The sequence below is a fragment of the Neobacillus kokaensis genome (genome assembly GCF_014656545.1).
GTDB classification, from domain to species: Bacteria; Bacillota; Bacilli; order Bacillales; family Cytobacillaceae; genus Neobacillus; species Neobacillus kokaensis.
The window spans coordinates 1-57,671 of record NZ_BNDS01000015.1 but is presented as its reverse complement, the minus strand read 5'-3'; the positions used below and the strand labels follow the sequence as shown (position 1 = coordinate 57,671).

Genomic DNA, 57,671 nt, shown 5'->3' with positions numbered 1-57,671 from the left:
TGATACCGATCATTACCATATCGGGATTGCAGTTCGGTTTTCTTATTAGCGGCGCTGTGGTTATAGAGACTGTTTTTTCTTGGCCAGGAATTGGCAGACTTCTTGTTGAGGCAATCCAATTAAAAGATACCCCTATTGTATTATCACTTGTCGTTATTAAAGCAACAATGTTTACGGTTATTAATCTAGGCACCGATATCATGTACGCATTTTTTGATCCTCGTATTAGGGCACAGTACAAGGCGAAGGGGGCGTAGAGGATGAATACAACAATAATACCTAGTAAGAACCAAGGCTCTGAAATATTACCGGAAAAGAAAAAAAAGTCCCAGTTAGTTTCTATCTGGAAACGCCTAAAGAAAAATAAACTGGCAGTTGCTGGCTTAATCATATTATCTTTTATCGGTCTAACGGCTGCTTTTGCAAATGTTTTATTTGATTATAACACAGTAGTAATTCAGCAAAATGCCGCAGAGAGGCTGCAGCCACCATCAGCAAAACATTGGCTTGGGACTGATGAATTGGGGAGAGATATTCTTGCAAGAATTGTTCATGGAGCGAGAATTTCAATTCCGATAGCGTTTACAACCATTCTAATTGCTACCGTTGTAGGTGGCTTAATAGGAGCCATTTCCGGATATGGAAGTAAAAGAGTCGATAATTTTATTATGCGGATTATGGATATTTTTCTTGCCATCCCTGGTATTTTATTATCTATTGCAATTGTAGCGGCACTTGGCCCAAGTTTAAGGAATTTATTGATTGCTATAAGTATAGCAAATATACCTCCATTCGCTAGAATCGTAAGAGCCTCTGTTCTGTCCATTCGTAATGAAGAGTTTATTGAAGCTGCAAGAGCGATTGGTGCAAATGGTGTACGAATTATTTTTAAACACATCATTCCCAATTCCATGGCTCCAGTAATTGTTCAAGCAACTTTGTGTATCGCTGGTTCGATATTAGAAATTGCCGCCTTAAGCTTTATCGGTCTTGGTATTCAACCCCCTGCTCCGGAATGGGGAGCCATGCTTAGTGGTGGACGGCAGTATATACGATATGCATGGTGGATTTGCGCTTTCCCTGGCATAGCGATTATGTTAACCATTCTTTCTCTCAATCTACTTGGGGATGGACTGCGTGACGCATTGGACCCTAAATTGAAAAATTAGGAGGCTACTATGACTGATAGAAAACTACTTGAAATTAGGAATCTTAATGTTGAGTATAGAACTGATGATGAAATTGTTTATGCAGTTAACTCCCTTGATTTGAGTTTAAATTCCGGAGAAAGCCTTGGTCTGGTGGGGGAGACAGGGGCAGGTAAGTCAACAACAGCTCTCAGCATTTTACAGCTTGTTGCTGACCCTCCAGGCAAAACAACTAGCGGTGAAATTTTATTTGAAGGTGAAGACCTTCTTAAAGCAAAAAAGGATTTTCTTCGTCATATCAGAGGAAACAAAATATCTATGATATTTCAAGATCCTATGACTAGCCTTAATCCTGTTTATTCCGTTGGTGACCAAATTGCGGAAGTAATATATCTGCATGAGAAATGCAGTAAATCCGAAGCGCAGCAAAAGGCTGCTGAAATGTTAGAAACGGTCGGTATTCCTAAGGAACGGTATGATGAATATCCACATCAATTTTCAGGGGGAATGAAGCAACGCGTAGTCATCGCTATGAGTATCGCTTGTTCACCACAACTTATTTTGGCGGATGAACCAACTACAGCACTTGACGTAACTATTCAAGCACAGGTGCTGGAATTGATGAACGATCTGAAAGTAAAGTTCAACACTTCGCTTCTTCTCATTACGCATGACCTCGGTGTCGTTGCTCAGGTTTGTGACAGAGTCGCAATAATGTATGCAGGTGAAATTGTGGAAATCGGAACGGTTGAAGAAGTGTTTGAAAATCCAAAACATCCGTATACTGTAGGCCTTTTTAGATCTATTCCTCAGCTGGATGAAAAGGTTGATAGATTAAAGCCGATAAAAGGGCAGATGCCGGATCCCACCAACTTGCCGTCTGGTTGTAAATTCCATCCGCGTTGCCCGCACGCGATTGAAGCCTGTACAAAAATACAACCGGCCATGACGAATGTTAAAGGAACTCATATAGTGAAATGTTTTATTCACGAGGGCAAGTTCGAGTCTACTGAGTTGATGGAGGAAGTTAAATAATGGTAGATAATATTCTGGAGGTTAGGAACCTTAAAAAGCACTTTAAATCAAAAAATGGAACTCTTCATGCTGTTGATGATGTCTCTTTCAGTATTAAACGCGGGCAAACTTTAGGGCTTGTAGGAGAATCTGGTTGTGGGAAATCAACAATAGGCCGCTTAATACTAGGGCTTCATCAGGCGACAAGCGGGGAAATTCTCTTCAACGGGCAAGACATTTGTAAAATGAATAAAGCACAGATTCATAACTTGCGAAAAGAACTACAGATTATTTTTCAAGACCCGTTTGCGTCTCTAAATCCGAGGATGACCATTGGTGAAATCATTGGAGAACCGCTTTTAATCTATAAAAAAGTAAAACGCAGGGCTGAACTTGATTCCGAAGTAAGACGTTTAATGGATGTTGTTGGATTGAGTAAAAGATTTATAAATTCCTATCCCCACGAACTCGATGGAGGACGCAGGCAGCGTGTTGGAATAGCAAGGGCACTTTCCTTGAACCCACAGTTTATTGTTTGCGATGAACCAGTATCTTCTTTGGATGTTTCTATTCAGGCTCAGGTTCTGAATCTGCTTAAGGACCTTCAGGCTGAATATGGTCTGACTTATCTATTTATTACCCATGATTTATCTGTCGTAAAATATTTTTCAGACAAGATAGCAGTAATGTATCTTGGCCAACTTGTTGAAGGTGCAGAATCTGATGAATTGTTTAAAAAGACGATTCATCCCTATACACAAGCATTGCTTTCTGCAATACCAGTTCCAAACATACACCAAAAGATGAAGCGAGTAAAACTTATTGGAGAAATTACAAGTCCTATTAATCCTGAACCAGGTTGCAGGTTTGCAAAACGATGTTTGTACGCTCAAGAAAAATGTGTAGGGCAAGATTTAGAACTCAAGGATTTTGGAAATAGTCATTTCTGCTCATGTACTAGAGCTGATGAGTTACTAAATGTAACTTTATAGCAGCCTTAAAATCGGGAATTTATGCAAGTTTTATAGATGATAATATTCGGATATGTAGGTTTTCTTTAGTCAAAACGTTATACCCCGTCATGATAAATAAAAAGAATTTGGATCGTCAACAAATTAACATGGGTTAGTTAAAATTGTCGGAAAAAACTGAATAAACAGGAAATCCCTTAAAAGAGAGGAAGTTAAATCTATGCGTATTGGAATCGATGGTAGAAAAATCCCTGAGGCAAAATTTAGAGGACCGATAGGCATCCTCAATCATGCCAAAAGCCTAGGAATGGAAGGGGTGTTTTTCCGAACTATCCTGGATATAAGTCCGAAACTCGACAAAGGGATAATACGTGAGGTACGCCAACGTGCAGACGAGCTCGGACTCTATCTTGAAGCAGGTCTTGGAAAGGTTAATCCCTATGCACTTCCTGAAACACCGGAGGTCCGAGATGTCGGTGACGGGGATACACTGCTCGGTTTTCGTAGAATGATGGAGGCATGTGCAGAATTCGATATTAGAGAACTTTGGATTTCCACCGCAGGGATTAAGCAGCAATACAGAGGGAGATTCACAACAGACCGCTTCAGAACTGATGTTTCCTGGGAAGACCAACTTGAGGCCACTCGGCGTTTCATGTTGAAGCTTAAGCCCATTGCTTTGGATCTCGGGATTCATTTGAACTTTGAAACACACGAGGAAATTACGACATTTGAAATTCTCCGCCTTATCGAGGCTATCGGTGAGGATGTTGTAGGAGTTGTCTTTGATACGGGTAACATCCATATACGCGGTGAACATCCGGTCTTTGCCGCCAAACGCATTGCTCCATACGTCCGTCAAACACACCTAAAGGATGCATATGTTGAACTTTTGGAAGATGGTGCATATTACCAATCTCGTATGATAGGATCAGGTCTTGTCGATTTTACTGCGATACTTTCTGAGCTAAATAAATATCGTCCTGACCTTAACTTAACAATTGAATGTGATCCTCCACGATTGGGAGCAGTTAGAGGGGAGCCGCATTTTATAGAACTTTATAACCCGGAATGGATCGCAGGTCATCCCGACCTATCACGAGAAGAATTTGCAGCATATGTTGAACTCGTTCGTGACTACACTGAACGCATCCGTAAGGGGATGGTTAAGCCTTGGAAGCAGCATAACACGGAGCCTTTTGAGTACCCCGAAGCTCTCCAGTGTATTGAGTATTCAAAACAACATCTTGAAAATATCTGTCAGGAGCTTGGTATTTGAAGGGGAGATAAGGCCCATGCTTGATAAGTTACCAAAGAGAGTTGGAATCTTCGCGAAGGATCTCTGTGGTTCATCCTTTGATGTACGGGATTCGGTTCAGAAAGCAGGCTATCACGGATTGAAAGGTTCCTTTATTGGTACCGCGCTCAATGCCAGCCCGACATTGGATAAGTTGGAATTGGAAGACATTCGGCAAGTCGCACAGGAATCAGGCATCACGCTAGGACTCCAGCTTGGAATGCATAATCCATATTGCCCTGAACGATCTTCAGATGCATTGAAAGTCGGGAACGGGGACCTTGCAAAAGGTTTGCTTAAGTTGACGGAGGCAGCCCTCCAACTCGGACAACCAAATGTGATGATGGTTGTTGGTATGGAGGAAGATCGATTTAATCGTTCTGTACCCTGGTCCACCCAATTGGCAGAAGTCTCCTCCTTCTTGAAGCAACTTGAACCCGACCTCCGTTCGTTGGGGGCACGTGTACTTATCAAGACTCACGAGGAAATCACATCTTGGGAGGTACGCCGACTACTCGAGGGACTAGACCCCAATAGTTTCGGTGTGGCTTTCGATCCCGTGAATCTTATTGTTCGAATGGAGGATCCAATCGCAGCAGCGGACCGTCTTGCGGGCCTCATTTATCAAGTTCACGTTGACGATGCACACCTATTGTGGAATGGCCGAGGCTACTCCCGATTGCTCTGCCCTGTGGGTAAAGGGTGCATCGACTGGCCGGCACTGATTGCTCGAATAGGTGAAACTGACCCCAATGCTTGGTATTGGGGGGAAATCCATCGCGCCGAACTTGATACACCATTCTTGAACGAAGGTTGGTTTGATGAACATCCGGATATCGGAATAGCTGAGGTGGCGACATGGGTTTCAAAAGGAATGCCGCTGTCCCAGTCTCCACAGAGCCTTGTTGGAGATATTGATGAACGAATACACACTGTTATCAGGTACATTACTGGATCTGATACAAGGCTAAATCAAACCACCTGTTAAACAGGTGGTTTGTGCCATAATATGGACAAATTGGAGGAATTAATGATTATTTCGGGAAAGTTGGTATCAAAGGGGAGGGAATACATATGATTGACCTGCTGTTAATTCATGGTGTGGTATTACCATGGATGAACAAAGACGCATTCCGTAGCCATTCATAACGGAAAAATACTGGAGGGACATGCCAGGGCGTATGTGGATGAAAGAAGATTTAATCCTAATAACCAGTAGAGGAGATAGGAAATTAAGATGAAAATAAAGGTAAGAGGAAAATATGTTATTGGATTTGATGGACAGGACCATGTAATTCTCAAGGACGGGGAAGTGGTTTTTGAACGGGATACCATCGTATTCGTTGGTCGTGAGTATAAAGGGGAAGTAGATCAGGTCATTGATACTGGGAATTCCGTCGTAAGCCCCGGTTTTATTGATTTGAATGCTTTGGGGGATATTGACCATGATATTATACATTTGGAGGCAGATGCAGCAAAGTCAAAGAATCTCCTTTGGTCTGAAGAATATATTCTTAAGGGCCATCATGAAGTGATGACGGGAGAAGAAGAGGCATTCAAATCCTTATATGCGTATACGCAATTAATTATGCACGGCGTGACAACTGCCATGCCGATTACATCCGTTTTCTATAAACGCTGGGCCGAAACCTACGAGGAATTGGTTGCGGCTGTCCATCATGCAGGAATGCTTGGAATCCGCATGTATATGGGACCGAGCTACCAGTCCGGTATGAGAGTTGTCAAACCTAATGGAGAAATTGAATTATACTGGAACGAAAAAGAGGGAGAAGATGGCCTTGAGCGTGCGGTTGAATTCGTAAAAAATTTTGATGGGGCATACGATGGGTTGATTCGTGGAATGCTTGCACCGGAACGAATTGAAACACAGACACCAGAAAATCTAATTAATACAAAACTATATAGCGAAGAACTGGGCTGCCCGATTAAGCTGCATGCAGCACAAGGGATATTTGAATACAACGAAATCCAACGTAGGTACCACAAGACCCCAATCCGTTTCCTTTATGATTTGGGCTTTTTAGGGAAGGGTACTGCTATACCACATGGCCATTATGTAGCAGGCTATAACGGGGTTAGTACCGGAGAAGGTGATGATTTGAAATTACTGAAGGAAACTCAGACAACCATCATTCACTGCCCTCTAGTTATAGGTCGGCATGGTTCCGCCCTTGAAACGTTTGCCAGGTATAAAAGGAGTGGTATTAATCTTGCTCTCGGGACGGATACATTCCCACCGGATATGTTCCAAAATATTCGATCAGGCAGCATGATTTCACGAATCCTAGAAGGTGAGGTCAAAGACTCTACCTATGCTGATTTTTACCGTGCTGCAACTTTAGGGGGGGCGCAATTCTTGGGAAGAGAGGATCTAGGACGACTGGCTCCCGGTGCAAAAGCAGATATTATTGCAATTAATCTGGATGGGTTCCACATGGGTCCAATAGAAGACCCAATTCGGACGATGGTTATGAGTGGATCCGGAAGAGATGTGAAGCTTTCTATAATCAATGGGCGTATAGTTATGAAGGATAGAAAAATTCCAAACATTGATCTTGATGGGATTCAGCAAAAAGGTCAACGTTATTTTGAAAAGATGCGACTTGGTTATATGGAAAGAGATTATCAGCATCTGCCAGAGAAGGAATTATTTAATCCATCTTTCAAAGTGCTATAAAATTAAGTTAAGTCAAGTTTACAAACCATTTGTTTAAAGGCCATAACTTAGGTGAGTGCCAGATCCCATAATTAATAAAGGGGGATCTGGCACTTTTTTTAGTACATACCTTTTTCATAACATCATTTTCGATATAATGAGATTAACTATTTATTTTTTAGGAGGAACCTAATATGCCAATACATAACTAATTAGTCCGCGACCGTATACCTGAAATCATTGAAGCAACTGGTAAAAAGTTTTCTACCAAAATTCTAAATGATAATGAATACATAAAAGAACTAAAAACTAAAAGCTTTGAAGAATTAAATGAATATATGAATACCGATAATGATCAGGATGCGGTGGAGGAGCTGCCATGGGGCAACGTTTGAGGACCTAGAAAAAGTTAGGCGGCGGAAGGCCGAAAAACGCGGCGGCTTCAAGGAAAAAATCTACTTAATTTAGGTCGAGGATGACTAAGGTTCAATTAATTACATCCGAACTTGGGAAGCATTTGCTAGAGAAAATGGAAGGGGCTTCGACCATTTGTGTGTTAACCTCTTTTGTGATGAAATCCGGTGTCCAATTTATAGCGGATGCATTAAAGAAAGCAGCTCAAAACGGGGCCGATATCAAGATTTGTACTGGTGATTACTTATACATTACCCAGCCTGAAGCATTAGAAGCATTGCTCTCTATCGATGACATGATTGGAATTCGGATGTGGAAGAGTAATGGCACATCCTTTCACCCAAAAGCCTACATGTTTAAGAACAATGAACAGGATGTCTTGTACATTGGATCTTCCAATCTTTCAAAATCTGCCCTAAATCATGGGGTTGAATGGAATATAGGTATCAGCGAGGCGAAAGAGGTATTTGATCAAGCGCTGGAGGAATTTTCTAAACTGTTTCTTGCTGATCAAACCGTTGCCCTTAATCCGGAAAACCTGAAGGAGTACAAGGCAAATTATGAAGAGTACCATAAGAAGCATACCAATTTGGTGGAAAAATGGAGCGAGCAAGAAGAATTAGAAATTATGTTACCTTCGAATAGGAAGGCTCCGGACATTCCTGACAGAATTAAGGAGTCGGCTGCAGAATATGGTGACATTCTCCCAAGATTTGCACAAATAGAAGCACTTGAGGAGCTTCATAAAACGGTAGAGGAAGAGACAATAAGGCTCTTGTAGTGATGGCAACGGGCTTGGGCAAAACATACCTAGCGGGTTTCTTTTCGAAGAATTTTCAGAAGGTACTGTTTATCGCACACAGGGAAGAGATCCTCTATCAAGCAAAAGAGTCTTTTAAGAAAATCATGCCTGAACGACGATTTGGGATATACAATGGAAAAATAAAAGAGATCAACGTTGATGCTATTTTTGCTTCTATTTATACATTAAGTATGAAAACACATCTGGAGCAATTCCGCCCGGATGAATTTGATCTTATCATTATAGATGAATTCCATCATGCCGCTGCTGACATGTATCAGCGGGTGTTAAACTACTTTAAACCGAATTTCTTATTAGGAATAACAGCAACACCAGATCCGAATGACAATAAAGATGTCTATGCGATTTGCGATGGGAACGTGGCGTTTTGGCTGGATTTCTTGGATGCGATTGAACGGAAGTGGCTGGCACCGTTTAAATACTATGGGGTCTATGATGATACCGATAATTCGCAAATCACGTGGTTAGGAAATCGATATGATGAAGAGGAATTGCTACAGGTCCAAATGAAAGAGGAACTGGCTCAAAAGATTCTCCATTCCTGGGAGGAAAGAAAGCAGACCCGGACCATTTCATTTTGTTCCTCCATTCGACAGGCAAACTATTTATCGAGGTTCTTTAATCTAAAAGGCTATCGGACAGTCAGTCTCCATTCGCAGCAAGTGGATATCAGCAGGAGTCAGGCTATTGCTCAATCCAAAAGTGATTTAAACAATTGGAGCGCCGTTCTACGCCTTGTATATGGCAAGAAATCATTCCTGTTTACTGGCGACGCTGAGGTAAGGTCTGAGAAAGATATGATAAACTCCAAGCAAGCCTTAAAAGCTGATGTTTTAAAGCTTGGACACCACGGGGCAAAAACTTCAACAAGTGCAGCTTTCTTAAAGGCTGTTAAACCAACATATGCTGTAGTCAGCGTCGGAAAGGGGAACCGTTATGGTCATCCAACAAGTACTGTATTGAATCGACTAAAAGCACAAAAGATAAAAACATATCGTACTGACCAGAGTGGGCATATTATCTTTACAACCAATGGTTCAAAAATAAGTGTAAAGACGGTGAAATAATTGGTTAAAGGTATAATTGACCGTTTTGAAGGAAAAATTGCTGTTGTGGAAATTGACGGAAACACAAAGCGTTTTCCTAAATCTATCTTTCCAAGGAATGCAGCAGTTGGTGATGTTGTTAAAATCAGCGATAATAAAGTTAAGGTTTTAAAAGAGGAAACAGAGAAGCTGCGGCGAGAGGTTGAAGATTTAATGAATGATGTTTGGGAAGATTAGGGCCCTTTCTGCTAAAATGTAGGGCTTTTTTTATGATCTAAAAGAAATCCTACAAATTACTTGGTTTTTAGTATTGGTATTATAAGGGGTAAAATTGAACAAACGTTTAATTCCCTAGATGAAATGGTTTTGTCCAATAACCTAATAAATGAACTAAAACAAGATGATTTTGATACAGATGAAATTAAAACTAATGATGCAATAGCAGTTTGTAAAATGAAACTGTTTGGAGAGTATAACGCATTATTGGTGAGAAATATGGAAGAATATTTATCTGATGCAGAAGTATATGTTTTAACTTGGGACGGTGAGGCATCAGATGGGGGAGAAATGTTTAAGCTTGATGCAAATAATTTAAAAGAAATAATCAATGGGACGATATTTGGTGGTAGTATCGAGTAATATCAGTTTATTTATATAAATCATTAATTTATACTATTTGTACTATGAATACATCATGGGCGGCATGATGTAATAGGGGTTTTAAAACCTTGTTTTATCAACGTTTAAAATGATAATATGCTTTTCTTGTCCTCGTTTTAAAAAACAGGGCAACCTATGACTAAAAAGCTAACTATAGGAGAAGGTCTTTCATCAATTTGCTAAACTGTTGGGAGGCCTTTTCTTCCATATTGGCGGTCATATGAGCAAATATATTCATTGTCGTATTAATATCTGTATGTCCAAGCCGCTGTTGTATTTCTTTAATACCAACTCCAGCTTCAATCAATAATGAAGTGTGGGTATGTCTAAATGAGTGTGGAGTAATGTTCTTTTCTATCTCTGCTTTTTTAGAAGTCTTTTAAGCCGGGTCTCAACAACTTTTCTTAATTGTGGATGCCCATCCTCTCGAGCAAAAATAAACTCGTTTTCTTGGTAAATAGGTCTATTTTTTAATTTAATTTCATTTTGTTTAAGCCGATGCTTCTTTAACATGCTGATAAGCATTTCATCAATCTTGATTGTACGGACAGAGCCTTTTGTCTTTGGCGTTAAAAGCTGATATTTTTCAAAATGATTGGTAGGGTTATAAAGAGTTTTAATAACTCGGATAGTACCCTGCTTTTTGTTAAAATCCCCCCATTTTAGGGCCAATAATTCACCTATTCGCATTCCTGTATAGGAAAGTAACGTAAAGACAAGATGATCCATTTCAAGCCCGTCTGTATAGGCTAATTTTAGAAAGTGTGCAAGCTCTTCTTTTTCAAGAAAAACAATATTCTCTTCTGCTTTCTCCAGTTCTTCAACACTCTGCTGCTTTTTAGGTATTTTAAATTCCTCAGTAGGATTATTTTTTATCAGTCCTTGAGTCAATGCTTTCCGAAAAATCATCCTTCCGCAAGCATGAATACCGTCCATATAATTTTGGCTGTATTTTTCGTTTAATTCCAGAATCCTTTCTTCATACATTTCCTTAGTAATACGGCTGATTGGAAAAGGTCCCCAAACAGAGGTAAAATGCTTCATTTCCTTTTCTCGAGCCCTCACACTGCTTATCTTCACACCACTGCGGCTATACGTTTTTAACCAATCCTGGGCGAACTGTTCAAAAGGCATATCAGATTCTTTGATTAAGGTCCCATTATCTTTTGCAAGTTCCACGAGGCGCGCTGCTGCTTGTGCCTCCTTTTTTGTTTTAAATCCACCTTTTGAAATTTCCTTCCGTTTCTTGGTAAGTGGATCTATCCCTAAATAAATGTGATAGCTCCATGTCTTACCTCTTTGTTTGAATTTAGCCATGTTAAGATATCTCCTTTATTGAATACATAATATTGATTTTGTTATTGCACTTGTTTTTTAGTAAATCCATACTTTTCGGGATCTTTTCTGATCCTAAAGGCCTCCTGTTTACAAGCATTTGAACAGTATTTTTGCCGCTTAACCTTTTTAAAAGGCAATTTACAATTAAAATTTTCACATATATGAACAGGTTCATTATTAGATACTACTTGCCAGAGATCATGATAAATGGCCCTTGGTACATTTGGGAACGCTACCAAATTTTTGAGAAAAGTAATAAAGGAAATTAAAAAGCCTTACATAATTTAGGTGCATTTAATTTAAATTAGTGTAATAGTGCCCACTTTCGAATTTTTACATCGGAAGTGGGCGCTTTTATTTTTTAATCGCTACAAAATAAATAAGTTATAAAAAATGGTTATATTTTCTAAATCTCACTAGATTAATCTTAGTTGTATGTTAAAATAATAAATGATACTTTCTGGAGACTCTTCTCCAGAAATTAAGGAGAGATTGAAATGGGTTTTGGACAACATCAAAGTTTTTATTTACGAATCTATTGGTTAAGAAAAGCTATCCAACAGATTAATAAAAATAATAGATTTTTTTATGAGAAGAACGCATCGGAATTAATTGGTTTAGGACCCAATATGGTTAAATCCCTAAAACATTGGATAGAAGCAGCTGACATTTGTGAAGTAGGAAAACGTGAATCTGATAGTAAAGCCATTCATAATATTACTCCTTTCGGAATTATTTTTAATGGATACGACCCTTATATAGAGTTAAATGACACTGCAAGTATAATTCACTATCATATTGTTGATGAGAAAGAGCCTTGTACTACATGGTATTGGTTATTTAACGAATATGACAAAATATCATTTAGTAAAGAAGAAGCATTAAATGACTTTATGGCTTGGATAAACAAAAACTATGATACTAAAAACTCAGAAGACACATTAGAACGTGATTTAGATTGTTTAATAAAACAGTATTATTCAAGAAATATATCAAATGACCCGGAAGAGGTTATTCAGAGTCCTCTAACTCCCCTGAATTTATTAGAAGAGAGGGAAGGGAAAATATTCAAAAAATCCCCTAAATACGATGAAGTAGGTTTGACTGCTCTCATGTACGTGTTATTAAAGAATGGGCAAAAAGAGGTTTCAATTGAAGAAATAGAAAGAAGTAGAAAGTTATGGGGAAAAGTGTTTAATTTACAGAGAAGTGAAATTGTAAGAGCGATAGAGAATCTTGTATCTACAACTAGATTTCCTATAGAATTTGACAGGACTAATAGATTGGATTTAGTAAGGGTAAAACTTCTCGATCCAATTGAGTTTTTAAAAGAAGAGTACATTAGGCAAGAAAGGGTATTGAGATGATAACATCAAAGAGCAAGTTTAAAACTAGTGTAAATATAAAACTAGATTTAGGAAATGAATGGATACTAGATAGATATATACCCACACCAACTCATGTTGAAAGTTTAACAGGATTATTAGAGGGTTTTTTAGATAAAGGAAATAAATCCCATATATTGGTTGGCTCATACGGTTCGGGAAAATCAATGATAGGGACTTTAATAGCAAACATTGTTTCTAAAAATGTATCTATTAAGTCAATAGACAACTTAGTTGATAAGTTTGATAAAGTAAATATTAAAGAAGAAACAGTAATCACTCTTCTTGAAAAGGCAAAAAGCTTAAGTAGAACATATATCCCTATAGTGATAAATGGGAACCAAGGTAGATTTCGTGAAGCTGTTATTTCTTCAATACACAAATCAATAAAACAAATCAAACCAGAATTAACTCTCCCGTCCTTTGCAGAAGAAATAAAATCAAAAATTAACCTATGGGAGAATAGTTACTCTGAAACTTATAAACAATTTCTTTCAAAGGTAAACGAAGAAAATTGGAGTATAGACAGTTTTTTAAATGATATTGCTGAGCACGATATTGTTGCTATCAATTGGTTTAAAGACATCTATCCATCTCTAACGGCGGGTGCTGAACTAACAATATCATACGACCAGGATCTTACAGAACATTTAACTTATATCCTTAATGAGCTGGATAAATTAGGGTGTGGTTTATATTTGGTTTACGATGAGTTTGGGAGATTTTTGCAAAGTTTAGATAAGTATGAAACTGTAGAGGCCATGCAGGACATACAGGATATTGCTGAATTAGCAGACCATCATAAAAGTGGAAACTTTAATATTTTATTAATAACACATAGAAACTTAAAACAATACTTTCTCAGCTATGGAGAAGAACTCCAGAATGAGTTTAAAAGAATACAGGGACGCTTTAGATTCTATAATACTTATAGCGATCCGGCTACTTTTATAAGACTTTCAAGCCAAGTTACTTTGGATTATCGAGAAAATTGGAATAAGAAATTTGATTTTGAAAGCGAAGTTATTAAGTACGATTTATTTCCTGAGCTTAATGGTCGGGAGATAAAGACTATAGTTGTAGAGAATTCTTACCCTATACACCCAGCAACCCTGTACGCTCTTCCTAGATTAGCTAATGCAGTAGCTCAAAACGAACGAACTTTGTTTACTTTCTTAGAAAGTAATGAGTTAGGCGGATTAGCAAATTATTTTCAAAGAAAAAATACATGGTATCACGTTAATAATTTATTCGACTACTTTGAACCAGCTTTTCAAGAGTTTATGGGTGATACACTAATAGGTAATTCTTATCTTAAATATTTGAGAGTCCAAAAAAGGATAGAAAGTTCACCAACATCTTCTTCTGAGTTGCAGCTAATTAAATTGATTACACTATGGGATATAGCAAGCCTAAATAATAAACGCAAATTGACAAAAGACTTCATTTCTTTTTCTCTTAATTGGGACCTTAAGAAAGTTAATGAAATTATGACGATACTAGAAAACAAAAAGCTTATTCGATTTAGATTATTTAATAATAATTGGGAAATTTTCGAAGGTAGCACCATAGATATTAAAAAGAAAATCGATGAAATCAACGAAATCGGAGTGGATAAGACCCAAAAGTTAGAGTTGATTACTAGTGTTTTAGAAAGTCAATATGCATATCCAAAACGTTATAATGATGAAAAAAATATGATAAGATTTGCATCAATTTCCCCGATTTATGCGAGTGATGTAACATCTGATACTGTTAACAACAGTATTAATGATCATGAACAGTGTGACATGAGGATATATTACGTTATTCCAGACTTAGAAATTGAAGAAGTTAAAAATACCATTTTAGACTTAAGCAAGAGTAATAATCGTATTGTTTTTGCTTTACCAAAAAAGACATTAGGTGATTTTGAAGAAAAGGTTTTAGAGCTCTCATCAATCAATAAATTATTAGAGGATAAGTATTTATTAAATGAAGACCCAATTGTGGAAGAAGAACTATTAAAAATTAAAGAAAATACAACCTTCATACTGAAAGAACTGTTAGAGCCAATAACTCAATTTCAAAATGCATTTTGGATACATGAGGGAGAGTTTTTAAAGATAAGAAGTAGAGTCTCATTAAGTGAGGAATTGTCAAAAATAATGTACAGAATTTATGATAAGACCCCTGTAATAAATAATGAGGCCTTTAACCGTAGATCAATCACCAAACAACAGCTAAATGGTGCTAAAGAGGTTGTAAATGTAATTATAAGTAATGAAGATGAATCGAGCTTTAAAGGTGCTGCAAAATTAATATATGCTTCGGTTGTTAAAAACAATCACATTAATAGCCAAGATGAAAGCGATGAAGTAAACGAACTAAGAAGAAGATTAATAGATGAAGTTAAATTAGGTAAAGGCGAATTTAAAAATATAATTGAAATATTTAAAAGTAGACCTTTTGGTATAAGAGAGCCAAATATCCCGGTTCTTCTAACATCTATATTAAAAAATGAGTGGAAGTATATTATGTTCTACCATAAAGATGGTTCTTATATCAATGAAGTAGATGGTGATATTTTATACGACCGTATGTTAGACAAACCAGAGAATTACACATTCGCATATCAAGTTATGGGAAATAAGTATAAAGAAATAATAGAAATAATTGAAAATTGTTTTGTGAATTATGCAGATAAAAAGGATGCGTCCTACCATCCGAGTGTTCGTGTAAATAGAATGTTATTAAGATGGTTGAGAAGCTTACCCAAAATAACTCACAAGACAAATAAGCTATCAAATATTGCATCTAAGTTTAAACAATTAATTAAAAAAGGTGAGTTTGAACCTGATGTGGCTTTAAATGAACTTTTTCAATTAAAACTAGACAAAGATTCTATTCTAGCAGTTAAACAGGAAAGTGAAGGATACTCTTCTAACCATAAAAAATTAATAGAAACTACAGTTTTTAACTTAACTAATACCCAAAATTATGATGAATTAATGGATGCTGTTCTTAAAGAGAATGAATTAGTAAAAATGGATAACAAGTTTTATGCTATAATTTCAAAATCTGATAAAGAGAATTGGATAGATTCCTTAACAGTAGAGTTAGTTGGAGTGAAAAGAGAAGAATGGTCGGATGCAACTGATGAAGTTTTTTTCAAAACTATAACTTCACTTATTGAATCAAATAGGAAGGCTGAGTTAAAAGAAGACTATTTCGAAGTTAAAGTTGATAATAAGACAATGGCAATTCCTAAAGTAGAACTTTCTTCAAAGGGTAAAATAATATATGAAAATGTTAAAACGGATCTTCAACTGATGGGAAGAAAACTTCCAAAAGAAGAAATAAAGGCATTACTGTATAAATTACTTGTTGACTATTATGATGAGAACAGATAAACAGAGGTGATAAATTTGAGTGATAAAAAGCCAATTTATATAGCAATGTTTAGTGGTGGTGCAGCAAGTGCGTATGTGGCTTATTTAATGGTTCAAAAACATGGTAAAGATAATTCTATTCTATTTTTTACTGATACCTTATGGGAGCATAAAGATAATAAGAGGTTTATGATAGAGGTAGCTGAAGAAATAGGAATAGATATTGTTACTATTAAAGATGGAAGAACGCCTGAAGAAGTTTTTGAGGAAACACGCTTTCTAGGAAATTCCAGATTAGCTAAATGTTCTTCTGAATTAAAGGTGCGTCAAACAATGATATATTTGGAAGACTTACGTGATGAAGGATATGAACCAATATTATTTTTCGGTATTGGAAGACATGAAAAGCGACGAAGAGAAGGAATTGAAGCTCTTTATGGTCATTTCCCTTTAGGTGAACCAATTAAAACAGTATTTCCACTTTATGAAAGTAACATTTCAGATGATGAAATTAAGGAAATTATTACAAAAGAGTGGAAAATTCAACTTCCTGAGATGTATCACCTAGGCTTTTCTCATGCCAACTGTGGTGGACGTTGTGTTAGAGGTGGCTTTAATCATTACAAGCACCTTTATGAAACATGGCCGAATGTTTACATTGAACAAGAAGAGATGGAAAAAAGGTTAAGAGTACAACTAGGTGATGTTACTATCCTTAAAAGGGATGGAAAACCCTTTACCCTAGAAGAATACAGGCGGGAATTAGATAAGGACTCTGAGATTGCGAAAAAACTTGTTGAGGAAAATGACGTACCTTGTGTATGTCATTATGCATAGGAAATATGGACAAGTATGAGCTTGTAGACCTAGATATAAAATATCTAGGTCTATTTTTTTTTTTATATAAAGAATAAGCGTTTTATATGTTAAAATATGGTTAGAATAATAATATACGAGAGTAAAAGGATAAAGGGGGACTAAACGTGACAACATACCAGTCAAGTTGGATAAACTTTCTTAGGCAATATGGTCCAATACCAAGGAATGATAATATGTATGACGAAGCAATCCAACGTTCTATACAAAGAAAAGGAATGGAACCAATTAAGGTAGAACCTGAGTACTTGCCAAATTTAATAGAAAACTTTAATTCAGGTTACCCACAGACTATCATCCTTACAGGAACCGCTGGAGATGGGAAAACATTCTATTGTAGAGAAGTCTGGACTGCACTCGGGGGTCCAAAGGAAGTTTGGGATAATGGGAACACAATAAAATCATTGGAATTACCAGAAAAAACAATATTCTTTATTAAGGATCTAAGTGAATTATCAGAAGAAGATAAAAACATTATTAATAATTTGGCCGACTCAATTAAAAATGGTGGTAATAAAGTATTTCTTGTTGCGGCAAACGATGGGCAGCTTATTGAGGCTTGGAAAAAGGCCGATTATACATATGATGTAGCTGAAGTAACCGGAATAATAGAGGATTTATTAGTTAATGAAAAGGAAGAGCACCCTGATTACAACTTGCAGTTAATAAATTTAAGTAGAACAAACTCCGCCAGGACCTTCCAAAAAGTTGTTAAATCTGTGGTTGAGCATCCAGGTTGGAATGAGTGTGGAAATTGTTTATACAGAGAAAGTACATGTCCTATTTGGGAGAATAGGAAGCGCTTGAAAGGAACAGATGATAACAATGTTCTTAAATCTAGATTAACGAACCTACTAGAATTGTGTGAACTAAATGAAGTTCATATACCAATAAGGCATCTTTTGTTATTAGTTTCGAATATGATATTAGGTCATCCTGAGGCGAAAGATAAACTGATGAGCTGTAATCAAATACCCAAAATATTAGAAGATAATTCAGCTTCAAAAGCGAGTATCTATAGAAATATATTTGGAGAAAATTTAAATCCGCGTAGACGGGAACAGACCGAAATATTTTCAATTCTCAATCGTTTTGGTATTGGTACTGAAAGTAATAATTTAATTGATAATATGCTCATTTATGGAAATGACGAACCTGAATTATTTAACTTATACGATAAATATATGCTATCTGATACTTATTATGGTGCAGATGAAACATTTAAAGCGCACCAAAAATCATACCTAGAGGGCGATGTAGATAAAGAAGAAAGCCAGGAATTTATAGGTAGATTGAGATCACAAAGACAAAGATTATTTTTCTCTGTTGACGATAATGATGTAGAAGAAATTAAAATATGGGATTTAACTACCTTCAAGTATGCCGGAGAGTTCCTAGAGAGTGTTTATCGAAGATTAGGGAATGAAAAAAGGGTTCAGCCCAAAATCCTATCCAGGTTAGTAAAAGGAATAAACAGAATATCAACAGGATTACTTACTAAGGATACAGATAAGATTTTTCTATCAACTTCAGGAAGTCATTCACAATCCAAAATTAGTAGAGTCTTTGAATCTGAGATATCTGTTAGACCGAGTAGAGGAGAGAGTGTAGATATTACGCTTGAAAATGGGAAACCGCTGTTATCAGTTAAAATGTCCTTAAGTCCTGAAATAAGACCAGTAAGCCTTAAATTGCATTTAGTGAGATATGAGTTTATTTCTAGGGTAGCTGAAGGTGAACTTCCCGGAAGTTTTTCAAGGGAATGTTATGAGGACCTCCTTGCATTTAAAAGTAGATTAATAAATCAACTAGAAGCTCGTAGAAAATTAGAAGGCGCTGATGAATATGATTCGGACCGACTTGTATTAGAACTCCTTCGATTAAATAACGAAGGGATGCTCTATACCCGTTCAGTGGAGGTTGAATTTGAATGATAGATAGATTACCACGACCTAATGGTTTCGATTCACCTAGAATGTGGGTGGACGAAGCTATCTGGGGCCATCGTCTTTATGATGAACAAACACCCTGGCTATGTCTTATGGAATTTTTGAATGTTCTTCAATCTGAATATAACGAAGGTCGGGCATTCCAGGAAGATAATTATAACACCCTAAAATATATTGCCTACTCCCGTATGTATTTAAGAAATATTTTATTTAATAATCCTCAAATGCAGATAATTGAGAAGGAATACGAAAATGATAATAATGCACAATGGAAAAAGTGGATTGAAGAAATGAACGATAAAAAGGGTGGATTGGGTTCAGCAGACTTTTCCTATTTAAAAGATAGCTTTCCTAATTTTCAAGACTTTGTAGATATAATTAAATTTCTACAAACAACAACAATCGAAGGAGAAAATAATAAGAGGTGGAGTTCTCAGTTTATTTTTCCCTATGGCCCAGATTGTTTATATGAAGATGTCCGAGTAACAGGGTCAAGTACTAGTAATGATAGAAGATTTTTTGGACGAACAGGTGAGTTGCTTTATTTAATGCTCTCAAGAAGTTCTAACAAAAATGAAATCCTAAGGCACTTAGGAGAAAAAATACTCGATGGGAAATCACCACTTAATAGACTTGTTGCAAAACTTCAACCAAGTGTTGAACGGTTTGGTGGACAACCGCGAGACGGTGGATATCTACCAATTGCAAGTTTATCGGAATATGACTTGTTATCAGAAGATTGGCTTAATCTTTTTAAATGTAATATGCCAAACTATGATGTTTTTCCTCATTTGGTAAATATCACTGGATTGCATTTATTAATTTATTTTTTAAATCGTTCTAAAGAGGTATTAGTTAACAATAAAAAAACATCTTTCGTTTTAGAAATTATTGCACCACAAAAAACAATAATACGGGATTTAGCTGCTAATTCATACTCAGAAAACAATAACCTATCCAAACAAGCAATTGAAGAGTATATATTTGGAATCAAGAACACCGATGCCTGGAAACAAGTGGAATTATCTGATGAACCATTTGAAGCTGCAAAAGGGTTAATCGAGAATGTTTTCTATTGGAAAGATGTAGAAAGTTCATCAGCAACAACCCCAGAAGGCTTATTAGAAGAGCTCTCAAAAAAAGTTGCAATAAGACATAAACAACATGTTCAAAATTTCCATAGAGTGTGGGGAAAAGAAATTGGTTTAGTTTCAAAAAGAAGTAGTAGAAGATTAAGGTATGCCCCTACGGATACTTTATTGAAGGCACTAGTTTTAAGTAATGTTAGCTCAAAAATGGAGTTTCAAGAATTTCTAGATTGTCTATTTCAGAAATATGGTTTTGTAATTGGTGACCGTCAAGCTAAGTCTTTGTGGGAAGAGGGGGATGCAGATCAAGAGGCATTTTCTGAAAACGCAATTAGACTTGAACAGAGACTATCAAGCATGGGACTTTTGAAAAGGTTATCGGATGCTTGCGCCTATGTTGAAAATCCATATGTTAGAGGAGTAAATTAAATGAATGAGTTAGATTTAATCGGTAAAGTAGCAACTGAATACCTCAGGTCTAACTTCAGGACAGATGTTGAATCTGAGGGTTTAGCCCGTTTTCTTTTAGATAGATTAACGGGAAGACAAGTTGCTCGAATTTGTAAAGAAATATTAGATGATGCAGAGTTAAGCTCCTATATTGAGATTAAAGTTCCAAGTAAACTAGTAGAGGAGTATCAATTACCACCAGATATTATTACGGAAGAAAAAACAACTTATTGGAGAAATGCTCCAATAGATAAACCAGCAATCATTTTGGCAAACACTAACGATGACCAAGGACAATCATTAAGAGATATTACAACTATTGGTGCCAAGGATTTAAAAAGTAATCCAGATATATGGGTTAACGTTGCAAGTTCGGGTTTAGCTCTTACAGACGAACAGAAAAAAATATGGAAACAGGCGATAAATGGCTTACAGTCAATTAGTGAATATAGCTTAGAGCGTTTTAGTCAGTATGTTGTTGAAGTTAGAGGCAAGATTATTCGTGACAGTGTACCAATAATAACAGCATTAGGATGGGCTTTACCATCTTTAAGACTTCCGCGGGATTCAGCATTTTTTGAAGCCATTCCGGATAAATTCTTAGGTCACAAAAAAAGATGGGCAGATCTTTATCAATCTGCAATAACAAAACGAGCATGCTACTTAGTTAAACAATATCCCAACAGAGAAGTAATTGATAATGATGACTTGCAATCTTCTTATAAAAAGGTTGAGGATGACATTCCTGATTATGCCAAGGAATCTATTGAAAAATTTATTCAGGCAAAATCAGGTTGGACTCAGGAAGCAGCTGAACTGGCAAATTATGAGTGGGAGCTTGACAATATTTATGTTTTTTTCTCTGGAATAAAAGCCAAAAAAGTAGATTTAGGTACCCAAACGCTAGAACATTTAATAGATGAACACTCCGATACCCTTACACAAGATGACTTCGATTACTTAGAAACTCTATCAAAGAGGACAAGTTCTGAACCTAATGAGGAGGATATGGAGTTTTTCGAAAGTCACCGTCAAGAACTGGATGCTAACCGTTCCTTAAAATCAAAGTGGGATAGATTTGTATATGGTAAACCAATAGAATCTGATGATTTTATTGCTGGCTTATTGGAAGCTATAGAACGGCTTTTTTCACAAAGTGGAAGTATTGCAGGTAAAAAAACATTAAGGATTAAAACACATAAAAAAAGTAGTAAAAGTTCATGGCTTGAATTGAACACCGACATTGGCCTGTTTTTTTGTACAAGATATAGAGGTTTAGATAGATTAACGCAACCAAATATGAATTGGGACGTACACTGGCTATTCAATTATGATGAGCTTATAGAAGATGCCAAGAGTAAACCCAAATATAAAGAAAATAACTCGGTATCACAGAATGCTACTCAGATAAAATTTTATGTTGAGTTAGAATATGAGGATGAAGTCCATCCCTCACATCAAGTTCAATTAATTTGGAAAGGTGACCCAAATAAAATCGGCGCAGAACTACATAAGGATTTGTCGAGACTAAGGAAACATCCATTTCCTCTTTCCAAAGTATCTAAGAACCCAATAAGTAAAAAAGGTAAATTACAAGGAGTTTCTTTAAATGATGTCGGTACATTACAAGCCGTGTATGGACAAAATAGAGGGTCTCTTATAGCAAAATATAATTCAAATAACGATATAAGCAAACTTTTTGATAAGAATCTTAAAACAGCCTTTGAAGAAGGTCGCTTATTAGATACTGCATATACACAAGTTAAATTCGCTTGGGAACAATTCTCACAAAAGTATAAGCAGTCGATAAATGATTTTATAGAAGAAGGGCTTTCAGCAGAATCATTAATATTACAGTGCAATGCATATGATAAACTTCTTCAGTCATTACAACTACATGCTACAAGTGATATAAATAGGGTTGAATTATGGCAACCCATACTTAACTTAGGTAATGTTCATATTAATGGGGATCAACCAATGTCAATTATTACTCCTTGGCACCCAATGCGTTTAGCTTCATTAGCAATTAAGGCAATTCAGTTTAAGAATTTAATTAAAACGATTCTTGATTCCGAAGAAGTTGATTTTGGTGACTCGAAACTTTTCTTTTCAGATTTAAGGCATGACTTCACCCAACCATATTATCCTGAAGTCACTTATAGTTTTAGAGGTAAAGAGCCAGAACTTTTGTCAATATCGGATTCAGTTAATGAGTATAGCCTAATGGAGATACCTGTTAGGAAATTTAATAATCTACAAACTAATGAAGATCCAAAAGAGGCAAGTTCAAAAGTATATAACCTAGTTCAAAAATATGTTGAGCTGCAACCACATGAAAGTACTAATCTAGGTGTGGTTCTCTATAATTGCGATTCAACAAGATTACCTAAAGCAATTGTGGATTCTTTATCAACTCTTCGAGACCAAAATGACGATATTCGTTGCCAAGTTGTATTACGTCATCGTAACTTAGAGAAACTTAGTGAACTATACATGAAGATGGTTGAAAGCACAGATGAAGATGCTGATACTTTTGTTGCTAGTGAAATATCACGTGATTTTATGGCTAGGCTTAGAATTGGTGTAATGGCAGATACAGCTCCAGTAGATGGTTTAAATGAAGAGAAGCCTTCAGATATTGTGTTTTTACAAGAAGTCATATCTCGTGAAGCGAAATTTGTTTGGTCTCCTGTAAAGAAGAGTGCAATACCGGATCTATTAACACATTATCCTACAAGATGGTCAAGAAGAAGACCTTCTGTAAAGGATGAATTAAAGTCCACAGCTTATTTAGTTTGTCCTAGCCAACCTTCAGTGGGATGGTCTTATTTAAAAGCAATCCAAGCTGTGTGTGACGTTAATGAATATGATCAGGATAATTACTACTTACCATCAAGACAGATATCATTTCAAAATGACGAAACAAGAAGCATTTTTGACGAAGCCCATAAAATTGGAGAATGGGTTGCTAATTATGATGAATTGCTTGATCAAAGGTTATTAAGAAATCAGGGTGTTAATGTTATAAAATATCAGCATAGTCAATCAAATGGTCCCAACTTAGTAGTATCAACAAAATCAAAACTGAATCTATTGCAAATTTTAGTTAAAAGAAGGTTGAGCTCTTTAAATCTTGGCCTATCGGAATCTGAACTTGTAAAACTTGCAGAAACATTTATTAATGAAGCTAATATGTTATCTGGAGATATTGTTTTAAGAGCAGCCAAACGTGGGAAGTTCGCTAGTGAACTTCTTGGAGTGGTACTGAGTAAAGCATTAGTTAAATCTGAGCTTGGACAGTCAGAATCAATCGGTTGGTTCTTCCTAGATGATTACGCTTCTTGGTTAGGTAAGAAAGAAGAGCAAATTGCAGATATATTAGCCTTATGTCCTAAAGAAGAAAATGGTAATTTCTATCTTCAAGTGATAATTACTGAATGCAAGTATATTGATATTAAAGGATTAGCAAATTCCAAAAAAATATCTCGAAAACAATTAAAAGATACTGTATTAAGAATTAATAATGCCCTCTTTGGTAGCCCTACGAGATTAGACAAGGATCTCTGGCTTGCAAGAATAAGTGATTTGCTAGTTGAAGGTGTAGAATTTACTAAAGAATCTTCCCTGTCATTAGAGGAATGGAGGGAAGGGATTAGAAATGGAGATATACCAATTGATTTAAAAGGTTATTCCCATGTATTTGTGTCGAGTTCATCCGATGATAGTAATTTAGATTGTGAACAAATACAGATAACTGAGTTAGAAGGGTGTTATCAAGAGGTATACAATAGAGAAAAAGTTAGAGAACTTGTATTAGGAATTAATAAAAATGAGCAGTTAACACCTATCCGAAATGGAATTGGGGATGAAAGACCATGGGAAACTGTACTTGCAGAATTGCCACCTGAGGGTAATTCAGAAGAAACAGAGGATGAAAATGAAAGTGGGTCTTTTCAGAGCCAAACTGAGCAAAATCAACAAAATACATCTTCAGATGTAATGAATAATAGTGAGCAAAATAAGTCTACAGGAACAGAAGAAAGTGATAATGATGAATCTGTTGGAGTTGAGCCGTCAGAATTTTGGGGAGGCTCTTACTTGGAAGAATGGGTAGATACGGGTGTTTCACAAATGGTGGAAAATGGTTCTGAGGAATGGTTAAACGAAGTAGAACGCAAACTAAAAACAGCTTTAATGTCATATAACTTACAGGCAAAAGTATTGGGCTCACGATTAACACCTAACTCAGGAATTATTAGACTTAAAGGTTCTGATAATCTCAAAGTTGAGGACATTGAGAGGAAGAAGTCACAGTTATTGACCACTCATGCCCTACAAGTATTAAATGTGGTAGGAAGACCTGGTGAAATAGTTGTATTTATCGCAAGGCCAGAGCGTGAAGTTATTTATTTGCGAGATCTTTGGAAGAGACGTAAAGTGGAACAAATTATGCCTGGTATGAATATGAACTTCCTTATAGGTGTTAAGGAAGTGGATGGGGAGTTACTTTATTTGAACCTTGGTGGGGCGTTTGAAGGATTACAACAACACGCACCCCATACTCTTATAGCAGGTGCTACTGGGAGTGGTAAGTCTATATTGCTACAAAATCTTATTCTTGATATTTGTGCTACAAATTCAAAAGAAATGGCTCAGGTTTATCTAATTGACCCAAAATTTGGGGTTGATTACCAAAGCTTAGAGGACTTACCTCATTTAACAGAAGGCATAATTATTGACCAAGATAAAGCTGCTACAGTCTTAGAATCATTAGTTACAGAGATGGAAAGTCGTTATCTGACATTTAGAGAAAATAAAGTTCCAAATATTAAGGAATATAATAAGAAAGCCCCTGAAGGTCAGAAAATGCCTTTAATATTTATGATACATGATGAATTTGCTGATTGGATGCTAGTAGATGAATATAAAAATACTGTTTCTTCATCTGTTCAGAGGTTAGGTGTAAAAGCAAGGGCTGCTGGAATCCACCTCATATTTGCTGCACAAAGACCGGATAAAGACGCATTACCAGTCCAGCTAAGAGATAATTTAGGTAACAGATTAATTCTTAAAGTAGAAAGTTCAGGCACCTCTGAAATTGCTTTAGGAGAAAAAGGTGCGGAAAGATTATTAGATAAGGGTCATTTAGCAGCAAGGCTTTCAGGGGAATCTAATTTAATCTTTGCTCAGGTCCCATTCTTATCAAGTGAAGATTCTTTCGGTGTTGTAAATGCAATCAACAAAGGAACGGGTTACTAAAAAATTCTAACCATTTTAAAATAAGAAGCCACTAAACAATAAAATAGTGGCTTCTTATTTAATATGTTAAAAATGATAATTGGGGTGAGGTATGGAAGCATATCCTCCATATGCTACAGTTAAAAAAGCCAGTATAAAGAAGGTAATCAATAATATTACATTACGTGATTGGTTAGAGATTGATATAAATAAAAACGCATCAAGAATACTATTATATGTATTAATGAATCCTAGTAAAGCAAATAAAGTTCTAATAGTGTTGACCAGATAAAAGATATTTTCATAGCTAGTAACCGATGGATCAACGAGTGTTAAACTATGAAGGTGATACTAAGTTAGGGATTGTATCTTGGCGATGGTGTATTTTTCATAGTATTCCGGTCAGTAATTAAGAAAAAAATACAAAGGAGCTACAAAAATGAGCGATTCACAAAAGAGATGGGATGAAATGATGGCCAAAATTGAAAAGGAATATGCTGAAGAATATGGATTAAATACCGATAAAACAATGGCTGAACTTTTAAACGAATTTCAATATCTTTTCAATGGGATCAAGGATAAAGAAGAAAGTCCCAGGAAGAATTTTTTTTCCAAGATGAGATTTTCGGAAATCGAGAAAAGAATTTTTACCTGGCCTACATTATGTGTTCATTATTAGATAAGACTCCTTCTGAAATTGAGAAGGAAACAGGAGTAACGCTGCTGGAGCTAGAAAAATACATCAGGGAAAACAATCTGAAATTATAAAAAATTTGATAGGATAAGAGAGAGAAAGTATAAAAGCTTTCTTTTTTCCATTATAATAATAGGCAGAGTTTATCAAATAATTTAAAAAAAGGGGTATGATTCATGAAAGAAGTATTTAAAAGCGCAAAATTAACTATTGAGTACACATACGAGCCGGAAGCTGGTGAAAAAGCTCCAACAATCAGTGAACAATCCGCAACATTGGATATCCCGCAGGAACATCTAGTAGCAGTTTTGGATTTGCTACAAGAAAAGGGGGTTTTTAACGGCCATCTAAGAGGTATCGCAAAAGAGCTTGATTTTAAAAGGGATTAACTAGAAGAGATAACAAGGTAACACTCGCTGTATGCGATTTATCTTTATCGAGTAGGGATTTTTATTAAATTCAATGCAACACAATGAAATTGAACAGTGCTATGGAACAAAAGATGAGTTAATAGCTATTTTGGACTCAAAGTCAAAAAGTTTAATAATAAGATAACATAAATGATCTTTCAAAATACCAGGTAATATAACATTCTTGTTTATTCAAGAAAAGGGTGCTATCCTGCAAAAAAAGGATATGCACCAATTTTTCATTTTAGGGCTTTCAGAAATTAATGATGATAGTAAACCATACATAAAAACAAGTAGAAATACATAAGAAGCCACAAATAGCAATGTATAAAATGTTTCGGAATATTCATTAATAAATCGAGATGCTATAAAAATAGTTGTAAATATTGAAGTAATAATATAGGTTATAAAATTCCTTAATAAATATGTTTTCATTTCAACAAAACCTTTTTAATCTATTAACAAAAGAAAATGGTAAATTAATCTCAATTTGTATTAATTTTAAAAATAAGGTTGTAATCATACTATATTAAAAGTAAAAAGGAGAAAATCATGCTAAATTTTTTCCGAACCAAAAAGATAAATATTAATAATGAAGAAAATACTAAAAATGAAAAACACCTTCAAAATTATAAAAATATTTTATTCGTTGCTACTACAATATTGAAAAGTGATAACCCTCATCGTATATACGACCTTATTTATTCTTTAGGAAAGCCGTACCAATTTGAAGTGGTAAATTTGTGTATTAAAGGAGTACCTTTATCAAATAATTCGGCTTTTTTTATTGAACATCTATTTTTCAAAAATGGAAATAAGTATTTTCGATTTAAAAAAACAGATGAAACAGGCAATTTTATAAATTATACTAGCTGCAAGAAAAAAACTACAATTCATCCCTCAGACTCTCTTATATTTGCTTTTCCTTGGAAATGCAATCGCTTATTGGATGCGTTTAATAATATCGGTGAAAAGGTAGGATATAAATGGAAACAGGACCCTTTGAATCATAGAGTTGTTCTTATTCACCCTTTGAATATTGGATATGTAACCAATGGTAACCATTCAACTGTAATGAATATTATTAATAATGAAGCGCCTATGTATGTTACGGCAGAATTAAATCTAGCACCTATTTACGAAGAATTATATACTGATGGACAATACTTTAGGAGAATAAAAGATAAGCAAAAAGTAGATGAAGTTGCATCTGTTGAGTTTGCTGCAATTTTTGAAATTGGGAAACTCATTTTAAGGAATAAAGTCTAAACTTTGTAAAGCCGCCAAATTTTTTGGCATAGAGTGTTTCTCAAAAACAATATTAATATTCTTATATAGCCGACTGATTTTATTAATAAATCAGTCGGTTTTTTAGTACCATGAAAGTAAAGGGGTGAACCTACCTTGAACGAATCTTTGCTTCAGAATTAGCCCCATCGTTTGCGAAAAAGATTGAATATAGAAGTACCTTAATATAATATTATAGGTAATAATAACTATGATTGAATATTCAGAAAATATTGAGTTGATATTGGAATAGTTTATTAGAAAGAGAGTAAATATGCATGAATCATTCCAGGTGTTGAACAAATGTTGGCGATTAAGGGAATAGAGAAAGACACGGTTGCAGGCTTTTTTTCAGAGGTAGGAGACCTAAGTTACTATTCCCACCCAAAGGCAGATTATCATTAGCTGGGCTTAGTTTAAAGGAAAATACATTAGGTAAGCATAAAGGACAAACCAAAATTACCAAGAGAGGAAGGAAGACTTTAAGAGCTCTCTTCTTCCGTGTTGCTATGCCTCTGGTGGCTAAGAATACCGCTTTTAAAGCTTTACATGAGTATTTTACAAAACGCCCAAATAATCCTTTAAAAAAGATGCAATCGCTGATTGCAATATGTAACAAGCTTATACGAATTTTGTTTACCATCGGTTAAAAGCAATGTGAATTTAGTGAAGAGCCTATGTTAAGGGACATTCCTAATATGGCGGAATTACAGAAAGCAGCTTAAATTTCTTTTGATTGAAATTATTTAGTAGAGTGATCGTTTTAAACATTTGGAGCACGGATTAGTCAGTAAAACAACTAAAGTACCGGCAAAGACCCTGTCGGGCAGCATGACTGACATCCACCTCAAGGAAAGGTTGGACGAAGGAATTTTGGAGCAAAGACTCTGTGAGAAATGGGAGGGTTGACCTCCATGAGAAAAGTGGAGATCCACCAGTGCGACCATACTTTACCTATATATCGACCTTTTGGATGAGGTTGGTTTGGTAGCTATTAATTGTTTTTTCACTTTGCACCCAAAATTATCCCTTGGTACACAACTCTTCCAACATTCAAATGAATTTTAAAATAGACTACTACGTAATTCGGAGAAAACAAGAGAAATCGAGAAATTCCCCTTTCTATATAGAGGGAGTTTAGTTGAAGAAGGATTTTACTTCAAGATGGCGAACTTTTACTATATTTAAGGAGTTTGGCTAATGAAGGTGACGTAATTTCCTGAGGCAAGTATTCAAAATGAAACTGACAAACAAATAGAAGATTTTATGAAGTTTGCAGCTAACTATGAGGTCTTGATGTCAGTTTTTCAAATAAAAAAAGTATTGGAATATGGATGATATGTACAAAGTTTTCATTGAAATATATAAATCGTCAGTAACAAATTTAAAATTGATGCTAAATTATATTACGTCTTAATGGATAAAACTTCCAGTCGGATTATTAGCTTTAAAAACTATGGACGGCTGTGAAATCTATATTCCCAATCATTATATGATAACCCTTGAGACGAATAATTAGAGAATTCCCTTATTAGCTAAGGGCAAGTCCCAAAGATATTTAATTTGGGGATAAATTTGTGAATAAAGAACAATTAGAGGTTATAAAAGTTGGAAGTTTAGTCATTATAGCAATCAGTTTAGATATAATCTCTTGGAGAATGGGAAGTGTGGTTAATTTATTAAAGATTTAGTCCTGGTATCTGGCAATCATTAAGAAAATGTTAATCATAAGGTATAGAATAAATTGCGGAACATTAAGAAAAAGGTGAGAGTAAGATATGTCAGATAAATTTGAAACAACTAACGAAATCGCTAAGCGGAAAAGCGAAATTGTAAAAGCAATGACAATGACAGATGTTGAATTTTACCCTGCCATTATAGAAGAACAGATCTGTGTAGCTAAATACACAAAGCTGCCTCTCTCGCGAGTTAAAACCCTCGGGACTGCCTTTGAGCCTTTGACAGCGGCGTTTCGAAATGTCATAAATGGAGGTGGAGCTACAAGTGGATTATATCAAGTAACGATCCCAAAAGGTGGACACCTAGCAGAATTTAAAAATGGTTCTGGATACTTAGGTAGCGTTTTGAAGGAAAACGGTGCAGTAGGTGGCGGACAGGCCGTGTTGAATCCTCTTGTCTGCAATCCAACAATGCTGTTTATGGCTGCGACTCTAGCGACCATTGATAAAAAACTCGACAATATTCAAGAAATGCAGAAAGAGATCCTTGATTTTCTTCTTCAAAAAGAGAGGTCCGATCTTAAAGGTGATCTCAATTTTTTGATCGATGTTCTTAATAATTATAAATACAACTGGAACAACGATACATATAAAAATAGCAATTATAATATAGTCCTGCGTATCAAGCAGGAGGCAGAAAGAAAAATTGATTTATACAGAGCCCTGATAACTACTGAAATAAATAAGAAGTCGTCTTTTGTTTATTCGGATCAATGGGTAGAAAAGCTACTAAAAAAAATTCAGTCTGAGTTTAAAGACTACCTACTTGCTTTATATTTGTATTCCTTTTCTTCATTCCTTGAAGTAATTCTTTTAGAAAACTTTGAGTCAGCCTATCTTGATGGTATTTCTAAAAAAATAGATGATTATTCACTTAAGTATCGTGAACTCTACACTATGTGCTATGACCAAATTGAAGGTTATTCTCAGTCCTCAATACAGTCCAAAGGGTTAAAGGGATTGACAAGCTTTAGCAGAGATGTAGGCGATAATTTAATAAAGGAACGAGACATTAGCAAAGTATTATTAGGCGGGCCCTTTATATTTATTAGCAAAAAACTAGAAAAGAAAGGTTCAGAGAGAACAGAGCGGACTATGGAACAATTTAAAGAAAAGCAGAACGATTACATCCGACCTTTCGTTGAAAACATTAATACAGTTAACAAACTATATAATCAGCCAATCGAACTCATTTTTGATAAAGAGAACATTTACTTTGGAACGACAGAAGTGGAATAACAATTGCTTCTGTTTGATATTAGATGATGTCGAAAGCCAGTTGATAACCTATTTTATGGCCGACAATTCAAAATCTAGAAAGTAGCGGGTTCAATTTGATAATGATGAGATTATTAATCGGACAAATGGCAACGGTGTTAATGACTACCGAGAACGAGAAAAGGTTGCTACAGAAGTTATTTTGCCTTTTTGGGAAAAAGAGCTATACCCTAATGGATGGGTAAGCACACCGATTATAGGAAAAGTTGCGCAATGAAGCACTGGTCAAATATAGCCCAATCAAAGAAATAACAAAACAGCAATTGGACTATCTTAAGGTTGATTGAAACAAATCCTGATAAAAGCTTTGTGATTAATGGTGATGCAGGAACTGGAAAAACCGTGTTGCTGACTCATTAGGTCGCTAAGCTGTTGAGTGATAAACCTAATCAGCGAATAGCAGTCGTTTTGCAGCCTAATTGGATTCAAACGGCAAAGGATATCTTTAGAGTATATGGAATGAACAACAGTAACCTGAAAATTGCAACCTCGACACAGCTGATTAATGCTGATGAAAATTATGATGTTGTAATTGTTCACGAATCCATAAGCTTTCCAGAAAATTTCCTAAGCAAATGGCACCTTTTAACAGTGTGTATAAAGGAAGATTTGCTCAGGATGAGAACCACTTGGAGGCTTTAAAAAAATTAGGTCGTCAAATTGTGTTAATGTATGACGTATTGCAAGCTATTCGCCTTGCCAATATAACACGTGCCCAATTTAATGAAGCAACTAAAGACTTTGTAAATAGATACTTAACAACGCAATTTAGAATCCAAGCTCCAGCAGGAAAGAACTATTCATTCAGAAGACTTCGTAAATGGCATAAAATATCTTTAGTATAAGGATACTGGTCTATTAGAACAAACGAATTTTGACCCGAAATTTGACAGAGCAGTGTTCCATGATAGAGATGCGGATGTTTATTTTGGATATTTTGAAACAGAACAATATGAGGAATTAAAAGAGACGATTAGCGACTTAGATTCAATTATAGAAGAGGGATTTGAATCAACGGGTGCAATTGGTTCTGTTGGTGAAAGCTTAATAATAAAGCACGAAAGAATAAGGATATCTGGTGAAGGCAGACCTGACCTTAAACATTTGATAAAATTAATTCCTGCTGCTTACGCGGTAGGATATGATATTAACTCCTGTGAATTGATGAGAAAAAAGGTTAATTGAGGTTAAAACCACTGCAAGTTCTAAGCCTCTAGATTTTAAAAGATTTCACCTTACAACGAATGAGTGGAGCTCAGCTACAACTTTTAATGACAGGTACTATGTATACAGATTAATGGTTACAAATGGGAGTATCAAATTACTTCTTATACAGGACCCTGTTAATCAATATAAAATGGGTAATTTAAATGCAGTACCTCGAGATGGTATGGATATTACCTTTGACCCAGCTAAATGTGGTGAAGAGGTTGAACTTTTAAGATAATTGCCAAATAAAAAGCAGCCAAAAAATGCTGCTTGGTTTGGCTTCTTGACCATATATTAATATTGGCATGGGTTGAAATTTATGAGCAAAGACCTTATTTTATAATGCTTCACACCATGCCAAGTTCGTGCCAAGTTGCAATTATTATCCATTTTAAACTATTTGAAGAAATACCTTCATATAAAGGGTTTGAGCCGCTTTTTTATTATTTATTTCGTTCCATTTTAGGCACAATTAATCAAGTTCGAGATGGAAGGATCTATTATTTTTGGAGGATTGGAAATGGAATTAGTTTACCTTTGGATTGAACAATATCGTAACATAAGTCAAACAGGTTATAGCTTTTCAAATAGATTTAAGGTTAATTTTAATAAAGATAGATTATCCGATGGTTTGATAATTGCTGATAGGGATGTTCAACCTTCAATTTTTAATGATAAAGTAACAAATATTACAGCTATTATTGGAATTAATGGCTCTGGGAAAACAAATGTAATCGATTTACTAGGAATGAGAAGAGAGGACAGATTTGGTTTTGGTAAAGCAAAATATTTTATTGTATATCATTTGGAAGCAAATTTATTTGCTATCGAAGGCAGTGGTACAGAATTAATTAGTTCATCTTTAGATGATTTTCCAGAAGAAGGTAGCTATTATGGTTCTGTTTCAAACCCCTATAGTATTGTCGTCAAGAAAATTGATGATTCACTAATATATAATGGATTTTTACAATTGAATAATTTGAAAACTGATTATCATAAATCATTAAGTTTTTTACAGTTTCGTTATAACTACGATAATTATAGTTATCAATCATATAGAAGTTTTGCTGTAGATATTGAAGATAATATTTTATTTAGTAGATTAAATTTAAATAAAAAAAATACAGGAAATCAAGCTATTTACAAGATGTTGGTCGAGTTAAACCATAAGGAATATAGTAATGCTGAAGAAAAAGCTACTACTGGAAGGTTTAAATACAATGCTGCGGCTTCCTTAATTATAAATTTAGATATTATGTATAATGAGGATTTAGAACTGCCGATCAAAAAATTCCACACTAGTATAGATATTTTACGTAAAATGTCAAATAGGAAGCCAAAGACAAAAAAAGAATTAAAAGAACATTTTCTAAATAAAATGATGTATAACTTTGCATATTATATTGCTTCATATGCTACAACCGCATCCTCAGAGAATATACAAAACCTTATAACTGAACTTAAAGAATTTGAAAATAATATCAGCAACGAAATAAAACAAATTCCTGAACATTACTATACAAAAATTATTGAATACTTACTTGAAAGGTTCAAACAATACAATAATTCTATAAATATAAATACTATAAATTCCATTTTTAAAGAATATATAATAGTCTTAAATAAAATTAATGAGGATTTCTTTGGAAAGGATACACTTACCATACCATTAGATGCAAAAAATACTAATAATAACGTATTGCGATTTCTACAGGGAATTGATAGTTTAGAGTTTCTCAATGATGAAGAAATTTATTCCATACTAAAAATATTTAAGATTTCTTATTTTCCATTAAGTTCGGGAGAGAGTGCTTTACTTTCGCTTTTTTCAGCTTTATATTTCGGTTTAACCCTACCTAAGGGCAATCGTAAAGAGAAATTGATTATTCTTCTTGATGAGCCGGAACTCTCTCTCCATCCTGAATGGAATAGAGTTTTAATAGACAATTTAATTGAATTTTTAAATGATATCGAGAATGGATATGAAACATATCAACTTATTATAACAACTCATTCACCTTTTCTAATTTCAGATATACCTTCAGAAAATATTATTGCAGTTACAAAAGACAATGAAGGAGAAGGGAAACTAATTCATTCCATTGATTTGGGTGAGACCTTTGCAAGCGATATTCATACTTTACTTTCTAATGAATTTTTTATGTCAAGTACAATAGGAAGTTTTGCAAAAAGAAAAATAAATGAGGTAATAAAGTTCTTAAACGATAAAAATAATAACGAAGAATTTAGTAAAGGTTATATTGATTATATTATTAGTATAGTAGGAGAACCTCTAATTAAGAAAAAACTTAAGAAAATGAGAGATGAAAAATACGCTACAAAAAAGGAAAGACAAGAAAAAATTGCACAATTGAAAGCACAATTAAGGGAGCTTGAGGCATATGATTCCAATTCAGAATACTGATTTAGATGTAATGGCTGCGATACACTATAATTCAATATTAGATCACTTAAAAAATACCCGTTTAAAATATTCTTATGGGAAGATTGATAATTGGTTTAAATCTAACGGATCACATAAAGGTTTTCAAGATGTAATTTTAGCTGACTTTGATGAACTTACTAAAATAAAAGAGAGTTATAAATTTTCCGCATTTCCTGATGAAATTAAATATATTAGTAATACCTTGTATACTAATTATTTTGCTGATTCTAAAAGAGGACTTGGACAAAAAAATTACTCTGCTGCAAGTCTAGTTGAATTATTAGACGTTAAAGTTTGTCCATATTGCAATAGAAATTATATTAATAATATTAATTACTCTAGAAAGGGAGTAAAACGTACTTGCCAAATCGATCATTTTTATTGTAAGGAAAAATATCCTTTTTTAGCTATATCATTTTATAATTTAATTCCGTCTTGTTCCACTTGTAACCATATAAAAAGTAATTTAGATATTAGTTATTCACCATATAATAATAAGGTAAGTTCAAATGATTTAGGTAATTTTAATTTTAATATTAAGTCGATAGAATTTTTATATGATAGCAAATATTTAGATATTACATTTGATTGTTCTTCACTATTACAAAAGAATAAGGAACTCTTTCATATAGAATCTCAGTATGCAATACATAAAGATGTTGTCCAAGAAATTTTTAGAAAAAAAATTATATATTCAGATTCCAAGGTTAAAGAACTATATAATGATTTTCAAGATCTATTTCAGAATAAAGAAGAAGTAAGGCATTTAATTTACGGTGATACTCTTGATCAAGAGGATTTCTTAAAAAAACCGTTATCTAAACTTGTACAAAATATATATAGTTTAATATAGCTGATTAATCTTAGTAGTAGAGATGATTTGATGCTTATATAGGTGAAAAAATAAAAGGACCTGTTTGGTTAGAAGTTATTAAAATCAAAAATTGTGAATTAATCGATGAAGATGTTTAGTTAATCGAATCCGTAGTGAATTTCCTAATTAATCCCAGAGTCTACAATACAGACGGGCAGAAAAAGGGAAATACATATTGTCTGAGAGAACTATTAAACTTTTGTAATTTCTTAGTAAGCTGTATATGAAAGCTCCTAACTCATTACCGAAAGAAGTAAAGTTTTGCGATGTAACTGATAATGATATTAATAAGGGTGGTTAATTGGGATCTTAGTATTATTTTTCTAGCAGGTATTTTTCAGGGTGCGAAAATATACGTATGGAAATCGTGAAATGGAACCCCCTACCTAATTACTAAGGAATATATGAAGTAAGTGATTTGGGAAGAGTCAAGAGGTTAGCGGGGGATGCTGTAAGAAAAGATGGTTACATTAATAAGATCAATGAGAAAATATCCCCAAGCTGTGACGAAGGTTATAAAGTCGTCTCCCTGTACACAAAGGGATAGGATTGTATGTTTGTTTTTGACAATAAAATTGTATCCTTTCTTTGTTAGTTTACACCCAGTTCGACCTAAATTTATTTCAATTAGCTTATCTAATCTTAAATCTTTAAGAATATTATGATTTAAAAATGAGCTAGAATCTTGGGAATACACCTACATGGTAAATTGATGAAAATTCAGTTGCTGAATACGGGTGTATTCTTACATGTCAGGGACTTGAGTTTAGGTAAAGTACCGTAAAATGTTTGATCTTTTCCTGCATATTGATGCACTTCAAATATCACAGCTAATAGGTTTTCCAAATATGGCAAACTTTAATAAATGGAATTGGGGTCCTACTTTGAACTTCAGGGCATTGCAAATGAATCTTTTCCACTAATTTGAATCTTTTTCGCTTCTTTTAGGTGTCCCTATTTGCTGGCGGCATGAGGGAGTAGCAATTAATATTTTTGCTTGTTCCTTTTCAACAAATGCTTTGCCATTATGATTACCTCATTCATAAGTTAAGTAGGATATATGATGTTGGCTGATTTTAACAATTCTAGTAAAATAATAGTGAGTGAAAGAATTATTTAGGTAGACTATTGTGTTCCTCATTAATAATAAAAGATGTAAAAGTATGAATTTAAAGCAGGTGACTCAAATGTTAAATCTTACATATTTTAAATCTTTATTTCAGGAAGATAATACGGAGATTCGGTGCCGGAAAGTTCTTGATGAAATGTCTCCTGTATTGAAACCTTTATTTCAACGTTTTGTTGAAAAAATTGGGGTTCCCATTGGGAGCGAATACATTGTTAAAAGCTATGATACAACGCTTACTACCACCTATCATGATGCTCGTAATCCTGTCTATGCAGAGAAGAAAAAAGAGTCTGACATTGGCCGTAAATATTATATTAAACTCTATCGAAAAATTGATGAAAAAGAATTTAACCTTTTCACCTTGGAGTTTGATGGAATTACCAATATTATAATTCTAAATTTAGAGTTAAATTTTATTCCATTTTGGGCATGGGTAAGAAATGACCAAATACATAATGTTTTATCCGCTATTCCGTCCGATTACTCCATTTTTACTGGTTGGAAGGAAAAAACGATTCTAACAAAGGATGATTTTGTTCCTTTTATCAAGGGATGTATTAAACCAAGGAAACGTCCTTGGTTCCAAATAGGAAAAAGTCTGCCATTAGAAGGTCATTTAGATGAGGAAGAATTGCTGGAAGAATTAATAGATACCTGGGAGAAGTTAGGTCCATTCCGCCAATATTATATTCTAGAAAATGATATTTCCAAAAAAGCATATGATGCCCTAATGTTATTGGCAGCAACCAGAAATATTAAACAAACCCGATTATTAGGCCGGGAATACTCTTTGGAAATAGCTGCTGTGGAGGATCATAAAACTCACGGAAAACGCCAGCCCTTTTATTTATATGATGGGAATCAAATGGTTACCAAAGGTTTTCTTTATTACCTTGAATTTCATGATAAGAATTCGCCGTTCCAAACTATTATTGCCCAATTAGAAGGACATAATCATATTTTTACGAGTGCAAGAGAAATATTAGGAACAGATACAAAAGAATGGTGGATATCGAAAGTGTTCGCAACGCACAGTCAAGATAATCACTCCGTCATGAATGAGGCTATGAATCTCTTAATGAAGCACGACTTTCAAGTAAAAGGAAGTATATATTGTGTAGGCACCTTTAACAATGAAACACAGTCGTTTGTGGAAGGTTCGGAAAATGTAAAGAAAAAATTTATTGATGCAGCATTATTGTTTGCTCATGCCAGCAAAAAACTGAAACTGCCGTCTGAATTGGAGACTTCAGATAAAGGAATGGATAATGACGAAGAAACAGAAAACAGTTTGGAACCAAATTTTACCTTCCATGAAATTATAACTATGATTTCAAATAGTCAGTTTACTTTTTCCAAGGAAATCATTCGCGACCTCCATCTGAACTTAACCGCTTTAGATGATAAGCATTTTGTATTACTAAGCGGGATTTCGGGAACAGGAAAAACGCAGCTTTGCCGCCTATATGCAAATGCTGTTTATGGTTTGGAATATGAAAGTGAAAATCCATATTTTACGATAATTCCCGTTCGGCCTGACTGGACGGATGCATCTGCAATGTTTGGATATTATAGTTCCTTTGAAAAGCGTTATGTCACAACGGAATTTTTAACTGTTATATTAAATGCGTTAAAGGAGCGGGACAAGCCACATTTTATTTTGCTTGATGAAATGAATCTTGCCCGTGTGGAGTATTACTTAAGTGACTATTTAAGTGCTGTTGAATCGCGCAAAGAAATTCCTCTGCATCAGGATGATCAGATTACCGATATTCCGAAAAAATTGTTGATTCCACCGAATGTATATGTTTTGGGGACGATTAACGTCGATGAAACTACTCATTCCATTTCAGACAAAGTGTTGGATCGTGCTTTCGTTATGACTTTATCTGATGTAGATTTTGAATCGTATTGGTATGGTGTGGATCAAGACGTAAAATCAGTCCTTGTGAAGGAATTTCAGATTTTGAAGGCATTACACCATACTTTATCTTCATATGATCTGCATTATGGTTATCGGACAATGGGCGAAATGCTACAAAAATTATATGCTAATTATCAGCTTCCGGAAGAGTATCAGATGGATTCAATGGAAGCACTGGACCGAGTGATTGCTGAAAAAGTGTTAACGAAGATTCGCGGTGATGAACGGATTGCATATATGCTGGCAGAAATAGAACAATGGCTTGAAATGAATGTAAGTTCTTCATCTATCTCTTTACAGCATGTTAAACGGATGAAAGAGGAGCTCGAATACTATGGAGCAACACAATTCTGGCGCTAATATGCTTGAGGTATGGGATGTCAGGCAAGGCTGGGTTCCGCTTTTGGAGGCTTTTCTAACAGAAGGAACCGAATATAGAATTAGATGCCAAGGAAAACAACCGGATGTAAGGATTCATGGAATCCCGTTGCCTTTTTATCGTAACAATGACATGTCTTACGCAGACTTTATAACTTCATTTCAATCGGGTGTTGTAAAAATTTCTATCAATGATCAGCAATATGAAACCTATATTTATCCGGATGACCGCAAACTGACAATGGAACAATTCAATCGTATGCTGGAGGAAATTCTTGAGGAGGCCAATGCCTGCTATCACTTAAGCGGTTTGGAGACAAAGGTTTCGACATCTGGACGGAATCGAGATATTTCCTGGACACAATGGAGTTATATAGATCAAACCTTTTTTCAACTAAGACAAATATTTTTAAAGATTGAAAGGCAGCCTTTCCGCCGATTGGAAAGGGTTTCTGTCATGATGAAACGAGAGAAGGTCCGACATTCCGAACAAATGACTTTACGCTGGCTTGATTCAAAGGGCTATGGAGAAAAAATTCCAGGTCATGTCCAAAATGAAAAGAAACTTGAAACCATGGACCTTTATGAAAACCAGGTGCTAAAGCAACAGCTGCAGGAATTGTATAGGCTTCTTGGAAAATATGAAACTGTTGAGCATAAGGGTGTCGTGAAAAAATCCGCCAAATATAAAGGGACTGTCAAACGCTGGCTGAATAGTTCCTTTTTGAAGGAGGTAACTGAAAACAAAGGTCACTATACCATCACCCAAAAATTTCGAAAACATCCGGTTTACCATCTTTGGTATCAATGGTTTGATCAGCTTTATAAGCATAAACAGGACAGCTTAGGTTTTGACTATCCCATTTCATTAAAGGATACCTTCCAATTGTATGAAATGTGGTGTTTCATGAAGATTGTCAAAATCTTTAGAGAAGCCGGCTTAGTTCTCCATACAAACGGATTATATAAAACATCAAAGGATGGTATTTTTCTAAATCTGGCTGAAAATAAGGAAAGTAATATTCAATTATTATCCGGTTTGTCGCTTTTTTATCAACGTAGCTATCAATATGATACAAAGAAATTCTTTACTTTTACCCAAAAAATGATTCCCGATATTGTAATAGAAAGTGAAGCCGGAATCATTGTATTTGATCCAAAATATCGTGTCCCAACAAATCTAGGAACTGCGCTTGGGGAGATGCACAAATATCGTGATGGAATTATCCATCGGCAAACAGGCCAAAGAGCAGTAAAAGAAGTTTATATCCTAACCCCCACAAAAGCAGAACAGGCAGATGGTATAAGGTATTTTCAAGAGAAATATCATGAAAGATTTGGCATGGGGGCAATTCAGGCGGTACCAGGGGAAGCTGATGACGAGATGAAGAGGAAAATCGTAACAATCTTTCGGCGCTAGCAAGGATTTGATATAAAAATAATATTATTGATACTTTTTTTTGATTTTTGCTATGGGAAATTTACGATAAATCTTACTTGTAACTGGAAGAGGAGAATAATGGAACAAAAGTAGTTGGATTTAAGGCATTTGGGTCAGTCCCCCCTGGCAATTAAAGTTTAGTACACGGGGGATTGACCCTTTTAATAAAAGTCAGCAAAAAAAAACAGCGGGAACCTCCCGCTGTTCTCTTAACACCAACCGCCTTCATCACAATCGGTGTATCTAGCTTGTGGATGTTCGGTCGTTGTCACATGCTGATATATTTTTTGTTGGTCTGTTTCGAAATGATGGTCCATTTGGATTGAAAAACCACTAGGCAATTGAATGTTTCCGATTTTCTCATTTTCTAAGTAAAGTTCAATCTCGCCATTTTTAAATTTTCCTACTACACGGTCCGTAACGTCTATTTTCTGTTGTTTTAAAACCACATCATTCATCCTTTCAGACAGTCTCTGGAGTTAGTGTCCCCTGATAAGCCAGATTATTATTAGGGTTTTTACAAAAAAAGAAAAGGAAGCCTTTACATCGCGTGTAGTTATATACTACTTACCCTTTTGCCGTAAATATCGTTTATCATTCATAAATAAACTCCAAAAATAAATAAAGCCAGGAAAGAGAATGGCGAACCCTATAATGTAGGTAATAAATACGGCTCTAAATGAATTAGGGTCTGTAAAAGCCGAGTGAATTGTCACATTAGGATAGATGATATAAGGCAAATGTGCTTTCCCATATACATAACTTGCAATTAGATATTGGATTGTTACTGCAATAACAGAGAGTCTTGGCATCCCCTTGACCGATTTCTGAAAAGAAAATGGGGCATATAATCCTATCCCTATAATCAAAAAGAAGCCAACAGAAATAAGTAAAAGTGGAAGGTCGTCCATCATTCTATTGTATAACCACTCAGCATCATTTCGTAATGTAAGCATAATGACAAAGGCCATTAGTAAGGAAATAGGTCCTAATATTTTCCCATCGCGTAGATATACTCGATAGGCCTCCATTTCATTAGATGCTTTCGAGTAGTCCGCTAACAATAAAGACGAGAGAAAAAGAGTACTGCTGATGGCAAAGCCAATAAATGCATATACATTTGGGCTTGTAAAAAGCCTATATAAATTTAAATTCGCTACACCATTCCGATAATCAACAAATTCCCCATGCGATATTGGCAATACACTAATTAAAAGACCAGGAATGAGTATTCCTGCAATACCTGATATGTACGTCAATGGCTTTTTATATTCGATTGCGATATTTGAAAATACTAAAAAGGCGCTACGCAAAGCAAGTAATAGCAGGATTATACTTCCGGGAATGATCAGTATAGTGCCTAGAGTATATGCTGCATTTGGAAAAAGACTATAGACAGCTACAACTAAAGCAACAATAAATGTATTTGTCACTTCCCAAGTGGGTGATAAATATCTATTGGCAATATTGGTTGCTTTCGTTTTTTCCCGATTGATATAAATCATTGACCAAAAGCCAGCACCGAAATCCATAGTTGCCATGACAGCATAAATAAAGATAAACCCCCATAGCACGGTAATCGCAATAAGTGCATCAGCCATTTACATATCCTCCTATGAATTCGAACTGAATAAAGGGACCTTTTTTTTCTCGGCTCTCTCGATATCATCTAATTCTGTGTTTTTTCTAAAGAAGTATAACAATACAAACACAACAGCAAGCGCCAAAATCATGTAAACAGCAATAAACAATATGAATAAAATACTTAAGTTCGTCGCAGTTGTTGCTGACTCAGCGGTTGATAAGATCCTGTAGATCACCCATGGCTGGCGGCCCGTACACGCAAAAATCCAGCCAAATTCAATCGCAAGCACGGCCAATGGACCTGTCATAACTAGAGTCCAAAGCAGGACTTTCGGGTAATGCTTCTTTTTTAATAGTTTCCTCCAGGCATACATGAGGATAGGGATTAGTATAAGCAATGATCCTATTCCAACCATTGCGTTAAAAAGAGTATGTATAAATAATGGCGGCCAAAGCTCCTCTGGAAAATCATTCAAACCAACAACCACCGTATCAAAGCTATTTCCAGCAAGAAAGCTTAGCGCCCAAGGAATTTCAATGGCCCATTTTACTTCTTGCGTTTCTCGATCGGTAAAGCCACCGATGGCAAGTGGAGCATGTGATTGTGTTTCAAATAATCCCTCTGCAGCAGCAAGCTTTTCTGGTTGGTATTCATGTAAATATTGAGCAGAAGCATGTCCATTTATGGCTGTTAAAAAAGCAAATATACCACCTACCACTAAACTCAGCTTTAGTGCCTTTTGATGAAACAAGTAAATTCTAGATCCAAATTCATGTTTCATCATTTTAATAGCGGCGACAGAACAGACAACAAAGGCTCCTACAACGTAGGCAGACAACGCAACATGCCCAGCCGTTACAAAGAAGCTTGGGTTAAAAAAAGCAGCCCAAGGATTAATGTCCAAAAATTCTCCATTCTCATATCGGAATCCTGCAGGAGTCCCCTGAAAGGCATGGACATTTGTAATCAATACGGCTGAAGCTAGTGCCCCCATAGCGACTAGTATTAGGCTTACTATTCTCATCCAAGGAGCAATTCTTTCTGCTGCATATACATAGATCGACATAAAAAGAGCCTCTATAAAAAAGGCATATATTTCAATTTGAAAAGGAAGCGGCATGACCCGGCCGATCACTTCCATAAAACCAGGCCAAAGTAACGATAGCTGGACTCCGGCTATCGTACCAGTCGGTATACCAACGCCAAGTAAGACTGCAAACGTCTTTGTCCAACGCTTAGCCATTACAACATAGTCTTGATCTTTCGTTTTTTGGTAAAGCAGCTCAGCAGTCAAAATCATAAATGGCAACCCTACCCCAATAGTTGCAAATATGATATGAAATGCCATTGTTGTACCAAATAAAGAACGGGCTACTAAAAGATTGTCCAAAAGCGACTCCTCCTCTAAGGGTTAATCGTCCTAAATAATCATTCCCTATTTATTGGATAATATGTGATATTGTACCGAAAGACGATTATACTTGAAGCTATAATAGCTACCTCTTTTTGATCTCTTCGAATTAAATAGGATTTAAAACGTCAACAGGTTTTCTCTAATTCTTCGAATCATCTACTAAAATTTTTAATTAAAATGCAGCAAAATAACCGGTGTTATATTAAATCATGTTGGTTCTGTTTTTTTCTTTAATATCACTTTATAATTAAGTTAAAAGTTTTCTAAGAGAGTTTTCGCGTTTGTATTGCCAAAGGAGGTATTTTTATGGATATATGGATCGAGGTTCTAAAAAAAATTAGCGAAAAAATATCAAAACCAAGTTTTGAAACTTGGTTTACCGGCACAGAAGCAGAGGTTGATGATGATTTTTTGTGGGTAAAAGCCCAAAATTCATTTACAGCAGATTGGTTAGAAGAAAGATATAAATCATTAATTTCCGAAACAGTTAGGGAATTAACCGAAAAAACCTACGAAATTAAGATTACAAGCATGGATGAGAGGTTTGAAAAGGAAACGCCGACGATTCAAAATGATAGTCAGTTACTCTCTTATGATGAATTAAAAAATCATATTCAAGAACAGAGCCTATTAATATCGAAACAACAGGAGAAAATTGAAGAACTGGAACAGAGAATAGAGGCATTGGAGCAAGATCCTATTAAAAAATGAAAGACTTTCAACAGAATGAATAGTCTTTAAAGGTATCGTAGAGAAATATTTATAGTAGGTTGATTGGGATTTTGGGTCAGTCCCCAGTGCATGAAAGCTTTCTTACACTGGAGGACTGACCTTTTTCATTTCAAAATTAATTTTTATAAGTGACAACGGGTGTATAGCTGCTATAGACTTTTTTTCCATTTACCAATCGGTATGACCGCATCTTATAATAATAAGTTTTCCTTTTTTGAAGCTTTTGATTGGTATAGCTGCTTGTTTTGCCATTATTAATTGTTGTAATTTTAATGTACTTTCCATTTTTTGAAGTAGCTCTAAATATTTCATAGCCGCTTGCGCCAGCAGAAGGGGACCAAGAAACCCTGCTGGAAGTAGAACTATTCTTCTTAGCATTAAGACGGGTCGGCGCCGATAATTGGGCCTTACCACTGCTAATACTAGAATAAGGTCCATAGATTTTCTTCCCATTCACGAAGCGATAGGCCTTCACTTTATAATAATAAGTGGTTCCGGTTGCTGCCTTTGTATGGACAAAACTTAACGTACTGGCGTTGGTTACAGTTGTTAGTTGCGTATAAGATCCATTCTTACTTGTTGAACGATAAACTACATAACCATGAGCACCATTAACCTTAGACCATGTTATTCTTATTTTATCGAACCCTGCAGAAGAAGCTTTAATGGATGTAACCTTCGATAGAACCGGTTTACCAGAAACAGTGGAAGAAAAAGGTCCATAAACTTTTTTCCCGTTTACAAGACGATAAGCACGGATTTTATAATAATAAGCTGTTCCGGTTGCTAACTGACTATTAGTGAAACTTGTGGTTCTGTCACTCGTCATTGTTTGGATTAAACGATAAGTGCCGTTCGCAGACGAAGACCGATAGATTTCGTATCCATTAGCCCCTGCAGCCTGTTTCCACGTTAACCTGACTTGGTCATATGTGACGGAAGCTTTAACAGAACTAACTCGATTTAACTCGGGCTTGCCGCTTATAATAGGGGAAAAACCGCCATAAATCGTTTGTACATCCATCTGATAGGTGGCCACTACTTTAAAGTAGTAGGTGGTCCCGGTATTTAACTCATCAAAAATATAGTTTGTGGTACTGCCATTGACACCTGCTATATAATTGTAGGGTCCATTTTTCGATGTTGCCCGATGGACTTCATATTGAACGGCACCTTCTACAGGAGTCCAAGCGACTTTTAATTGATCATACCGCTGTGTTGTGACCGTTACATTTCCCGGTATGCCAGGATTTTCGAAGAACTTCGCATACAATGTAATGGGGGAATACACGGGTGTATAGTAGGCAAAGCGCTCTTGGAAATCCTTATCTTTATACCAGCCGGCAAATGTATATCCAGGCTTGTCCGGGGTATAGTGAAGCCCCAATTCGGTTCCATAACTATATTGTTCTGTATATAAAACTTGGTCTCCATCCATGTACGATATTTGATAGGAAATCATTTCGTAAAGGGCGGTTATCGTTGTATTTGAACGAATATTCTCAAGTGGTTTGTCCCATCCTTGAAAAATGTAGCCATCACGAGTAGGGGATTCCGGCGCTGCTGCCGTTCCTCCTAGAGCCACTCTTTCCGTTTTTAATATATCTCCATTATAGTCTTTAAAAATCACATCGTAGGCACGCAGGACATTCACCGAAAAGTATGTCCTAAACCCGTTATATGTGATCGTAACCGTCTGGTATCCAGGTGAATTGGGATTAAAATTGCTAATCATATCCTTCGTAACTTTTATTTCGCTCCAATTCCCAAAAGATGTATAGGCTGTAATCGCCGTATTTCCAAGCTCTAGGTCTTCCCCTTGTAAATAGGTTGTCTTTTCGGGCCTGGTAGTGAGCTCTAACCTAATCGTTTTTTCTTCACCCTGGAAGGGTAATGCTTGCAGTTCCGGGAACTTAAATGAGTGATCCTTGTTGATCCGCCAGGTGGATTCAAAGTCAAACCCTGTAAAGGTTGAAGCTGATAGCATTTGTTCCAGGCTTTTTCCAGGATTTGTTTCATTGGTTGCATTTTCAACAACTCTGGTTCCATTGAAATAATAAACGTTTTTAATGCTGCCCTCAAATTCTCCCGTAATATCCCCGTACTTTGAAGATAAAGTTGAATTTGAACGCGGCCCGATATTATAGCAGTTTTGTAACGTGGAAGAATTTCTTCCGATTCCGACAATTCCGCCAGCTGTATACTTTGCCGTTATATTTCCTGTATTAAAACAATCTGTCGTTATTGCACCCCAGCTCCAACCGGCAATTCCGCCTACAAAGCTAGCACTTGATACATTTCCGGCATTATAGGCTTGCCTGATTAAAGCCATACTGTCACCAGCAATTCCGCCTGCGCTAATTCCTCCTTTTATATCCCCAAGATTATATACTTGGACCAAAGAGGAACTACTAGAATTGTACCCAGCTATTCCACCGGCATTGGAACTGTCGGCTAAACTTGTTACAGGTCCTTTATTATAACTTTTTGACACGATAGAAGAGGAAACTTTCCCTGCAATTCCACCGGCGCTTGCCCAAGTAGTAGAACTATTAATAGACCCCAGATTGAACGTATTACTTACCAGAGTGGAGGAAACAGACCCGGCGATACCGCCGCCGCTTGAAGTGAAAGTAATGGAACCAGTGTTTTTACTATTAGAAATGGTTGATTCTGTTCGGGAATAGCCTACAATCCCACCGCTTTTTTCAGCTGCTTGAATATTCCCTTCATTTATTGCATTCTCAATGGTTGTTCGATACATTTCCCCTGCGATGCCGCCAGCAGAAGATTTTGCCCTTACTTCAGCCGCGTTATAACTGTTAGTAATTGTTGATACTTCGTTGTACTTAGTATCTGCATAACCGATGATCCCCCCAGCATAACCTGTAAAGAGAGAGGAGGCTTCTATTTTTCCAGAGCTTTTGACATTTGATATATTGACATTGTAGCCATATCCGACAATTCCGCCTGCATAAACTTTCGAGGTTGAGCTGTCATAAGACGTATTCTCAGCATAAATAATAGTATCTTTTATAGATATATTCCGTAATTGTGAATTACTGGCTGCCCCAAATAAGCCTGCATAAATAGGGCTTTCAGACTTCATTGCCATTTTTAAGCCGATAATCTTGTAGTTATTTCCATCAAAAATGCCGGTAAAGGGAGTTTCTTTTGAACCAATTGGCTCCCATCCTGCTCCATTCCTATCATATAATCCGCCTTTATCTGTTGATTTAGATAGGTCTATATCATTCATTAGTATGTATTTGCCACTTAGAGATTGACGTACTTTGTCTAAATCATCCATTGTGTAAATGCCTATATATCCATCCGGTACTTCGGTGAGTGAAGCAGGCTCTGATATTACTTCTGCATTTACATTTTTACTTGTGTGAGAAATAACTCCTATCAAAATAATCAGTAGTAACGAACTGATTATTGTAAATAATTTCTTCATAATATACCTCCAATTTTAGAAATTTTAATTAATTATAGTAGATAGGTAATGGGTAAATACCACTAAATTATAGTATAAAATTTTCATAGTTTCTATTTTATCTCTAAATTTATTTAGATGTATAGAAGACTATTACCAAAGCAACAGCCTATTATTTGGAAATGGTTGGAAAAACCCGTTTTTGTATGCCCGTTCATATACAAAGATTTCCTTTTTACCTATAGATGATCCTTTTTTACCTATTTTCTATGCTGCCGATTATTATTGGCGAGTTATGTCATATCTAGTAAAATAGTAGGGAAGTCAGAAAGGTGGAAATCGGCTGAAGGATAAGATGGAGGTGTGGTTAATGGAGTATGTAAGATCTCTTCAGTTGCCGACCAAGCGAAAAAAACTACATACCTAACAAATTGAGCATGATCTCATCCATTATAAATTATAAGATCCTATATCCGATATCAAGCCGAGAATGGTTACCGTTACTTTGTTCAAATCATGAATGAGTTTACAGAAGAAGAATGTGTTGTTACCCTGGTTAATTAAACAGCAAGCATTTTATTTTAACTGAATTATAGCTTCATTCCAATGAGAAATAATAAGAAAAAAACGTAATGATAAACAAAGAAAAGGAATATGTTGCAGCGGATATATGGTTTAGAAAAAGGGCTAGAAAAAGGCAGAATAGAAGAAACTTCCAAAAGGATGTTGGCGGAAGGAACAAGCGTTGAAGGATCACGAAAGTAACTGGGCTTAGTATGGAAGAAGTAAGAGAGCTTAAATAACCGGTTACTCATTCCAGCTATTGAAATGTCAGGCAAGTCATTCCTTAAAAATGGAAATATGATGATGCGTTCATGAGGGCCAAAAATCGAAGCGGAAACGTCAAAAATGTCCTCATGGGGCGTCCATGAGGACAAAAAAACTCTAAATCTATGAAATTTTGTTCTCATAAAGGACGAAAATCATATTAGTTTTCACTCAAGTCATCCATTACGGCCGGAAATACTGCAAAACGGTACCTTTCCCTTCTACAGCCTCGACCTCTGCATAAGCACCATTAATAAAAGTAATTTGCGGTGGAACATGGCCGCAATCGATATCGTATATAATCGGGATGCCGAGTTCATCGGAAAGAGTGTGATAGACATCCTCAACCGTGTAATTGTCAACCGGTGTATTCGCTGGGCTCCTGCCAAACAACAAACCTGAACAATGTTCAAACCAGCCTGCCAGCTTCATCTGTACCAATGACCGCCTTAGGTCAGTCGTATTCAGTTCACAGTTTTCCAGATACCAGATGATGGGGCCGCCGCCCAAAAAGGTATTTCTAAAGCTTTGAACATCTCCAAACGGCGTGCCAATGAGATGTCTGATTATATCAATACAGCCGCCAAGCAAGCGTCCCTTAATCTTCACATCACCATTGGAGACAGATTTCCACCGCGTCGGTTCAGTTAAATGAAAGACACAAGGTGAAGGATTGTCGTGCCGCCATTCCTTCTGATAATAATCAGACGACTTTTGCAGCACCGATTCCCCAGGCTTACAAGATAGAACCTTCTGCCACATCGCTGTCGTTCCGTCTGAACATTCTCCTCTTAAATCCACAAGATTCGTTCCATGAGCGGTGGCGATGCCTGTTCTCAAGGTAATCGCCAGCAGCAAGGCGCTGGTATCTGAGTAGCCAAGCACCCATTTGTTTTTCATATTTTCAAAATCAATATGTTCAAGAATTTCGACCAAAAGCTCGCCGCCCCATGGGGGGATGATGATGTCAACCTCATGGCTCTCCATCATTTCATTAAATTCAGCTGCTCGTTTAACAGCGGGAGCTGATTTCGCCTTTTTCTGGGTCCAAACCGTATCGCCGCAGACGACCCGGAAACCTTTTTGTTCCAAACGGGTGCTTGCTAGCTTCACGATTTCATGCAATTCAACGGGCACTCCCGATGAAGCTGCTGTGACACCAATTGTTGCCCCATTTTTTAAATGAGGATAGGTAATCATGGTAATCCCCCTTAACGGTTTTTGATAATTTTACCAAAAATAGCGAAAACGAACCATCCCTTTTCATGAATTAGTATCGGCTCCGCCTTCGCCAAATACCATGGCAGCCACGCGTGCTGCCCCCGCTATCTATACTTTAGCCCAAATTTGTTACTAAACAATGAAGCGAATGTTAATCATGTATGAATATAATAAAATTTTTTCTGCCACGTATCTTTTCATCCCTATTGAAACGTTGAAAGGGTAGAGAGAGTGCAAAAGGAGTGAAAACTATGTCTCACGATAAGAAGTGTAGCGGAAGTTCCTCAGCTCGCTTCAAATCGTCCGGTACAAACTCACTCTCCTTCAAGCACTCTCTTGATGGCGGCATAGGCAAACTTTGCTTTCAAGGAGAAATTTTTAACATGAGCACTAGCAGGAAAAGCCGTACCGTTTACCCTAAAGGTGGCTTACACAGGTTGCCCTGTTGGGTGCGGTGAACCCATGTTAAGTGACATAGGCATTTTGAAAATGGGGGAACTTTACAATTTATATGTTAGAGGAAAAGCAAAAGAGAAAGACCCTGAAGTTGGCATCTTACTGATAGAGAATCAAACTCCAGAAGAATTATACGATGCTGTAGAAAACATCATTGCCATAAATTCAGAACTTGGTAAAAAGCGGGAGACATTCTATAAATTTTTAAAACGGACGGATAAGGATTAATTAATATGTTCGTTATAAATTTCTGTACTTTCTAAAGTAGGAAAGATAAATGTCTACCTATTCACAGCCACTTGCACAAGCAGACCCGAAGCGCTGGAAAGGCCTTGCTTTATCGTACTTTGCGAGTTTAGTTGTTAAGATGGATTAGTGAAATAAAAATCGATTTATTCAGTGTAATACAAATAACAAACAGATACTAGATATATCTGTCTGTTTTCATCCTTAAAATGATTTTCAGAGAAGAACGATAAATAGAATCAAAGCTGTCATTGTGGCAGCTTTTCTTATTGTACTAAAGGAGCAGGTTAGCAAAAGAAGAAAATAAAAAGCAGATTCATTATAGGGTTGAATCTGCTTAACACTTTATTGTTTTAACAAGAACTAATTACCATCTTCATCTGCGTTTTACTGTATTGCACTTCACAATAAAATTTATAATGTATATACAGTCCTTATTGGTTCTATATATCATAGTACTAGCCTTTAATTATTTTTTTGTATTTTGCAAAATCATTTAATTCATAAAGTCCACCTGCACGGGCCGCAGTTACATAAGTATATTTACGTTCATTAACTTGACTGGCCGGATTAGGCTTTTCACCACCACCAGCTGAATCAACTTTGATAGGATATCCTACTCGATTTGCATATGCTTTTAATGTCGTTACAGCACGAGGTAGATGTTGAACAGTTGCTACAGCTAAAATATTTCGCAAATTATTTTGTTCAAAAATAGATACCATACCTATTGCATTTCCATAGGTATCACGTGCTTGATCATCAATAAGTATACGATTAGGATCCACACCTTGACCAACTAACCAATCACGCATGACATTAGCTTCAGCATAAGGAGTCTTAACAGCACCACCACTTAAAACAATTTTAGCATTTGGAAATTTGTCAGACATTTGTTTCGCTTTTGTTAAACGATTTAACATACCAGAAGAAGGAGTGCCATTAGAATTTGGTGATTGACCAAATACAGCAATAGCATCTGGAGCCATATTTGTCTGTGGTTCATTACCATAATCTGCATACATATTTTCTTCAACAAAATAGAATAAATTCTTCATATCTTTTGCAGCGTGTGGAGATACACGCTGCAATACTTTTAATCGTGCATTTTCATCTTCCTTGTTTCCTTCAAACCTTTGAATCATGGATGTAACAGCTAAAGCCTGAATATCATAAGGATTCCGCTGTAATATCTGGTCCAGCTGTGAAAGTGCTTCAGGAAAATTACTATTTACAAGGTAAGCGTCTGCCTGTAGGCGGTATGTATTCAAATTATCAGGATTTTCCTTCGCTTTTTGATCCAATTCTGTGTACATAGCTTTCCATCCCCAAGATCGATATTCAATCACTTGGTCATGTAAATAAGGATCATTTTCATAAGATTTAGCATATTCGGGTAGTAAATGTTCAATAGCAGTGCCTCTACCGTCAGCTTTTGGAGCTGGAGCGGGGAGAAGAGGTGAAAATTGAATAGTAAGATTACCATATCTTTTTCCGTTATTTGAATGATTTGTTTGTAAATCAGCATTAGTATTTGCTTTTGTTGCTGCATGAACATATGATTCATTAGGTATAGCACTAAATAACAACAGACCAACAGTTGCACTGGTTGTTAAAAATAGTAAAGGTTTTATTTGTTTCATGTGCAATTTTCCTTCCTTCAATATATTTAATTCAACAGTTTAAATATAAGTATTCTTTGTAAATGTTTAATAAACTCTAGGTGATTTTTTTGTTAAATTTAATGAAAATTGTGTAAATCCTTCTTTTCAAATGATGAAGTAAATTTACCAATATAGAACAACTATGTGCATATAAAGGAAATACAAAATGATAATGGACGTTGGAGATTTAATTTTTCAAATTTTAATGTTAGGTATCAGCAACAATTACTATACATAATCTGATAATTGGGTTATTTGTTTCAAATAGAAATGGAAAAAATCAATTGAAAGGAATAGAGGAAAAACTTTGAATAAAATTAAAGCATTGATCTTCAATAATCGGGTGCATTACTGGAACAACGGTAATCCATTTTTTTATTGAACTGGTAGCATTGAAGGTGTAACGGTACTGCTTTTTTCTTCTTCAAGTAACGGGGCAGGTTAGTTTAATTTAATTAGATTTTGTATCTTAATCGCAATATATAGGGGGGATTTAAATGGGATTGGTTATGGGGTTGGATAGCTCTTGGATTGGCTGCTGGAGAGTTTTATGAGTCAACTAAACTAAAAAAAGATAATAAAATGCTAATGGATAAAATCGAAAAACTGGAAAAAGTCGTATATAAATAATTCAATATTCTTGTTATAAAGGATGCGTTGATCCAGGAAGGATTAGGCACCTTCTTTGTTGAATCCCTTATTGAACAAATGAAGCAGTTTAGATAAAAAGGCTATGTTATATTGTGGATGATGGAGAAGATCTTCCTCTTATCGAAGAATGTAATGAAAGAAAAGATTCTCAATCATTAATCGCCTATTTAGAAACCTAAAAGTATAAATGGGAGCCCGGCCATCATAATCCACAGGAAATACTAAGTGAAACGGATCGCTGAGAAGTAGAAAAACACGTAAAAAGTGTGAACGAACAACTAAACGGAAGGGAATATCATCGTAGAATTGAAGAAGTTAACCAATTATTCCCAAAAATTAAAGAATTAAAAAAGCATCTATAAGGTAATTTTATTTTTTTTAGAAGATTTCCACGGGTAAAAGGATAGGTTTAATAAAATCCATTGAAAAATGGTTAAAAATACACCTATTTCATCAAATATAACGGAATAGTCTAAAATTCTAAAGAGTAACAATTGAAATGGGAATAGGCAAAAAAATAAGATTAATAGAATTCGATTGATTTTTTTCATGGAGGGCAAGGTGAATCGAAAGTTATTTCTACTGTCGCGAATAATCCAAACAATAGAAAGTATCAAAAACAACAAGTCAAAGGGGAAAATAATTTTCCCAAATGGAACATCAAATCCCAATGTATCCCCTTTGAAATGAACCGATTCCGCAGAAAAAAACCAGGAGCCTGATTCAACGGTTAAAAGTAAAAACCAAATAACTAATACAAAACGAAATGGTACCCGAATTCCTCTCCAGCCTAAAAAAACGACGGATATCATCAAGAAAACGAAAATCAATAATATCCAGTAATCACCCCCAACACCAGAACCATTCAATCCCATCCATCCTGACCACGTATAGGAAGAACCGTCAAACAATCCTCTTACCATCGGCAACCAATAGGTAAAACCGCTAAGAATCACGTAAAAAAGAAGCAGATGCAACAATTTACCTGATTTCCACTTCATAAATAATCACCTCATATTACTAATGTATGAGGTGAATATAATTAAAACACCCAGTTGGGTGTTTTGATTTGTTTAATTTAGAAAACGAAACAAATTTAATTTATCTTCATCCTTTTTTGCCACCAGCTGGTTTCTTGTGGTTCTTTGCCGAGAGGTAGCCCTTTTTCTAATTCGACTGACAGGCAGTTTAATTTAAGTGTAATTATTCACAATCTGTATTATTAAATGTCCTTTTCCTCCACACAAAAAGACTCCAACCACATAAAGAAGGAGAATGAATTCATTATGGAATCATCCCCTCAAATAGTTTGAATATGCTTATACTTATATTACTCATCAATGACTCGCTAAACGTTTTTCAAAATCCGCCTTAAACAACAGAATAGCATCAATATTTACAGCAAAATCATGGTCACTGATATTAAAATTAGTTATAAACTCGTCCGATCTCTCACGAACCATAATTGTCGGACGGATATTGTCTCCAATAGCGTCCTTAGTTACAGCACTTCCATAGAAATACCAGTTAGTTTGAGTAGGCGTATTTGCTGCATTCTTAGATAAGTCATTTTTTATTAATTCGCATAATTGATCCATAAAATCTTCATTAAGCTTAATGGTTTTTCCATGGTGACCATCAACAGATATATCAGCATATCCATACCAAATATTCCTGCTTGTAAGCTTTCCGTCTTTTGAAGTGTATGTTTCATCAAACAAAATCTTCATTTCCTACCCTCCGTTAGTATAAAATTTCTTCATACTATTATACACCAATTAGAAAATGTAAAATAGCTTGCTATTAGTCTCACTATACTTGTAAGAGTTAGGCAAGCCAACTTCATGGTAGGGTTCCTCCTAAAGTTGTGAGTTAGAGTGGTGTCTATACTCATATCTTACTGAGGGGCTTTATTTTTTTCAAACCTGATATTTAACGTTCTACAGGAATGCTATCGTATCTGACGTAATCTGTTTTAGGAGATAAGGTCATCTCACCGTCTGGTAAACGAGGGCTATGGCTCCAGAATCAAATGTCTTGTTTTCGATCAGTTTAAGATTGATCTTCTCCTTTAGACCTTGGAATAACGGCAACCCGCTGCCGATCAGGACGGGAGAAACCGTAATTTTATACTCATCTATTAAATCAAGCTGCATAAGGTAGTGTGCTAACCTAGGACTGCCGAGGATGACCATATCCTTGCCTGGCTGCTGTTTGAGGTTCTTGATTTCTTCCTCGACATCTTCTTTCACCAGTCTGGAATTGTTCCATTCGACTTTCTCCAACGTCGTGGAAAAAACGATTTTGGGTGTCTTTTCGATCCACTCGGCATGATTCCGTTCATGCTGCGAAGCTGAGGGGTTCGAAGGCACAGATGTCCAGTAACTGTGCATCATCTGATAAGTCCCACGTCCCCATATGACAGTGTCGGCAGTACTCAGAATTTCTTTCGCGTGTTTCTCCAAGTCAGCATCGTAGGAAACCCAGCCGATGTCCATTTGACCGTTCGGACCTTCTACAAAACCGTCAAGCGATGCGTGCAGAAATAGAACGAGTTTTCTCATTTTTAGTTCTCCTTTGTTCATGAGGGATATTTTTTTCATACTTCTTTACCTCCAATGTAAGTATAACCAATTTTTTATAAATTTGGGTAAAAAAGTTCTATAAGTTACACTAATTATAATAAAAAACAAGCAATGCCTGTTTTATGCTTTTATCCAATATTCCAGACTGTTCGATTTCATACTAAGGCGCTCTTCATTTCAAGGAGTGCAGCCGTATCGTCTTTTTGCCATAAAAAAAGCAATCACTCTCCTCGGGAAATTGTTTTATTATTTATGCTATTCCCAATACTTGTGTCAAGCACTTTATCAAAAATATTTAATTTATTTTTTAGACGGAAATAAAATGAGAAGAGCAAATCATATTTAAGCCAAGTTTGTGAAGGATTACACTTAAACAAACGGGGGCTCTAGTTGATGAAGGCAATTCGCGGCCATCGGATATCCAACAACCGTCATTTGTCTCGATGGATGTTCAAGGGAACCACATAAGTAACGGGTTCGGTTTTCCTGTAAAAAATCTCAATTCGTAGCCTAATTAGTATCGAAATAAGTAATTGTTTCTTCATTAAATTTACAAAATAAAAAGCAATGGAATTAGTTCTTAAGTAGTTCAGTTTTGGAGTACAAAACATAAAAAATAACACTCCAAAATGAACTACTTTTTTATATTAAATGGCATATTAAAAATCGCAAAAGTTGTTTGTGAAATTGCCGGAAAATTTGTAAATTCGTGATATTATAAAAAGTGAAATCCAGTTCAATTAGGAGTAAATAAAAAAAGCGAAGAGTATGGAGGTGGTCATTATGCAACGTAAATGGGCAATTATATTTATTACTTTATTTATTGGGATTATTGTTATAGTAAGCGTCGCAATAAAAGTTCACTCAACAAATGTAGAAGCAAAATATTCTATCCCTAACAATCCAAAAGATATACAACGAGTCTTAACATATTGGGAAAATCGAGGTAATGATAAGACACATCATATTAAATTGATTAATGTAGTTCATTTAGGAAAATCGGATACCTATATCGCATATTTCGAAGATGACTCAGACATTTTGGGAACAGCAACGTTGAAAGAAGGTCCAAATAAAAAGCTAGATATAATAAATAGTCACTCTGGAGGGGGCACAACGAGATACGGTGGAGTGAAGACCGACCAAGGGGATTATGGAATTGTGACTGGAAAGAATACTGACAAAAAAATACATTCCATACGAGTAGAATTATTAAATGACCCGTTAAAATTTACGGTACAAGTTCCTGAAAAAGATTATTTCATCATCGTGAAAAAACTACCTAAAGGGAAAAGTAGTATAAAGTTTGCCGACCTGTATCTTTTTGATAAAAATAATAAAGAACTCAAACCATAAAGAGAGCTTGGAATTACAAGCTCCTTTTCAATACATTATTTTAATATGGTAGCGGCTATCCCTTTTCTTATTGAAGTAACGGGGCAGGTTAGTTGAACGTACTCTCAGCCTTGATAAAGGTGGCATTCAATATAGGGTTGAATGAAAAGGTGAAACAAATGCTCCACCTTTTCCGTAACCCAACTTAGTTAATCGAAGGGTACATCAATAAAACATAGAGATCTCGTTCCTGTTGCAAGTAAAGCAAGTACTTCAGCTATTGGTGTTTTAACAAATACAGCATTATCCATACTATTTTCAACATCAAAAACCCGGAATGCACTGCATCCTTGAATAAATACACCTTTAAGTTCTACCTCTTCACCAGGTCCTGGTACTGGTGGTGTATCAGTACTTGTACAAAGCTCTACTCCAGCTGCTACTAGTGCGTCTTTTTGTTCAGCAGTAATACGAACAAGAAAAATCGGATCAATTTCAACACCTTCAGCAGGTACTTTTGCTTCCACTTCTACAGACAACCAAAATTGATCTTCTGTGTCGCATTCAAGTGTAAATATACAATTCGAGCCGATTGTAATTGGCATAGACCTAATTCCCATATTTCATCTTCTCCTTTTTTTAAAAAGCTTGTCCTTCAGTTTTAGTAGATGAAAATATAAAGAGAAATGGAACGGCTAATTCAAAAATATGCTAACTCCTATATTTAGATATAAGTAACAAAACCCAATAAAATTGTGAAATATTATACTTAAACTTAAGGGTGCGTTGATCCAGGAAGGATAAGGCACCTTTTTTGTTAAATTCCTTATTACACTAACGGGGCAGTATAGTTGCATAAAGGTAACTAAGCATTTCTTATTATATAAACAATGACATGGATGTAGGCTTTTTTTCATACTATATTTTTGGGAGGTGTTGAAATGGCAAGAGTAAGGGC

42 protein-coding genes and 5 pseudogenes (1 of these 47 running past the window's edge) are annotated in these 57,671 nt (G+C 35.7%); 35 read left to right on the top strand and 12 right to left on the bottom strand.

What is annotated here, in order from left to right; genetic code table 11:
* The 12 genes and pseudogenes from IE222_RS16555 to IE222_RS16510 form a co-directional block, all read left to right on the top strand.
* Positions 1-257: the end of an ABC transporter permease gene (locus IE222_RS16555; protein ID WP_191274679.1), read on the top strand. 682 nt of this gene lie to the left of the window's left edge; 257 of the gene's 939 nt are visible here — the last part of the coding sequence; its start codon lies off the left edge, out of view; it ends in the stop codon at positions 255-257.
* A 3-nt stretch (positions 258-260) separates the two neighbouring features.
* Positions 261-1,169 (top strand): ABC transporter permease, encoded by a 909-nt coding sequence (locus IE222_RS16550; protein ID WP_191274678.1) that lies wholly within the window; start codon positions 261-263, stop codon positions 1,167-1,169.
* A 9-nt stretch (positions 1,170-1,178) separates the two neighbouring features.
* Positions 1,179-2,183 (top strand): ABC transporter ATP-binding protein, encoded by a 1,005-nt coding sequence (locus IE222_RS16545; protein WP_191274677.1) that lies wholly within the window; start codon positions 1,179-1,181, stop codon positions 2,181-2,183.
* The gene (locus IE222_RS16540) at positions 2,183-3,154 is read left to right on the top strand and encodes an ABC transporter ATP-binding protein (protein WP_191274676.1); all 972 of its coding nucleotides are present in this window, start codon (positions 2,183-2,185) and stop codon (positions 3,152-3,154) included. Before IE222_RS16545 ends, IE222_RS16540 begins: the two co-directional genes overlap by 1 nt.
* Before the next feature lie 199 nt (positions 3,155-3,353).
* Complete coding sequence (locus tag IE222_RS16535) at positions 3,354-4,412, top strand: sugar phosphate isomerase/epimerase family protein (RefSeq protein ID WP_191274675.1); 1,059 nt, start codon at positions 3,354-3,356, stop codon at positions 4,410-4,412.
* A 16-nt stretch (positions 4,413-4,428) separates the two neighbouring features.
* Entirely contained in the window at positions 4,429-5,418 is a 990-nt protein-coding gene (locus tag IE222_RS16530; protein WP_191274673.1) for a sugar phosphate isomerase/epimerase family protein, read from the top strand.
* Between the two features lie 249 nt (positions 5,419-5,667).
* The gene (locus IE222_RS16525) at positions 5,668-7,128 is read left to right on the top strand and encodes an amidohydrolase family protein (RefSeq protein ID WP_191274671.1); all 1,461 of its coding nucleotides are present in this window, start codon (positions 5,668-5,670) and stop codon (positions 7,126-7,128) included.
* A gap of 206 nt (positions 7,129-7,334) precedes the next feature.
* Positions 7,335-7,575 (top strand): annotated as a pseudogene (locus IE222_RS26445) (nucleoside triphosphate pyrophosphohydrolase).
* Between the two features lie 7 nt (positions 7,576-7,582).
* Positions 7,583-8,302 carry a phospholipase D-like domain-containing protein gene (locus IE222_RS27040; RefSeq protein ID WP_440590013.1) on the top strand — a complete coding sequence of 240 codons (720 nt, stop codon included), beginning with the start codon at positions 7,583-7,585 and terminating at the stop codon, positions 8,300-8,302.
* A 2-nt stretch (positions 8,303-8,304) separates the two neighbouring features.
* Positions 8,305-9,411 (top strand): DEAD/DEAH box helicase family protein, encoded by a 1,107-nt coding sequence (locus tag IE222_RS27035; protein WP_440590014.1) that lies wholly within the window; start codon positions 8,305-8,307, stop codon positions 9,409-9,411.
* Positions 9,412-9,627: a DUF3006 domain-containing protein gene (locus tag IE222_RS16515; protein ID WP_191274669.1), complete on the top strand. Its 216-nt coding sequence runs from the start codon at positions 9,412-9,414 to the stop codon at positions 9,625-9,627.
* Positions 9,628-9,756: 129 nt separating this feature from the next.
* Complete coding sequence (locus IE222_RS16510) at positions 9,757-10,029, top strand: hypothetical protein (protein WP_223282755.1); 273 nt, start codon at positions 9,757-9,759, stop codon at positions 10,027-10,029.
* 172 nt (positions 10,030-10,201) lie between these two features.
* On the opposite strand, the pseudogene IE222_RS16505 reads toward IE222_RS16510, so the two are convergent.
* A pseudogene (locus IE222_RS16505) lies at positions 10,202-10,986 on the bottom strand (tyrosine-type recombinase/integrase).
* A 294-nt stretch (positions 10,987-11,280) separates the two neighbouring features.
* Positions 11,281-11,367, bottom strand: a pseudogene (locus IE222_RS27070) (hypothetical protein); the annotation flags it as partial.
* A 518-nt stretch (positions 11,368-11,885) separates the two neighbouring features.
* On the opposite strand from IE222_RS27070, the gene IE222_RS16500 reads away from it, so the two are divergent.
* From IE222_RS16500 to IE222_RS16410, 20 genes and pseudogenes are all read left to right on the top strand, one after another.
* Positions 11,886-12,755 carry a DUF4007 family protein gene (locus tag IE222_RS16500; protein WP_191274665.1) on the top strand — a complete coding sequence of 290 codons (870 nt, stop codon included), beginning with the start codon at positions 11,886-11,888 and terminating at the stop codon, positions 12,753-12,755.
* On the top strand, positions 12,752-16,165 hold the full coding sequence (locus IE222_RS16495) for a DUF6079 family protein (RefSeq protein WP_191274663.1): 3,414 nt from the start codon (positions 12,752-12,754) through the stop codon (positions 16,163-16,165). The genes IE222_RS16500 and IE222_RS16495 overlap by 4 nt, the downstream gene beginning before the upstream one ends.
* Positions 16,166-16,171: 6 nt before the next feature.
* A complete protein-coding gene (locus tag IE222_RS16490; RefSeq protein WP_223282754.1) occupies positions 16,172-16,981 on the top strand; it encodes a phosphoadenosine phosphosulfate reductase domain-containing protein in 810 nt (269 codons plus the stop codon).
* Between the two features lie 146 nt (positions 16,982-17,127).
* Positions 17,128-18,954, top strand: a complete 1,827-nt coding sequence (locus IE222_RS16485) for a hypothetical protein (RefSeq protein ID WP_191274661.1) — start codon at positions 17,128-17,130, stop codon at positions 18,952-18,954.
* Complete coding sequence (locus IE222_RS16480) at positions 18,951-20,486, top strand: methylation-associated defense system protein MAD7 family protein (protein ID WP_191274659.1); 1,536 nt, start codon at positions 18,951-18,953, stop codon at positions 20,484-20,486. The genes IE222_RS16485 and IE222_RS16480 overlap by 4 nt, the downstream gene beginning before the upstream one ends.
* Positions 20,487-25,769 carry an FtsK/SpoIIIE domain-containing protein gene (locus IE222_RS16475; RefSeq protein ID WP_191274657.1) on the top strand — a complete coding sequence of 1,761 codons (5,283 nt, stop codon included), beginning with the start codon at positions 20,487-20,489 and terminating at the stop codon, positions 25,767-25,769.
* 418 nt (positions 25,770-26,187) lie between these two features.
* Positions 26,188-26,427 carry a hypothetical protein gene (locus IE222_RS16470; RefSeq protein ID WP_191274655.1) on the top strand — a complete coding sequence of 80 codons (240 nt, stop codon included), beginning with the start codon at positions 26,188-26,190 and terminating at the stop codon, positions 26,425-26,427.
* A 191-nt stretch (positions 26,428-26,618) separates the two neighbouring features.
* Positions 26,619-26,831, top strand: a complete 213-nt coding sequence (locus IE222_RS16465; RefSeq protein ID WP_191274654.1) for a hypothetical protein — start codon at positions 26,619-26,621, stop codon at positions 26,829-26,831.
* Between the two features lie 573 nt (positions 26,832-27,404).
* Positions 27,405-28,121: a DUF6710 family protein gene (locus IE222_RS16460; protein ID WP_191274652.1), complete on the top strand. Its 717-nt coding sequence runs from the start codon at positions 27,405-27,407 to the stop codon at positions 28,119-28,121.
* 303 nt (positions 28,122-28,424) lie between these two features.
* Positions 28,425-28,864, top strand: a pseudogene (locus IE222_RS16455) (transposase); the annotation flags it as partial.
* A 1,053-nt stretch (positions 28,865-29,917) separates the two neighbouring features.
* Positions 29,918-31,117, top strand: coding sequence for a hypothetical protein (locus IE222_RS16450; protein ID WP_191274650.1), 1,200 nt, complete (start codon positions 29,918-29,920; stop codon positions 31,115-31,117).
* A gap of 411 nt (positions 31,118-31,528) precedes the next feature.
* Positions 31,529-31,798: a hypothetical protein gene (locus IE222_RS26440; protein ID WP_223282753.1), complete on the top strand. Its 270-nt coding sequence runs from the start codon at positions 31,529-31,531 to the stop codon at positions 31,796-31,798.
* Positions 31,786-32,001 (top strand): hypothetical protein, encoded by a 216-nt coding sequence (locus IE222_RS26435; RefSeq protein WP_223282752.1) that lies wholly within the window; start codon positions 31,786-31,788, stop codon positions 31,999-32,001. Before IE222_RS26440 ends, IE222_RS26435 begins: the two co-directional genes overlap by 13 nt.
* Before the next feature lie 52 nt (positions 32,002-32,053).
* Positions 32,054-32,341 carry a hypothetical protein gene (locus IE222_RS16440; RefSeq protein ID WP_191274647.1) on the top strand — a complete coding sequence of 96 codons (288 nt, stop codon included), beginning with the start codon at positions 32,054-32,056 and terminating at the stop codon, positions 32,339-32,341.
* Positions 32,337-32,603, top strand: a complete 267-nt coding sequence (locus IE222_RS26950) for a protein NO VEIN domain-containing protein (RefSeq protein ID WP_191274765.1) — start codon at positions 32,337-32,339, stop codon at positions 32,601-32,603. The genes IE222_RS16440 and IE222_RS26950 overlap by 5 nt, the downstream gene beginning before the upstream one ends.
* A gap of 282 nt (positions 32,604-32,885) precedes the next feature.
* Positions 32,886-34,790: an AAA family ATPase gene (locus IE222_RS16430; protein WP_191274645.1), complete on the top strand. Its 1,905-nt coding sequence runs from the start codon at positions 32,886-32,888 to the stop codon at positions 34,788-34,790.
* Positions 34,768-35,664 (top strand): hypothetical protein, encoded by an 897-nt coding sequence (locus tag IE222_RS16425; RefSeq protein WP_191274644.1) that lies wholly within the window; start codon positions 34,768-34,770, stop codon positions 35,662-35,664. The genes IE222_RS16430 and IE222_RS16425 overlap by 23 nt, the downstream gene beginning before the upstream one ends.
* A gap of 421 nt (positions 35,665-36,085) precedes the next feature.
* The gene (locus tag IE222_RS26945) at positions 36,086-36,232 is read left to right on the top strand and encodes an NUMOD4 domain-containing protein (RefSeq protein ID WP_370465061.1); all 147 of its coding nucleotides are present in this window, start codon (positions 36,086-36,088) and stop codon (positions 36,230-36,232) included.
* Positions 36,233-36,872: 640 nt separating this feature from the next.
* Positions 36,873-39,098 carry an McrB family protein gene (locus IE222_RS16415; RefSeq protein ID WP_191274640.1) on the top strand — a complete coding sequence of 742 codons (2,226 nt, stop codon included), beginning with the start codon at positions 36,873-36,875 and terminating at the stop codon, positions 39,096-39,098.
* A complete protein-coding gene (locus IE222_RS16410) occupies positions 39,073-40,536 on the top strand; it encodes a DUF2357 domain-containing protein (protein WP_191274638.1) in 1,464 nt (487 codons plus the stop codon). Before IE222_RS16415 ends, IE222_RS16410 begins: the two co-directional genes overlap by 26 nt.
* A gap of 230 nt (positions 40,537-40,766) precedes the next feature.
* Here the strand turns inward: IE222_RS16410 and IE222_RS16405 are convergent, their stop codons facing one another.
* The 3 genes from IE222_RS16405 to IE222_RS16395 all read right to left on the bottom strand — a co-directional run bounded on the left by IE222_RS16405 (position 40,767) and on the right by IE222_RS16395 (position 43,532).
* A complete protein-coding gene (locus IE222_RS16405; RefSeq protein WP_223282751.1) occupies positions 40,767-41,015 on the bottom strand; it encodes a YusG family protein in 249 nt (82 codons plus the stop codon).
* A gap of 105 nt (positions 41,016-41,120) precedes the next feature.
* Positions 41,121-42,158, bottom strand: coding sequence for a cytochrome d ubiquinol oxidase subunit II (locus IE222_RS16400; protein ID WP_191274635.1), 1,038 nt, complete (start codon positions 42,156-42,158; stop codon positions 41,121-41,123).
* A gap of 12 nt (positions 42,159-42,170) precedes the next feature.
* Positions 42,171-43,532 carry a cytochrome ubiquinol oxidase subunit I gene (locus IE222_RS16395; RefSeq protein ID WP_191274633.1) on the bottom strand — a complete coding sequence of 454 codons (1,362 nt, stop codon included), beginning with the start codon at positions 43,530-43,532 and terminating at the stop codon, positions 42,171-42,173.
* Between the two features lie 330 nt (positions 43,533-43,862).
* Here IE222_RS16395 and IE222_RS16390 point away from each other — a divergent pair, with 330 nt between their 5' ends.
* Positions 43,863-44,267, top strand: coding sequence for a DnaA N-terminal domain-containing protein (locus tag IE222_RS16390; protein ID WP_191274632.1), 405 nt, complete (start codon positions 43,863-43,865; stop codon positions 44,265-44,267).
* Positions 44,268-44,403: 136 nt separating this feature from the next.
* On the opposite strand, the gene IE222_RS16385 is transcribed toward IE222_RS16390, so the two are convergent.
* Both IE222_RS16385 and IE222_RS16380 read right to left on the bottom strand, forming a co-directional pair.
* Positions 44,404-47,748 carry a fibronectin type III domain-containing protein gene (locus IE222_RS16385; RefSeq protein ID WP_191274630.1) on the bottom strand — a complete coding sequence of 1,115 codons (3,345 nt, stop codon included), beginning with the start codon at positions 47,746-47,748 and terminating at the stop codon, positions 44,404-44,406.
* Positions 47,749-48,738: 990 nt separating this feature from the next.
* Complete coding sequence (locus tag IE222_RS16380) at positions 48,739-49,755, bottom strand: S66 family peptidase (protein WP_191274628.1); 1,017 nt, start codon at positions 49,753-49,755, stop codon at positions 48,739-48,741.
* 411 nt (positions 49,756-50,166) lie between these two features.
* Between IE222_RS16380 and IE222_RS16375 the strand changes: the two are divergent.
* Positions 50,167-50,460 (top strand): annotated as a pseudogene (locus tag IE222_RS16375) (nitrite reductase); the annotation flags it as partial.
* Between the two features lie 476 nt (positions 50,461-50,936).
* On the opposite strand, the gene IE222_RS16370 reads toward IE222_RS16375, so the two are convergent.
* The 4 genes from IE222_RS16370 to IE222_RS16355 all read right to left on the bottom strand — a co-directional run bounded on the left by IE222_RS16370 (position 50,937) and on the right by IE222_RS16355 (position 55,357).
* Positions 50,937-52,121, bottom strand: a complete 1,185-nt coding sequence (locus IE222_RS16370) for an ElyC/SanA/YdcF family protein (RefSeq protein ID WP_191274624.1) — start codon at positions 52,119-52,121, stop codon at positions 50,937-50,939.
* Between the two features lie 1,028 nt (positions 52,122-53,149).
* The gene (locus IE222_RS16365) at positions 53,150-53,794 is read right to left on the bottom strand and encodes a hypothetical protein (RefSeq protein ID WP_191274622.1); all 645 of its coding nucleotides are present in this window, start codon (positions 53,792-53,794) and stop codon (positions 53,150-53,152) included.
* Between the two features lie 336 nt (positions 53,795-54,130).
* Entirely contained in the window at positions 54,131-54,523 is a 393-nt protein-coding gene (locus tag IE222_RS16360) for a hypothetical protein (protein ID WP_191274621.1), read from the bottom strand.
* Positions 54,524-54,781: 258 nt separating this feature from the next.
* Positions 54,782-55,357 (bottom strand): dihydrofolate reductase family protein, encoded by a 576-nt coding sequence (locus tag IE222_RS16355; protein WP_191274761.1) that lies wholly within the window; start codon positions 55,355-55,357, stop codon positions 54,782-54,784.
* 804 nt (positions 55,358-56,161) lie between these two features.
* On the opposite strand from IE222_RS16355, the gene IE222_RS16350 reads away from it, so the two are divergent.
* Complete coding sequence (locus tag IE222_RS16350) at positions 56,162-56,734, top strand: hypothetical protein (protein ID WP_191274620.1); 573 nt, start codon at positions 56,162-56,164, stop codon at positions 56,732-56,734.
* Positions 56,735-56,922: 188 nt separating this feature from the next.
* Here IE222_RS16350 and IE222_RS16345 read toward each other — a convergent pair whose 3' ends face one another.
* Positions 56,923-57,333 (bottom strand): hypothetical protein, encoded by a 411-nt coding sequence (locus tag IE222_RS16345; RefSeq protein WP_191274619.1) that lies wholly within the window; start codon positions 57,331-57,333, stop codon positions 56,923-56,925.
* Positions 57,334-57,671: the final 338 nt, after the last annotated feature.

What these genes read in the sequence shown, in the direction of transcription:
- IE222_RS16450 (WP_191274650.1), top strand. Translation starts at nt 29,918, where the DNA reads ATGTCAGATAAATTTGAAACAACTAACGAAATCGCTAAGCGGAAAAGC.
- IE222_RS16530 (WP_191274673.1), top strand. Translation starts at nt 4,429, where the DNA reads ATGCTTGATAAGTTACCAAAGAGAGTTGGAATCTTCGCGAAGGATCTC.
- IE222_RS16360 (WP_191274621.1), bottom strand. Translation starts at nt 54,523, where the DNA reads ATGAAGATTTTGTTTGATGAAACATACACTTCAAAAGACGGAAAGCTT.
- IE222_RS16425 (WP_191274644.1), top strand. Translation starts at nt 34,768, where the DNA reads ATGATTCCAATTCAGAATACTGATTTAGATGTAATGGCTGCGATACAC.
- IE222_RS16525 (WP_191274671.1), top strand. Translation starts at nt 5,668, where the DNA reads ATGAAAATAAAGGTAAGAGGAAAATATGTTATTGGATTTGATGGACAG.
- IE222_RS27040 (WP_440590013.1), top strand. Translation starts at nt 7,583, where the DNA reads ATGACTAAGGTTCAATTAATTACATCCGAACTTGGGAAGCATTTGCTA.
- IE222_RS16465 (WP_191274654.1), top strand. Translation starts at nt 26,619, where the DNA reads ATGAAAGAAGTATTTAAAAGCGCAAAATTAACTATTGAGTACACATAC.
- IE222_RS16380 (WP_191274628.1), bottom strand. Translation starts at nt 49,755, where the DNA reads ATGATTACCTATCCTCATTTAAAAAATGGGGCAACAATTGGTGTCACA.
- IE222_RS16480 (WP_191274659.1), top strand. Translation starts at nt 18,951, where the DNA reads ATGATAGATAGATTACCACGACCTAATGGTTTCGATTCACCTAGAATG.
- IE222_RS16350 (WP_191274620.1), top strand. Translation starts at nt 56,162, where the DNA reads ATGCAACGTAAATGGGCAATTATATTTATTACTTTATTTATTGGGATT.
- IE222_RS27035 (WP_440590014.1), top strand. Translation starts at nt 8,305, where the DNA reads ATGGCAACGGGCTTGGGCAAAACATACCTAGCGGGTTTCTTTTCGAAG.
- IE222_RS16430 (WP_191274645.1), top strand. Translation starts at nt 32,886, where the DNA reads ATGGAATTAGTTTACCTTTGGATTGAACAATATCGTAACATAAGTCAA.
- IE222_RS16405 (WP_223282751.1), bottom strand. Translation starts at nt 41,015, where the DNA reads ATGAATGATGTGGTTTTAAAACAACAGAAAATAGACGTTACGGACCGT.
- IE222_RS16460 (WP_191274652.1), top strand. Translation starts at nt 27,405, where the DNA reads ATGCTAAATTTTTTCCGAACCAAAAAGATAAATATTAATAATGAAGAA.
- IE222_RS16540 (WP_191274676.1), top strand. Translation starts at nt 2,183, where the DNA reads ATGGTAGATAATATTCTGGAGGTTAGGAACCTTAAAAAGCACTTTAAA.
- IE222_RS16400 (WP_191274635.1), bottom strand. Translation starts at nt 42,158, where the DNA reads ATGGCTGATGCACTTATTGCGATTACCGTGCTATGGGGGTTTATCTTT.
- IE222_RS16470 (WP_191274655.1), top strand. Translation starts at nt 26,188, where the DNA reads ATGAGCGATTCACAAAAGAGATGGGATGAAATGATGGCCAAAATTGAA.
- IE222_RS16535 (WP_191274675.1), top strand. Translation starts at nt 3,354, where the DNA reads ATGCGTATTGGAATCGATGGTAGAAAAATCCCTGAGGCAAAATTTAGA.
- IE222_RS16410 (WP_191274638.1), top strand. Translation starts at nt 39,073, where the DNA reads ATGGAGCAACACAATTCTGGCGCTAATATGCTTGAGGTATGGGATGTC.
- IE222_RS16390 (WP_191274632.1), top strand. Translation starts at nt 43,863, where the DNA reads ATGGATATATGGATCGAGGTTCTAAAAAAAATTAGCGAAAAAATATCA.
- IE222_RS16355 (WP_191274761.1), bottom strand. Translation starts at nt 55,357, where the DNA reads ATGAGAAAACTCGTTCTATTTCTGCACGCATCGCTTGACGGTTTTGTA.
- IE222_RS16550 (WP_191274678.1), top strand. Translation starts at nt 261, where the DNA reads ATGAATACAACAATAATACCTAGTAAGAACCAAGGCTCTGAAATATTA.
- IE222_RS16415 (WP_191274640.1), top strand. Translation starts at nt 36,873, where the DNA reads ATGTTAAATCTTACATATTTTAAATCTTTATTTCAGGAAGATAATACG.
- IE222_RS16500 (WP_191274665.1), top strand. Translation starts at nt 11,886, where the DNA reads ATGGGTTTTGGACAACATCAAAGTTTTTATTTACGAATCTATTGGTTA.
- IE222_RS16365 (WP_191274622.1), bottom strand. Translation starts at nt 53,794, where the DNA reads ATGAAGTGGAAATCAGGTAAATTGTTGCATCTGCTTCTTTTTTACGTG.
- IE222_RS16495 (WP_191274663.1), top strand. Translation starts at nt 12,752, where the DNA reads ATGATAACATCAAAGAGCAAGTTTAAAACTAGTGTAAATATAAAACTA.
- IE222_RS16475 (WP_191274657.1), top strand. Translation starts at nt 20,487, where the DNA reads ATGAATGAGTTAGATTTAATCGGTAAAGTAGCAACTGAATACCTCAGG.
- IE222_RS16545 (WP_191274677.1), top strand. Translation starts at nt 1,179, where the DNA reads ATGACTGATAGAAAACTACTTGAAATTAGGAATCTTAATGTTGAGTAT.
- IE222_RS16345 (WP_191274619.1), bottom strand. Translation starts at nt 57,333, where the DNA reads ATGGGAATTAGGTCTATGCCAATTACAATCGGCTCGAATTGTATATTT.
- IE222_RS16385 (WP_191274630.1), bottom strand. Translation starts at nt 47,748, where the DNA reads ATGAAGAAATTATTTACAATAATCAGTTCGTTACTACTGATTATTTTG.
- IE222_RS16370 (WP_191274624.1), bottom strand. Translation starts at nt 52,121, where the DNA reads ATGAAACAAATAAAACCTTTACTATTTTTAACAACCAGTGCAACTGTT.